Genomic DNA, 57,671 nt, shown 5'->3' on the forward strand with positions numbered 1-57,671 from the left:
TTTACATCCTTTTCTTTGGTGGGATTGGTTATGGAATTTATAAAGGAACGCCAGTTGTGATTAAGCAATTACAAGAAATCAATGAACAATTCCCGCAGTTTACAAAAATGTATGATTCTTGGATGGATGGCGTTACGGAACAAACAGCGAATTTCCCATCATTTATTCATGAAAAGGTGAAACAAATTTTTGGTGGAGTAGAAACGAAGATACAATCACTTTTGAATAAAGTGATGAGCACAGCTCGTGGTGTACTCGATTCGTTACTCATTATTTTCTTAATACCGTTCATTGTATTTTACATATTAAAAGATTACGGTGAGTTTTATCATATCTTTTGGAAACTAGTCCCGAGTAAGTGGCGGAGTACTGGGCAAATGCTGGCGAAAGAAATTGATAAGTCACTCGGAAGTTATATTCGAGGACAGTTATTTGTTTGCTTAGTATTAGGGGGCGTATCTGTTCTTTCTTTTTGGTTTATCGGTATGAAATATCCATTATTACTCGGCATTATTATTGGGGTAACGGATATAATCCCATACTTCGGTCCAATTTTAGGAGCCATCCCGACATTAATGATTGCGGCAACCGTATCAACGAGTTTACTTATTAAGGCGGGAATTACGATTGCTATTTTGCAGTTTTTGGAAAGTAACATTTTATCCCCTTACATCGTTGGTAAGTCGCTTCGCATGCATCCTGTTATTATTATGCTTGCATTACTAGTTGGAGGAGAAGTGGCAGGAATTGTAGGATTATTAATATCAGTTCCAATTTTAGCAGTCATTCGTACAGTGATCGTTCATGTAAGGCCTCTTTTGAAAAAAGAAAATGTGTAATAGGAAAGCCCTCTAACTATAAAGGTAGAGGGCTTTCATTATTTAGATAGTTGTTCGTGTATTTGTTGAACGAGAGAGCTTACATCATTTGTTTGAATATGTTTTATTTTTTTCCATTCATTATCATACATAAAGATAATTTGATTGCTGAAAAGGCGCTTTTGTTCTTTTAGGTCAGAAATTTTTTCGAAAGAGTACTCCTCAAATAATGGATTCTTACTTACATCTGGTCCATAAAAGAAGAGCCGTTTGTTCGTTAAAATTAACAGCCCTGACCTTGCGACGGAACGATAAATAAATATATCTAATGAACATGCTGCGTAAAACAAAATTGTTTCGTCATTCGTTAACATATTTTTAGCTTTGTTCAATAAGGTTGCCATGGCAATCGCTCCTTTATTATTGATAATTCAATTATAACAAAAATAAAATATTCAGAAAGGTTTATAGAAGCAGTACAATTTCTTGAAAAATGCATAATATATGAAAAGGCTGTTAAGAATGACTAGTAGAATAGCTATGATTAATAAGCGATTGATATAATATAAATGATTATCTACATTGACAAACTTAAGAGAATTCTATTATATTTAGTCATATAAGACATTAAATCAATGACGGAACAAGTACGTTACAGTCCATTTATAGAGAGAAGCTTCCATATGGCTGAAAGAAGCTTTAAATGAAGGGTAACAGAAAGCTAATCCTGAGAGCAGCTAATCACTGCCGTTTTGCCACGTTACGGCACCATGAGGTGATGAGTTGATTGTTATAGTGATCAATTCATAATTAGGGTGGTATCGCGAGTTAACTCTCGTCCCTTTTATAGGGGCGGGAGTTTTTTATATTTAAGGAGGAAAATACAATGAAACAACTAACAGGCGCACAAATTCGTCAAATGTTTTTAGACTTTTTCCAAGAAAAAGGACATGCAGTAGAACCTAGTGCATCACTAGTTCCACATGAAGATCCATCTCTTTTATGGATTAACAGTGGTGTAGCAACATTAAAAAAATATTTTGACGGACGTGTAATCCCGCAAAATCCACGTATTACAAATGCTCAAAAATCAATTCGTACAAACGATATTGAAAACGTAGGGAAAACAGCTCGTCACCATACATTCTTTGAAATGTTAGGAAACTTCTCAATCGGTGATTACTTTAAAGAAGAAGCAATTACTTGGGCTTGGGAATTCTTAACGAGCGACAAATGGATCGGATTCGATAAAGAATTACTTTCAGTTACAATCCATCCAGAAGATGAAGAAGCATTTACAATTTGGAATGAGAAAATGGGTGTTCCAAAAGAGCGCATCATCCGTTTAGAAGAAAACTTCTGGGATATCGGTGAAGGACCAAGTGGACCGAATACAGAGATTTTCTATGACCGCGGAGAAGCTTATGGTAATGACTTTAGTGACCCAGAATTATATCCAGGCGGAGAAAATGAGCGTTACTTAGAAGTATGGAACCTTGTATTCTCTCAATTTAACCATAATCCAGACGGTTCATATACACCACTTCCTAAGAAGAACATCGATACAGGGATGGGTCTAGAGCGTATGACATCTATCGTTCAAGATGTACCTACAAACTTTGACACAGACTTATTCATGCCGATGATTGGTGCAACAGAATCAATCTCTGGTGAGAAGTATCGTAATGGTGACTTAGAAAAAGATATGGCGTTTAAAGTAATTGCTGACCATATCCGCACAGTAACATTCGCTGTTGGTGACGGCGCTCTTCCATCTAACGAAGGCCGTGGTTATGTATTACGTCGTTTATTACGCCGTGCTGTTCGTTACTCGAAGAAATTAAACATCAACCGTCCATTCATGTTTGAATTAGTACCGGTTGTTGGAGAAGTAATGAAAGACTTCTATCCAGAAGTACTTGAAAAGAAAGATTTCATCGCAAAAGTTGTGAAAAACGAAGAAGAGCGTTTCCACGAAACACTTCATGATGGTGAAGCAATTTTAGCTGAAGTTATCGCAAAAGCAAAAGAAGAAAAAACAACTATTATTTCTGGAGTAGATGCATTCCGTCTATATGACACATACGGTTTCCCAATTGAATTAACAGAAGAATATGCAGAAGAAGCTGGTATGACAGTTGATCAAGAAGGCTTTGAAAATGAAATGGAAAAACAACGTGAGCGCGCACGTGCTGCTCGTCAAGACGTTGACTCTATGCAAGTTCAAGGCGGTGTCCTTGGAGAAGTGAAAGTAGCGAGTGAGTTCGTTGGTTACGGTACAGTTGCAACAGAAAGTAACGTTGTTGCACTTGTGAAAAACGGCGAATACACAGACAGCTTACAAGCTGGCGAAGAAGGACAATTAATGCTTGATGTAACACCATTCTATGCTGAGAGCGGCGGACAAATTGCAGACCGTGGTTACCTTCTTGCTGACGGCGTGAAAGTTCTTGTAAAAGACGTACAAAAAGCACCGAACGGCCAAAACTTGCATAAAGTTGTTGTTGAAGAAGGTACATTAACGAAAGATGCTGTTGTGAAAGCTATCATTGATACGAAAAATCGTAGTAGCGTTGTGAAAAACCATACAGCAACTCACTTACTACACCAAGCATTAAAAGACGTACTTGGAACGCACGTAAACCAAGCGGGTTCTCTTGTAACTTCTGAACGTTTACGCTTTGACTTCTCTCACTTCGGTCAAGTACAAGCTGACGAATTAGAAAAAATTGAGCGTATCGTAAACGAGAAAATTTGGGAAAGTATTGATGTTGAGATTTCTCAAAAAGCAATCGAAGAAGCGAAAGAAATGGGCGCAATGGCATTATTCGGTGAAAAATACGGTGATGTTGTACGCGTTGTACAAGTTGGCGATTACAGCTTAGAGCTTTGCGGTGGTTGCCACGTTGATAATACAGCTTCTATCGGTATTTTCAAAATCGTTGCTGAGTCTGGTATCGGTGCAGGAACGCGTCGTATTGAGGCGGTAACTGGTAAGTCTGCATACGAATTAATGAACGATCAAGTAGGTTTATTAAAAGAAGCAGCAGGAAAAATGAAAACAAATCCGAAAGATATTTTAACAAGAGTGGATGGTTTATTTGCTGAAGTAAAACAACTTCAAAAAGAAAATGAATCTCTTGCAGCAAAATTAAGCAATATTGAAGCTGGCAACTTAACTGATTCAGTAATGACAGTTGATGGCGTGAACGTATTAGCAGCAAAAGTAAATGTTGCAGATATGAACAACTTACGTACGATGATGGATGACCTAAAAAACAAATTAGAATCTGCAGTTGTCGTATTAGCGTCTGTAAATGATGATAAAGTAAACATCTTAGCTGGCGTAACAAAAGATTTAATTAGCCAAGGATACCATGCTGGTAAACTTGTGAAAGAAGTAGCTTCTCGTTGTGGCGGTGGCGGTGGTGGCCGTCCTGATATGGCACAAGCGGGCGGTAAAAACCCAGCGCAAGTTGAGGAAGCTTTAGCATTTGTACAAGAGTACGTTAAATCTGTTTCAAAATAAAGACATAGTAGTGTACAATGGTAGGGAGAGGAGAAGTTCTTCTCCCTATACTTACTATATAAGTGAGGTGCTTGAAATGGACGGTTTTGATAAAACAATGAAGTTTAGCATTCAAGATGAAAAACAGAGTGTCCATGTAAATGATGTACTTTTAACTGTGTATGATGCACTTCAAGAAAAAGGTTATAATCCGATTAACCAAATCGTCGGTTATTTATTAAGTGGAGACCCAGCATACATACCTCGCCATAAAGATGCACGAAGCATCATTCGCAAGCTTGAACGTGATGAGTTAATTGAAGAGCTTGTGAAGTCTTACTTGAAACATCATCGTGAGGAGTAGTTTATGCGGATATTAGGTTTAGATGTAGGTACAAAAACAGTCGGAGTTGCAATGAGCGACGAAATGGGCTGGACAGCGCAAGGACTGGAAACAATCAGGATTAACGAAGAACGAGGTCACTTTGGTTTTGATCGTATTTCTGAGTTAGTAAAGCAGTACAATGTGGACAAAATAGTAGTAGGTTTACCTAAAAATATGAATGGTACAATTGGCCCACGTGGTGAAGCGTGCCAACAATTTGCAGAAAACCTACGAGAGCTGTTACAATTAGAAGTTGTAATGTGGGACGAGCGTTTGTCAACGATGGCAGCGGAACGTCTGCTCATTTCAGCTGATGTAAGCCGTAAGAAGCGAAAGCAAGTAATCGATAAGATGGCTGCAGTCGTAATCTTACAAGGATTTTTAGATAGTAAATAAGAGGTGACCAAAATGGAAGAAAATCAAATTACAATTGTAGACGAAAAAGGTAACGAACATTTATGTGAAATTATTTTCACTTTTGATGCTGAAAAATTTGGCAAAAAATCGTACGTAGTCTTCTCTCCAATCGGTGAAGTAGACGAAGATGGAGACCAAATTTATGATGCAATGGCTTATGAGCAAAATGAAGAAGAGGGCGGAAGTTTACTTCCAATCGAATCTGAAGAAGAGTGGGAAATGGTACAAGAAATGTTCAACACTCTAGCTGATGAGCAAGAAGCTGAATAATAAGTACTGAAAAGATGGACGACATATAGTCCATCTTTTTTTATATATAAAATGAAAGATTTTTTGTCGAAACCTTGCAATCCTTTGTAGTATAATGAGACGGATTGTAGAAAAATAAAATGTCTATCTAAAAAAGATAAATAAATTTATTGTGTTTTTATGTCGTGTTGTATAGAAAGATATACATACGGTCTACAATTTAATTAAGGAGGAAGAGTGTTGATAGAGAATCAAGTGAAAAAGAAGCGTAGACGTCTTTTTTTATTTTCGATTATTGCACTGCTTTTAGTTTGTGGTTCAGTCTATGCGTATATTTTATCCGCATTAGGACCAGTTGATAGCGGGAATAAAAAAGAGATTGAAGTAGAAATTCCCAAGGGATCATCTACTAGTAAAATTGGTGAGATTTTAGAAGAAAAAGGTGCTGTGAAAAACAGTACAGTTTTTAGTTTTTATACAAAGGCTAAATCGAAAAATTTACAAGCGGGTACATATTTATTAAATCCTTCAATGAGTGCCTCCGATGTAATTGAACAAATGTCATCTGGTAACGTTCATCGTCCAGCTCTTTATAAAGTGACGATAAAAGAAGGTGCGCAAGTAACTGAAATTGCAGAAACGGTTGCAAACGAATTAAAGTGGAATAAAGATGATGTTGTACGTCAATTAAATGATAAAGCATTTATTCAAAAAATGCAGCAAAAGTATCCGAAGTTATTAACGGATAAAATCTTTGATAGCAATATTAAATATCCATTAGAAGGTTATTTATATCCTGCGACGTACTCTTTCTATAAAAAAGATACGACGTTAGAAGAAATTGTAATTCCGATGCTTGAGAAAACGAATGCAATCATTGTTCAAAACGAGGCAAAAATGAAAGCGAAGAACTGGGATGTTCATCAGCTGTTAACATTGTCTTCACTTATTGAAGAAGAGGCAACAGGCTTTACAGATCGTCAAAAAATCTCTAGTGTCTTTTATAATCGTTTAGCGAAAGGTATGCCACTGCAAACTGATCCAACGGTATTATACGCACTTGGAAAGCATAAGCAACGTGTATTATACGAAGATTTAAAGATAAACTCACCGTACAATACGTATGTTGTGAAAGGATTGCCGGTTGGTCCAATCGCAAACTCTGGTAAACATTCAGTGGAAGCGGCGTTAGAGCCTGCGCAAACAGATTATTATTATTTCTTAGCTGCACCAACTGGTGAAGTGTACTATGCGAAAACATTAGAAGAGCATAATGCATTAAAGCAAAAATATATTACGAAAAAACAGTGAAAAGGGGAGGGGTAGCGAAAAATGTCGCACATCCCTCTTTTTTGTGGTAAAATATATCGGGTTAAAAACTGGCAGAAGAATCGTTTTTAATATCAAAACGGGACGTACAAGCTAAGGGTAAAGCTGGCTTGTATTTTTATTGCATTCTATGTGTGAAAAGACGTCATAGAGGCACTTCTCCATGTAAATAAGGAGGACCATTATGGAGGATGCAGTTAACGAGTACCTATTATCATTTATTGATCCAAAAGATAAATTAATTCTTGAAATGGAAGATTATGCGAAAGAAAATCATGTGCCGATTATGGATCGACTTGGAATGGAATTTATGTTGCAATTTTTACGTTTAATTGGACCAAAAAGCATTTTAGAGCTTGGTACAGCAATTGGTTATTCTAGTATTCGTATGATGCAAGCTATTCCAAATTCTCGCATTGTGACAGTTGAACGCAATCGCGAGCGATATGAAAAAGCGCTTGAATATATAGAACGTTCACCAGTTAAAGAGCGTATTTCCGTTATTTACGGTGATGCGTTAGAAACAGGTGAGCAAGTAGAAGAACATGGAACATTTGACGTTATTTTTATTGATGCAGCAAAAGGACAATATCGTCGCTTTTTTGACTTATATGAACCGTTATTAAATCCTGGTGGCGTAATTATTTCAGATAATGTTATGTACCATGGGCTTGTAACGACAAAAGAGAAAATTGAAAACAGACGTACACGTGGTTTAATCCGTCGTATTAAGACGTATAATGAATGGCTTATGAATCATGAAGGATATGATACAACGATTTTCCCAATTGGTGATGGAGTAGCTGTTAGTAAAAAGAGAGGGTGACCAAGGTATGAAGAAACCTGAATTGTTAGTAACGCCAAAAGCAGTGGCGGATATCGAACCTCTTGCGAAAGCAGGAGCAGATGCGGTAATGATCGGTGAGCAAAAGTTTGGTTTACGTTTAGCAGGGGAATTTTCACGTGAAGATGTGAAACAAGCTGTGAAGATTGCACATGAGAACGGTGTGAAAGTATACGTAGCAATGAACGCTATGTTTCACAATGATAAAGTAGACGAATTAACAGATTATGTTGCATTTTTAAACGAAGTAAGTGTAGATGCAATTGTTTTCGGAGATCCAGCAGTATTAATGGCGGTCCGAGAAGTAGCGCCAAATATGCAATTGCACTGGAATACAGAAACAACAGCAACAAACTGGTTTACTTGTAACTACTGGGGACAAAGGGGAGCAAAACGTGCTGTATTAGCTCGTGAGCTTAGCTTGGATGAAATTGTTGAATTAAAAGAAAATGCTGAAGTGGAACTTGAAGTGCAAATTCACGGTATGACTTGTATGTTCCAATCGAAGCGTTCATTAGTAGGAAACTACTTTGAGTATCAAGGACGTAATCTTGACATTGAAAAGAAAAAATATGAAGAGAATATGTTCTTATATGACCCAGAGCGTAACAATAAATATCCAATTTATGAAGATGAAAATGGTACTCACATTATGAGTCCAAACGATATTTGTTTCATCGATGAGTTAGAAGAGCTAATTGACGCTGGAGTCGATAGTTTAAAAATTGATGGTGTACTAAAAAGCTCTGCATACATTATTGAGGTAACGAAGAAATATCGTAAAGCAATTGATTTATGTGTAGAAAATCGTGATGCGTATTATGACGTGAAAGACGATTTATATAAAGAGATAGAAGAAATGCAACCAGTAAATCGTCCGTTAGACACAGGATTCTTCTTTAAAGAGACGGTTTACTAAACGAGGAGGGTGTAGGAAATGACTGTACAAGAAATTTCACGAGTGATCGATGGCAAACGCGTTATTGTGAAGAAACCTGAACTGTTAATCCCTGCGGGTAACTTAGAAAAATTAAAAGTAGCTATCCATTACGGGGCAGATGCTGTATATTTAGGTGGACAAGAATTTGGTCTTCGTTCGAATGCAGGTAACTTTACACTGGAAGATATGGCAGAAGGTGTTGAATTTGCAAAGAAATATGGAGCAAAAATATATGTAACAACAAATATCTTTGCACATAATGAAAATATGGACGGGCTAGAGGAATATTTAAAAGGGATTGAAAAAGCTGGCGTAACGGGAATTATCGTTGCTGATCCGCTTATTATTGAGACGTGTAAACGTGTAGCGCCTTCTGTTGAAGTGCATTTAAGTACACAACAATCACTATCCAACTGGAAAGCAGCACAGTATTGGAAAGAAGAAGGTTTACATCGTCTTGTGTTAGCTCGTGAAGCAAGCTATGAAGAAATGAAAGAAATTAAAGAAAAAGTGGATATTGAAATTGAAGCATTTGTCCATGGTGCAATGTGTATCGCATATTCAGGCAGATGTACGTTAAGTAACCATATGACAGCACGTGACTCTAACCGTGGTGGTTGTTGTCAATCTTGCCGTTGGGACTATGATTTAGTTCAAACAGTATCACAACATAAAGATGCAAAAGAGCTTCCTCTATTCCAAGAAGAAGATGCTCACTTTGCAATGAGTCCAAAAGACTTAAATTTAATTTTATCAATTCCGAAAATGATTGAAATTGGAATTGATAGCTTAAAAGTTGAAGGACGTATGAAATCAATCCATTACGTAGCGACTGTAGCAACGGTATACCGTAAAGTAATTGATGCGTATTGTGCGGATCCGGATAATTTTGAGTTTAAACAAGAATGGTTAGATGAGCTTGATAAATGTGCAAATCGTGATACAGCTCCGGCATTCTTTGAAGGGGTTCCAGGACATCAAGAGCAAATGTTTGGAAATCATAGTAAGAAAACAACGTATGATTTCGCTGGTTTAGTGTTAGATTATAATGAAGAAACGGGCATCGTAACGATTGAGCAACGTAATCATTTCAAACCAGGACACGAAGTGGAGTTCTTTGGACCAGAAATAGAAAACTTTACGCAGACGGTGGAGAAAATTTGGGATGAGGATGGAAACGAATTAGATGCAGCGAGACATCCGCTGCAAATCGTGAAATTCAAAGTGGATCAACCAGTGTATGTGAATAATATGATGCGCAAAAGCATACTTCAATAAGAAAGAGTTGATAGTCGAATGGGGACGAATAAGCCTGTTGTAATTGGAATTGCTGGTGGTTCGGGATCAGGTAAAACGAGTGTAACGAAAGCGATTTTTGACCATTTTAAAGGTCATTCTATTTTAATCTTAGAGCAAGATTATTATTACAAAGATCAAAGCCATTTACCAATGGAAGAGCGTTTAAAAACAAATTATGATCATCCGCTTGCGTTTGATAATGATCTGTTAATTGAACATTTGCAGCAGTTGCTTGCATATGAGCAAATTGATAAGCCTGTATATGACTATACATTGCATACGCGTTCAGAAGAAGTTATTCCAGTTGAGCCGAAAGATGTAATCATTTTAGAAGGAATTCTTATTTTAGAAGACCCACGTCTTTGTGAGTTAATGGACATTAAGCTATTCGTTGATACAGATGCAGATCTTCGTATTTTACGCCGCATGCAGCGTGACATTAAAGAGCGCGGTCGTACGATGGATTCAGTTATTGATCAATACGTAAGTGTTGTACGTCCAATGCACAATCAATTTATTGAGCCTTCTAAGAAATTTGCGGATATTATTATCCCTGAAGGTGGACAAAACCATGTTGCAATTGATATTATGGTGACAAAAATTGCAACAATTCTTGAACAAAAAGTAAATTTGTAATAGCATAGTAAAAGATATACGATAGGAAGGGATTTTTTCCCTTCCTATCGAATACAATGAAACATGCAACCTCATCTATATATAGGTGAGGGCATATTTATATCAACTTTCCATACATATCTTCTTTATATAAAGAAGAATTGGGAATACGGGGTTGTATGTGACAACTCCGCTAGTACAGGCGTGCTAGAAACCTCCGCTATACATATAAGTGGGGGAGTTTTCATATGGAACTCCTCTTTTTTTCGGGGGATTGGTATATAAAAGGAGTGGAAAATATGGCAACAGAAAAAACATACCCTATGACGCAAGAGGGTAAGCAAAAGTTAGAGAACGAACTTGAAGATTTAAAAACGGTAAAACGTAAAGAGGTTGTAGAGCGCATTAAGATTGCACGTAGCTTCGGAGATCTTTCTGAGAACTCTGAGTACGATGCAGCGAAAGATGAGCAAGCGTTCGTAGAAGGACGTATTACACAATTAGAAAACATGATTCGTAACGCAGTTATCATCACAGATAATGGCGAAGAATCTACAGTTGTTACATTAGGTAAAACAGTAACATTTAAAGAATTACCAGGTGGAGATGAAGAATCTTACACAATCGTAGGTAGCGCAGAAGCAGATCCATTTGAAGGAAGAATTTCTAACGATTCTCCAATTGCAAAAAGCTTATTAGGTAAGCAAATTGGTGAGAAGGTAGCAATCCAAACTCCAGGTGGAGAAATGCAAGTAGAGATTATCTCTGTAAAATAATAAAAAATCACTCGTGTAAAAGCGAGTGATTTTTTTATTTGTATAAAAGATGAAACACTCCGTCCAAACTATAATGGACGAGGTGTTTTTTATGAAAATAAAACGGAGAATTACAATTGTTTTAATTTGTTTTATAGGTGTCATGCTTATTTTACTTTGTCGTTTACTTCAAATACAAATTATAGATACAGAATCATTTACAGATCGTAAGATAAATTTAATTGAAAAAAGTGTTACACAACGGACGCAGTCCATTACGGTAGATGATGGACGAGGCCATTTTATAGATCGGAACGGTAAGGAAATAGGTGAGAAAAAGTATCCTGTTTTAATTGTTTTTCCATTTCTACAAATAAAAAATGACATGTTAGAGAAAATTGCGCATATCATTGGTGTGTCGAGACAAGAGATTGAAAGTCAAATGAAAGACAAGAAAAGTGCATTTATCGTGCAAAGGGGAGATGGACCATTTCACTTGGCACGAGAGCAGATGGAGAAGGTGAATCAATTAAATGTATTAGGTATTGTAGCAGCTGAAGTTCGTTTACGGCAAACTGACGCGATGAATCATTTAATTGGCAATGTAGGGGAGAATGAACGAGAATTTCAAAAACGATACGGAGAAGTAAGAAGAATTTCAAGGAAAACGCCAATTGGCATTTCAGGATTGCAGCAATCATTTGATGAATTTCTTTTGACCGATGGAGAGGCAAAAGTATTGTATCAAGTGGACCGACAAGGAGAACCGATTTTTGGAAAACAAGCGAAATATACTGCGCCAGGAAATCCATTTTATCCAGTGACGATTCAAACTACTTTACATAACGGATTACAGCAAAAAGCAGAAGAAGTGGTTGAAGCAAGCGAAATAAAGAAGGGAGGACTAGTATTACTTGATGTAAAGAAAAATGAAATTTTAGCGATGGTCAGTAAACCATCTGTGCAGGTGAAGGATGAGCGCTTATATACAACTACACTTGAAAATCAAATGTTAACACCACATTTTCCCGGTTCTGTTTTTAAAACAATAGTTGCAGCGGCAGTGATTGATCAAAATGAAAATGTGTTAAATCGTACATTTAATTGTAATCAAGATTTATATGGTGAAGACCACCCGCAAGTTATGATGGGTACACTTAGTTTTAAAGAGAGCTTTGCTAGAAGCTGTAACAGGACGTTTTCAGAGTTAGGTAACGAGCTAATACAAAAGGATAAGATGGTGTTAGAAACTTACGTAGCAGCTTTAGGAGCCGCTGGTAAGGTTGGATGGAAAGGTTCTGTATTTCATACAACTCATTTTGAGCAAATGCCAGAGGAGAAGAAGGTTACGATTTGGGGTAGTGAAGGAAATAAGAATAGTAAAAAGGCGGTAGCGCAAACAGCAATTGGACAGAAAGATGTACGTATGTCACCTCTAGCGATTGCAAATATGATGGCGACGATTGCTAGGGATGGAGAAAAGATGGAAGTGAAAGCTGTGGAAAAAATAAAGTATAAAAATGGAACGGACTTTTATACTTTTGAAGACCATACATTAGGTGGAAAACAGCTTTCGTATGAAGCGGTGAAAACATTACAAGAGTTATTAAGGGGCGTTGTAACAACGGAGAAAGGAACAGGAGCAGCATTCAGGTCGTTGCCACTAAGTGTCGCAGGAAAATCTGGGACAGCGCAAACAGGAAAAGGGACGAAAGTGAATCGGTGGTTTGCAGGTTATTTTCCGTATGAAAATCCAAGATATGCTTTAGTTGTCGTGGATATAGAAACGAATAGTAGTGAAAATAAAGTTACACCTATTTTCAAAGCTATCGTAGAATCAATCTATCGATTAGAGAATGAAAAGTAATCTTGCAATTCATAGTGAAATGTTTTCATTTCGTGAAAATATTATTGTAAATGTTCAACCTTTCTAGATTTAATGTTACAATAGCAAGTATGAAAAACTGCATGGAGGTTTGAAGAATGGCAGGAGGATCTAGATTCCAACAGAAACAACAAAAACGTCGTCAAAACGGTGTTTTAAATATTGCAATTGCAATTGTATTAATATTAGTAGCTATTGTATCATATCAATTGTTTGTTCCTGAAAGAAAAGAACAAGCGTCTTCTAGTGATAAAAAAGTAGCTCAGCAAACAACGAAAGAGAATAAGGCTGAGAAAGCTAAAGGTAAAGAAGAGACGAAGAAGAACGAGCAAGATAAGGCAGATGCTAAGAAGCAGGAAGAAGAGAAGCAAAAGGCTGAAGAAGAACAGAAAAAAGCTGAAGAAGAAGCGAAAGCTAACGAGAAAGTATCAGCTGAAAAAACACAGCCAAAGGCAACTGACGCTTATACGAAACCTTCTTGGAAGCCAGTAGGTACAGAGCAAGGTGCAACACCTGCGATGACGTTTAAAAAAGGTACAGCAGATTGGAATGAGATGAATCAAGCTATTTCAGCTGCAATTGACGTTCCAGTAGAGCAATTAGTTATCCATAGAATTGGAAATAACGGTAAGAATAAAGCTTACGGTAACGTACAAGATAAACAATCAGGCAAAAAATATTATGTGAATATTGATTGGGTAGACAATGAGGGCTGGAAACCAGTACTTGTTCAAACTCTAAACTAAAAAAGAGAAGCTCCTTAGGGGCTTCTCTTTTTTAGTTAGCGTAATTTCTTTAATTTAAAATGAACAACCGCGCTATAATATGGTCTTTTGCTTTCGGGATCCATAACCATTTGATGCGAGATGTGATGAACTTCAAGCATAAGTGCTTTATTATTATCGATTTGTTCACTAATTTTTCGTTCCAAAGAAGCTAAGTCTCCTGCTTCGAAAAACTCTACTTTATCTTCTAACATTTCAAAGGTAAATGACACGAAGACGACCCCTCTCCTATGTAATCAACTATAGTGTAACAAAGAAAAGAAGGAAATACCATGTACATTTCAATTGACATTTTTGGAAAGAGGGCATATTATACTGATAAAACCGATAAGAAAAAGGGGAATTTTTATGGGTACAGAATTTAATGGTTTATTTGATGAGTGGGCTCATACGTACGACTCATTTGTACAAGGCGAAGATATACAATATAAAGAAGTTTTCGCCCGTTATGAGGACATTCTAGAGGATGTAGTTAACAAGTCATTTGGTAATGTATTAGAATTTGGTGTTGGTACAGGTAATTTAACAAATAAATTATTACTTGCTGGCCGCACAGTTTACGGTATAGAACCGTCACGTGAAATGCGCATGATTGCAAAAGAGAAATTACCGCAAGAGTTTTCCATTACAGAAGGTGATTTTCTTTCGTTTGAAGTCCCAAATTCAATTGATACCATAGTAAGCACCTATGCATTTCATCATTTAACAGATGATGAAAAAAATGTAGCGATTGCGAAGTATAGTCAATTGCTAAACAAAGGTGGTAAAATAGTGTTTGCTGATACGATATTTGCAGATCAAGATGCATATGATAAAACTGTTCAAACAGCAAAACAAAGAGGTTTTCATCAGTTAGCAAACGATTTGCAAACGGAATACTATACACGTATTCCAGTCATGCAGTCTATTTTTGAAAACAATGGCTTCCATGTAACGTTTACGAGATTAAATCATTTCGTTTGGGTAATGGAGGCAACTAAGCAATAGAAAGAGGGATTAGATTGAGAATTGCTGTAATTGGAGCAATGGAAGAAGAAGTACGTATTTTACGTGACAAATTAGAACAAGCAGAAACAGAAACGGTTGCGGGTTGTGAATTTACGAAAGGACAATTAGCAGGACATGAAGTAATCTTGTTAAAGTCTGGTATTGGTAAAGTAAATGCAGCGATGTCAACGACAATTTTATTAGAAAGATATAAGCCTGAAAAAGTAATTAATACTGGTTCAGCTGGTGGCTTCCATCATTCTCTAAATGTTGGAGATGTAGTTATTTCAACAGAAGTTCGTCATCATGACGTAGATGTAACAGCATTTAACTATGAGTATGGTCAAGTACCAGGAATGCCGCCTGGATTCAAGGCTGATGAAGCATTAGTTGCATTAGCTGAGAAATGTATGCAGGCAGAAGAAAATATTCAAGTTGTAAAAGGTATGATCGCAACAGGTGATTCATTTATGAGTGATCCGAACCGCGTTGCAGCAATTCGTGATAAATTTGAAGATCTTTATGCAGTAGAAATGGAAGCAGCAGCTGTTGCACAAGTATGCCACCAATACGAAGTTCCGTTTGTTATTATTCGTGCACTTTCTGATATTGCTGGTAAAGAATCAAATGTTTCATTTGATCAATTTTTAGATCAAGCAGCTCTTCATTCTACAAACTTTATCGTAAAAGTACTAGAAGAGTTAAAGTAATGTAACAAAAAGGCAACTGTCTCATATAAAGAAAATACATACAGTTGCCTTTTCTTTATTGGCAAATAAGGGGGAGAACACGATGAATGTATATCGTGGAGTTCATGAGTTGATTGGTCATACACCAATTGTAGAAATTACTCGTTTTTCACTTCCGGAAGGGGTCCGTTTATTTGCAAAGCTTGAATTTTATAACCCAGGTGGAAGCGTTAAGGACCGTTTAGGAAGAGAATTAATCGAAGATGCTCTAGAAAAAGGGCTTGTTACCCAGGGTGGAACAATTATTGAACCGACTGCTGGAAATACTGGTATTGGACTGGCACTTGCAGCGTTACAACATGATTTACGCGTTATTGTTTGTGTACCAGAGAAATTTAGTATTGAAAAGCAAGAACTAATGAAAGCACTAGGTGCAACGGTCGTGCATACACCAACTGAGCAAGGAATGACCGGTGCAATTGCAAAAGCAAAAGAATTAGTAAATGAAATACCGAATTCATACTCTCCAAGTCAGTTTGCGAATGAAGCAAACCCACGTGCTTATTTCAAAACATTAGGTCCTGAACTTTGGGATGCACTGAACGGAGAGATTAACATATTTGTTGCTGGAGCAGGAACTGGTGGTACATTCATGGGGACTGCATCTTATTTGAAAGAAAAAAATGTAGATATAAAAACGGTTATTGTGGAACCAGAAGGGTCCATTTTAAATGGTGGTAAAGCTGGTTCGCATGAAACCGAAGGGATTGGCCTTGAATTCATCCCACCATTTTTGAAAACATCTTATTTTGATGAAATTCATACAATTTCTGATCGAAATGCATTTTTACGAGTGAAGGAATTAGCCCAAAAAGAAGGACTGCTTGTTGGGAGCTCGTCAGGAGCAGCATTTCATGCAAGTTTACTGGAAGCAGAGAAAGCGGCGCCAGGTACAAACATTGTAACGATTTTTCCTGATAGTAGTGAGCGCTATTTAAGTAAAGACATATACAAAGGATGGGAATAAAAAATGAGAGCAAAGACAAAGTTAATTCATGGTATTCGCATAGGAGAACCTTCAACTGGATCTGTAAATGTACCGATTTATCAAACAAGTACGTACAAACAAGAAGCAGTTGGTAAGCATCAAGGATATGAATATTCACGTACAGGGAACCCAACACGTGCAGCTTTAGAAGAAATGATTGCTGTATTAGAAAACGGTCATGCTGGTTTTGCATTTGGTTCAGGAATGGCTGCTATTACAGCTACAATTATGTTGTTCTCAAAAGGTGACCACGTTATTTTAACAGATGATGTGTATGGTGGAACGTACCGCGTTATCACGAAAGTATTAAATCGCTTCGGTATTGAGCATACATTTGTAGATACAACAAATCTAGAGGAAGTTGTAGAAGCAATTCGTCCAAACACGAAAGCGATTTATGTGGAAACACCAACGAATCCATTACTGAAAATTACTGATATTAAGAAAATATCTACTCTTGCTAAAGAGAAAGATTTATTAACAATTATCGATAACACATTCATGACGCCATATTGGCAGTCGCCGATTTCTTTAGGAGCAGACATTGTACTTCATAGTGCAACGAAATATTTAGGAGGTCATAGTGACGTAGTTGCAGGCCTAGTAGTTGTAAATAGCCCGCAATTAGCAGAAGACCTTCACTTTGTACAAAACTCAACAGGAGGCATCCTTGGCCCGCAAGATAGCTTCTTACTACTTCGTGGTTTAAAAACATTAGGAATTCGAATGGAAGAGCATGAAACGAATTCACGTGCAATTGCTGAGTTTTTAAATAACCATCCAAAAGTAAATAAAGTATATTATCCAGGTCTTGCCTCACATCAAAACCATGAATTAGCAACAGAACAAGCAAATGGATTTGGTGCTATTATCTCATTTGATGTAGATAGTGAAGAAACATTAAATAAAGTACTAGAGAAATTACAATACTTTACACTTGCTGAAAGTTTAGGAGCAGTAGAAAGTTTAATTTCTATCCCATCTCAAATGACACATGCATCAATCCCAGCAGATCGCCGCAAAGAATTAGGAATTACAGATACATTAATTCGTATTTCTGTCGGTATTGAAGACGGTGAAGATTTAATTGAAGATTTAGCACAAGCGCTAGCATAATAAAAATGCACTGCTAATATAGAGCAGTGCATTTTTATTATATTATTTTGTGAAATATTTCACAAAATAGACATACACAAACGAAATAATTTCATGTATATTAAGTTCATGAAATGTTACTCACGAACAATCTTGTGAAATTATTCACAAACAATGAGGTTCATGTAGGAAAGCAACTCTATTTTTTTGCGCTAATCGGGACTTATTATGACCTATAGGGTCTTATTTAGTCCACGATAGCAGAATAGGAGGAATTTACATGGTAGTCAAAGAGAAAGTTGTAAATGAAATGCAGGAAGTAAAAGAGATGATTGATACGTTAGTGAATAACGGTCAAAAGGCCTTACAAGCATTAGAAAGTTTTACACAAGAGCAAATTGACAACATTGTTCATGAAATGGCATTAGCAGGTGTTGATCAACATATGCCGCTTGCCAAGTTGGCTGTTGAAGAAACGGGTCGTGGTGTATATGAAGATAAATGTATTAAAAATATTTTTGCTACTGAATATATTTGGCATAGCATAAAGAAAGATAAAACAGTAGGGATTATTCACGAAGATCCTCATGAAGAAATAATAGAAATTGCAGAACCTGTCGGTGTAGTAGCTGGGGTAACGCCAGTAACGAATCCAACGTCGACAACAATGTTTAAAGCATTAATCGCGATAAAAACGAGAAATCCAATTATTTTCGCATTTCATCCTTCAGCACAAAACTGTTCCATTGCAGCGGCGAAAACAGTATATGATGCAGCGGTGAAGGCGGGTGCACCAAAACATTGTATTCAGTGGATTGAAAAACCTTCTGTAGAAGCTACGAAACAATTAATGAACCATGAAGGTGTTGCGCTTGTTTTGGCAACTGGAGGAGCAGGTATGGTGAAATCAGCTTATTCTACTGGAAAACCAGCGCTAGGTGTAGGTCCTGGTAATGTACCATGCTATATAGAGAAATCAGCGCATATAAAACGGGCTGTTAATGATTTAATTTTATCAAAAACATTTGATAACGGTATGATTTGTGCATCAGAACAAGCAATCATTGTAGACAAGGAAATTTATGATGATGTGAAAACAGAAATGATTGCAAACAATTGTTACTTTGTAACAGAAGAAGAGAGAAGAAAATTAGAAAAGCTTGTTATTAATGAAAATACATGTGCAGTAAATAGTGATATTGTAGGGAAATCAGCACAGTACATTGCCGCATTAGTTGGAATTACTGTGCCTGAAAATACAAAAATGCTTGTAGCTGAAATACAAGGTATCGGAGCAGCATATCCACTATCTCGTGAGAAACTGAGTCCAGTATTAGCTTGTGTAAAAGCAAATTCACAAGAAGAGGGACTTACATATTGCGAAGACATGTTAGACCTTGGTGGTTTAGGACATTCAGCAGTTATTCATTCTACAAATAAAGAAGTACAAAAGCAGTTTGGATTACGTATGAAAGCTTGCCGTCTTATTGTAAACGCCCCTTCATCACAAGGTGGAATCGGTGACATATATAATGGATTTATTCCATCACTTACGCTTGGTTGCGGTTCGTATGGGAAAAACTCAGTTTCTCAAAACGTAACAGCGACGCATTTATTAAATATAAAAAGGTTGGCAAATAGAAAAAAGAATATGCAGTGGTTCAAATTACCACCAAAAATTTATTTTGAAAAACATGCGACAGCATATTTAGCAAATATGCCTAACATTTCACGTGCATTTATTGTAACGGATCCAGGAATGGTTGAGCACGGATATGTAGATACGGTTACGCATTATTTACGTAAACATGCAAATGATGTAAAAGTTGAAGTTTTCTTTGAGGTCGAGCCAGATCCATCAGATGAAACTGTCTTTAAAGGTGCGGAAATGATGAGAAGTTTTAAGCCAGATGTAATTATTGCACTTGGTGGTGGTTCAGCGATGGATGCAGCGAAAGGGATGTGGCTTTTCTATGAGCACCCAGAAACAACATTCTATGGAATTAAACAGAAGTTTTTAGATATAAGAAAACGTACATGTAAATATCCGAAATTAGGAAGTAAGGCACAGTTTGTTGCCATTCCAACAACATCAGGAACAGGATCAGAAGTGACACCATTCGCGGTTATTACAGATAAGAAAAATAATATAAAGTATCCACTCGCAGATTATGAATTAACGCCAGATGTAGCAATTGTTGATCCACAGTTTGTAATGACAGTACCGCCACATGTAACAGCAGACACCGGTATGGACGTATTAACGCATGCAATCGAGGCGTATGTGTCTGTTCTAGCAAATGACTATACAGATGGATTAGCATTAAAGGCCATTGATCTCGTATTCAAATATTTACCAAGAGCATTTAAAGATGGAAATGATGAAGAAGCACGAGAAAAAATGCATAATGCTTCTGCAATCGCAGGGATGGCATTTGCAAATGCTTTCCTAGGTATTAACCACAGTTTAGCACATAAAATTGGACCAGAATTTCATATTCCGCATGGGCGTGCGAATGCAATTCTTATGCCGCACGTAGTTCGCTATAATGCTATTAAGCCAAGAAAACACGCATTGTTCCCAAAATATGAGCACTTCGTAGCTGATGAACGCTATGCACATATTGCGAGAATGCTCGGTCTTCCAGCGAACTCAACAGTAGAAGGTGTGGAATCACTCGTCCAAGCAATTATTGAACTTGGAAAAAGTTTAAATATTAATATGAGTATTGCGGGACAAGGAGTTGCTAAGGACCAGTTTGAAGAGGTTGTTGGATTATTAGCAGAAAGAGCTTTTGAAGATCAATGTACAACAGCTAATCCAAAATTACCTCTTATTTCAGAGCTGAAAGAAATTTATATGGAAGCATATAAAGGAGAGTAATGCTTATGAAAGAGTCGCAATAAAGCGGCTCTTTTTCTTTTGGAAAACATCTCCCAGAATGTCTGTATTTACTTGTCTTTAAGTGTAATAGAATATGATACAGTGAAATGGAGGAGTGAGAATATGATGAAAGAATTACAAGAAAAAATAGCAGATTATACTCGGTTCGGACAAATCCTTCTCGCTGTAAGTACATTGTTAATGGTTGGCTTGTTGATTCCGAGTGGAGCAAAAGAAGCAATACAATCTTTTGTTATGATGGGGAGCATCGTTATATTTTTAAGTTTATCCTTCTTTTTCTTCCAGCGTGTGAAAGTGATGCGAGACGAGTTAGAGGGAAACGAATGTGAATAATATTGATAAATAGAGCGTTACAAAAAGAAGGAATCTTTTTTGTAACGCTTTGTGTTTTTTCTAGAAAATGTATGCGTTTTATATTGACAATGATAATCCTTATCAATTAAAGTAGAATAGTAGTTAATGATTATCATTATCAGTTAGAGGTGGAAGAATGAAAAAATCTATTACGCTATTCACAGCGATTTTATCTATTTTTTTCTTGTTAATAGGTTGCAATGCAAAGGAAAACGAAAAAGCATCTGCAACAAAAACAGAAAAAGGAAAAGAGAAAATCGAAGTTACCGACCTGTCAGGAAGAAAGGTAACATTCGATAAAGTGCCAGAGAGTTTTGCAACATTAAGTATGGGAGACATGAATATTATTCATGCGTTAGGCGGAAAAATAGTAGGTCGTCCGGATGCAAAAATAACGCTTCCAGAGGATATAAAGAAAGTACAAGTAATTGGGAATGCGCATCAGCCGAATTTTGAGCAAATTGCTAGCTTAAAGCCGGATGTACTTATTGCTAATAATGGGTTTCAAAAGAATGTTCCAACGGTGGAAAGACAAGGAACGAAAGTAATGATTTCTTCTGCAAATTCTGTACTAGATATTCAAAAGAATATTGAACTATACGGAACGATTATGAAGAAAGAAGATAAAGCAAAAGAACTTAACCAAAAAATTAATAATCAAATGAAGACATATGAGAAAAAAAGCGATGTAAAAGCATTGCTAGTGTATGGGGCACCAGGTACGTATTTAGCAGCATTACCAACATCTTTATCAGGTGATATTTTAGAAAAAACAGGCGGGAAAAATATTGCAGCTGATTTTCCGGAAATGAAGGAATATCCGCAATATGCGCAGCTAAGTGTAGAACGTATTATTGAGGCAAATCCAGATGTGATTTATTTAATTACACATGGAGATCCAAATAGCGTTAAAAAAGCATTTGAAGGCGAAATGATGAAAAATGAAGCGTGGAAAAATTTAGATGCAGTAAAACAAAATCGTGTAGTGATTTTGCCACCAGACTTATTTGGATCAAATCCTGGAACAAAAGTTACAGAAGCGATGGACTTTATGTATAAAAGTATACAAGATGTAAGGAAATGATACGTATGGAAAGTAGTGAAGTGGTAAGGGAAAAGGAACATCCTTTTGCGAAAAAAAGATGGATAATAGCAGTTACCTTAGTAGTATTAACGATTTTAGGTCTTTTTTACGGCCTTTTCGCAGGAAGTTTATCCTTTTCATTACGAGATATTCTAACAGGGATACAAGATGAAGGTTCGACGGTTCATCGAATTGTATGGGACCTTCGTATACCGAGAGTGCTAGTTGGATTTATAGTAGGAACGTGTTTAGCAGCATCTGGTGCCCTGCTACAAGGGGTTATGAGAAACCCTCTTGCAGACCCTGGTATAATTGGGGTTTCATCTGGAGCAGGCCTTGTAGCAATTGTAATTATGATTTTATTCCCTCAGCATATGGCTTTTTTACCGCTCGGAGCGTTTTTAGGAGCTTTCATAACGGCGATGGTCATTTATGCTTTATCATGGCAAAAGGGGGCACCACCTTCAAGGATTGTCTTAGTAGGTGTGTCAATCAATGCATTAATTGGTGCAGCCACGTCAGCGTTAATGTTATTACATAGTGATAAAGTACAATCCGTGTTGCCATGGTTAGCAGGTGGCATTGGTGGTGTAAGTTGGGCACATTTAAACATGATTATTTATTATGCAATATTCGCTATTATATTAGCCTTCTTTGGTATTAAACATATTCGAGTATTAATGCTTGGAGATGAAATGGCGAAATTATTAGGTCATAACGTGGAGAGAAGCCGGTTTTATTTAATAGTCGTAAGTACATTATTAGCTGGAATTGCGGTTAGTGTTTCTGGTCTTATTGGATTTGTCGGTCTTGTCGTACCACATATGTTACGTTTATTAGTTGGAAATGATTATAAATATTTATTGCCATTATCATGTCTTGGCGGAGGGATATTACTTGTTTTCGCGGATGCGATAGCTCGAAGTTGGTTCGATCCAATTGAATTGCCTGTTGGTATTTTATTATCCTTCTTAGGCGGTCCGTTCTTCTTATATTTAATTCATAGAGGAGGAAAACGAAGTGATTTCCGTTAACAAAGTGTTTTACGCACACTCTGAAAGATTTCAAATGCAAAATATGAATGTACATATTAAAGCTGGAGAGGTCGTTAGTTTAATTGGGCCGAATGGATCTGGGAAATCTACTTTGCTTCGTTTAGTGGCAAGACTACTTAAACAAAGCGAAGGGGATATCATTCTAGATGGAAAAAATATTCATACGATGAAAAGTGCCGATGTAGCGAAGCAATTAGCGATGTTACCACAAATGCATGATCATCAATTAGATTTAACAGTGAAAGAATTAATCGAATTTGGAAGAGGCCCTCATAAATCATGGAGCAGTCGCTTAAATAAAGAAGATGAAGAAATTGTTGATTGGGCATTGTCTGTTACAAATCTTGAAGGGTATGAATATCATCTTTTACAATCTTTATCAGGAGGAGAAAGACAACGTGCCTGGATTGCAATGACGCTAGCACAGCGTACAAATGTTTTATTATTAGATGAGCCAACAACTTTTTTGGATATCGTTCACCAATTGGAAGTAATGGAACTTGTGAAACGATTAAACGAGGAGTTTGGCATGACAATTGTAATGGTTTTACATGATATTAACCAAGCGGCTCAATATAGCGATCGTTTACTTGTATTAAAGCAAGGGCAGCTTCAGTATGACGGTATACCAGAAGAAGTGTTATGTCATGAAATGTTTCAACGTGTGTTCGGCATCGAGGTAGATATTTTTCAAGGAAGCGACAAGCCATTTTTTACACCGAAAAGAATTTCTAAAAGGAGAGAGGCGCGATGCGAACAGAAGAACGTATTACCACTGAGTTAGTAAGGGAATTTGTTATGGTAGCTCACGGAGATTTAGAAAAAGTACAAGAACTGTTGGCTGAATCGCCAAGCTTACTTCATGCCTCTTACAATTGGGGCGGATCAGATTGGGAAAGTGCATTAGGAGCAGCGGCACATGTAGGTCGTAAGGATATTGCTCTCTATTTACTAGAAAAGGGTGCTCGAATGGATATTTTCGCGGCCGCTATGCTTGGGGAATTAGAAGTTGTACAAGCTATTTTAGTAGCACAACCAGAGGCATTGCGTGCATCGGGTCCACATGGTATTTCTCTGCTTCAACATGCACGAATGGGTGGAGAAAAAGCACAGCGTGTATTTGAGTACTTAACGGTGCTCTCCTAATGACCGCAAAGGTTCTTATGTGCGGTAAACTTTTCACTTTCATATAATTGAAAAGTTTACCGCCCGTTAGAACGGGATAAGTATCTAGTATATTTGAAAATCCTACACCCCCCTCAATTGTAGTTTTCTTTATGCTAGTTATGATATGGATGCAGTAGACAATATTTGTCTACTGCCTTTTTTAATTCTTCTGGGATTGAATATTCTGTATTTTATTGTTGGTTCCTTTATAATAGACAGTAACATTTAGTATATATTCAAAACATGGTCGTGTAGTTAAGTACAAACGAGTGGGAAGGAGTGCAGAGATGTTTCATACAGATCGTTTACAAATTCGTAAATATACAATGGATGATTTACAGTTCTACGCTTCGCTATGGGGAAATGAGAAGGTAATGCGCTATATTGGAAATGGGACGTTAAAAACATATATGCAATGTAAAAAAAGTTTGGAGGAGTGGGTGATTCCTAGCTATAAAAACGGTCTCGGTTTATTTGTATTGATTGAAAAGGAAACGGGAATACGAATTGGTCATGCAGGATTAGTTAAGCAGCAAATAGATGGAAAAGAGGAAATTGAAATTGGTTATTGGTTATTACCTAAATATTGGGGAAAAGGGTATGCGAAAGAAGCAGCGGCAGCATTTCGAGATTATGGCTTCCAAGCGTTACGAATGAATAAATTAATTTCTCTTATTAATCCGGATCACCCCGCCTCCATCTTTGTTGCTAGAAAAACAGGACTTAGTTATGAGAAAACAACTTCATTTCATGGGATGGATGTTCTCGTTTATTCCATTAGGCGCATTGGATGAAAAAAGGTTAATTGCATCTTTTGAAGAATGGTATATAAAAATAAAGGGGGGATTACATGTACATTTATCATAATGGACTTATTATTCGTGAGGGAACGAATGGTGTACCTGCATATGCAATTAAAACTTTATTCGAAGATGCCGGTTGGAGCAATGATGATATCCCTTCCTGGCAAATTGAAAAATTCACGCTAGCATTTGAAAATTCAACATGGGCGTTCACAATTTGGGATGAAGAAGAGATGGTTGCAATGGTTAGGGTCATTTCTGATGGAATCATGGTCGCGAACATAGTAAATTTAGTTGTGAAATATGAATATAGAGGGAAGGGGTTAGGCAAGAAACTTGTCGCTCTTTGTTTGCAAAAGCTACCACATGGCGACTGGTTTGCACATACATCCGCGAGTAATTTTGATTTTTATAGAAGTTGTGGTTTTGAGGTGAGAGAGCTATCGAGCAATGGAACATGTGCGTATTATGGGTATCAAATAGCAAAAAAAGATGGGCATCGATAAAGAGAAAAAGGCTCGATATTCTAATAATATAAACTGAACTAAGACGCATTTTATGATAAAATAAAAGAAAATTCTGTTTATTATTAGGGGGATAAAAATGAGTATAAAAGTTGGGGATGTATTTAAATACGAAAGAAGATTTACTGAGGAAGAGGTTTTTGAATTTGCAAATATTACAGGAGATAAAGGTAGGCATCATATGGAATATGATGAAAATGGACGTTTAATGGTTCATGGTTTATTGACTGCTAGTATTGGAACGAAAGTAGGCGAAGAATTACATTACATAGCAAGAGAATTAGTAAGTGAGTTTATTAGACCGGTTTTTACAGGGGATACGATCACTTGTGAATTGACTTTAACAAATGTTGAACAGATGGAAGGATACAAAAAGGTTTCAATCGAGTCGGTTTATCGCAATCAACACGAAAAGACTGTACTAGTTGGGACAAGCTATGGAGTTATAAGGGGATAAAAAAGAAGCCTAATTTACAGGCTTCTTTTTTATTTAATAAACACGTTTTCGATTTTCTGCATGACTAGAGATGAGTAATAATGCCGTTTCTTCTCCTATATTACGCACGATATGAGGAACACATGCATTCCAAGAGAAAGAATCACCTTCTTCTACAATTGCAATATCTTCTCCGTGTTGAACTTCTAGTTTTCCGCGTAATACGAGGTGACACTCTTCCCCCTCATGGGCATTTGGTGAGTTTTCTTTTGGAAACCCAGCAGGAATTTCTACGAGATTTAGGCGGAGGCCACCTTGCTCTGCAACATGTTCAATTCTTTGTTCATCTTTTCCGTATACACTATATTTACGCTCTACCTTTTTGACAACTTTCAACCGATCTTTTTGTTCTAACAATAAATAGGGAAGAGGAACGTTTAAAAAATTGGAGATCGTTTCTAAAGTTGAGATAGATGGTGAAGTTTTATTATTTTCGACCTGACTCATAAATCCTTTAGAAAGACCTGTTCCCTCACAAATTTGTGCGATTGTTATGCCTCTACGTTGACGAATTTCACGTATTGCAGAACCAATATTCATAAAATCAAGCTCCTTTTTGTAAACAACTATTTGTATCATAGCAAAAAAAATATATATTTTCCCAGTGAAAATGAATTGACGAATAAAAAAAAGTAGTGTATGTTTTGTAATGTAAATAAAAGTTTTGTATAAGAAAACTATAAAGGAGAGAATGAAATGAATCAACATATCGGTAACTTAATTATTCGTATCGTGTTAGGGGTAACGTTCTTTATGCACGGTTTAACAAAATTCCAATCGGGGATTGACAATATTGCAGGGTGGTTTACAAGCATTGGTTTACCAGGAGGACTTGCATACGGCGTAGCAACAGCGGAAGTAGTTGGTGGTATATTGTTAATTCTAGGTTTAGGAGTAAGATATATTGGATTATTATTTGCACTTGTTATGGTTGGAGCAATTGTGAAAGTAAAATGGTCAGCTGGTTTATTAGGAGATGGAAAAAATCCTGGCTTCGAATTAGAGCTTGCATTGTTAGCAATGGGTGCGTACTTATTTGTTGCGAAAGCAGAAGGTTTTGTAGATAATTTCTTAAAAGAGAAAATGTCAAAGAAAAACTAAATGAAATGGGGGGCTAACAAGATGAGTTTTCAACTTCATCCCGACACAACACTTGATGTTGTTCATTTATATGTATCAAATATAAAGAAATCACTAGAGTTTTATACAGAAGTACTAAGCATGAAAGTACTAAAAGAAGATGAAATGGTCGTTACATTTGGGAATGAAAATAACGAACCACTCCTTATCATTGAAGAAAAGAAAGAAGCTCTACCAAAGCAAAGAGGGAGAACAGGGTTATATCATTATGCAATTTTATTACCAAGTAGACAGGATTTAGCGAATATTCTTCGTCACCTTGTAGAAATGGTATATCCACTGCATGGCGGAGCCGATCATTACTTTAGTGAGGCCCTTTATTTAGCTGATCCAGATGGAAACGGGATTGAAATTTATCATGATCGCCAAAAAGAAGTTTGGCGTGATGAGAATGGGGAACTACCATTTGTTAGCAATCCGTTAGCTGGTGAAGAGTTATTACAACAAGGAAGTGCGTGGAATGGTTTTCCAGCGGGTACTGTGATGGGGCATGTTCATTTCCATGTAGCTGATTTAGAAGAAGCAAAACGTTTCTATGTGGATGGTCTTGGTTTTGAAGTAACAATCCCAGCTCGTAATGGCGCGTTGTTCGTATCGGCAGGTGGCTATCATCACCATATCGGTTTAAATACGTGGCAAGGTGAAGGAATACCACCGCAAATGCCAAATTCTGTTGGCTTGAAATATTTCACAATTGTACTAGCGGATGAAAAACAAAAAGAGCAAGTATGTGAAAGCTTAAAAAATATTGGCAAGATTGCTACGTACAAAGATGGAATATTACAAGTTGAGGACCCATTTGGACATTGTATTCATTTCAAAATGAAAGGAGAAGCCTAAAAAGGCTTCTCTTTTTTACTTTCTTATAATTGCTTTTTCGTTTTGTAAAAATAGTTCATCAAATTGCTTTGCAAGCTCAAAATCTAGTTTCGTTAAACCTTTTGCATTCCAAGATGACAAAGTAATAATGACTGCTTTATACTGGATAAGGATAAATGGATGGTGATTATGTTCTTCTGATAGTTTGGCGGCTTCAGAGACAAATTCGACTCCTTTTAAGTAGTCGGAAAACATATATTTTCGTTCAATCCATTTCTCATCTTTTACCATCCATTTATCTACCTTCAATAATTCCTCTTGAACTTCTTCTTCAGTTAATCTTAGCATCATTTTTCACATCCTTTATTGGAAGTAACGCAAGACCATTGTTAATAAGGCGTATTACAGCTTCGTCAGTTGTGAAAGTAGAAAGTTGATGTAGTAATGTTGCCGATGTTTCATGCCCTTTGTTATGCTCTAAAAGTAACTCTAATACTTCAAGGCGCAGCAACCATTCTTTCGCATAAAATTTATTTAATACCTCTTGAATTGCTACTAATTGATCGATATGCGCGTCGTGTAAGATCCTCTCACTTCGAATATCTCGAACTGTTTGATACATACGTTCAAGTTCATTCAGTACAAGTGGAGCAGGAATTTCTTGAACTTCCTCATCCATTGGGAAAAATGCTGCTGCATCTGCGGCACCTGGGAATACTGAAGTGATTTGTGAGCCAACAGCCATATCAAATGCGCCCCATGAAGCATCAAATAAAACGCGGGCGTTATAAGTAACTGTGCAATCGATAAAGGAAATAAGAGCAATTTTCTTATTGTTTTTTACAATATCTGTTACTGTTCCTTTTACATGAATACCACTTGCAAAAGTAAACTCAGCGATAGTTCCAATTGTAATTCCTAATGATTGTAGTTGTTCGTCTGTACAAGTTTCTAATGCAATATTTTCAGTGAGTAATCCAATCGGTGTTCCAAATCCATCACTGTGTACAGACGTAGAATGATTCGCTAACTGTTTATTATGAAGCGCTAATGCCGTTGGCGAATTTGTTCGCATGTAAATTAATTCACCTGCATCGTTTTCAATTGTCTCGCTAAATGTACCAGTAATTTGTAATCCGCTATTTAGCTCAGCTGTTGCATAGTTCTCGGAGCGAATTGCTTTTTCTAAACCTTCTTTTCCACCTGTTTTAAAGGCCATCGTTTTAGAAAATGTTTCAAGCGCATCTGTTAATTCTTCAAAGGATTTACAAACAAATAGTTGTGGTTGCATTTTTGTTACGTCATAAGTTGTCCCTGTACATGCTTCGATAGAAAATGGAACCTTTTCTACAGCGTCAGTTAAGCAATGTTTGCTTTCGCCAACAGAAGAAAGGAGGCCAGCACCATATATTTTTGGATCATCTATATTTCCAATCAATCCATATTCTACTGTCCACCAGAAAAGACGTGAAATTTGTTCAGCTTCTGATAAACCAGAAACTAAGTTTTGTTTTTCAATTACAGCATTTTCAGCAGCCTTAACTTCATCAGGAGTAGAAGTAGGGCTTTCTTTTACTATCGTTAATGTACGAACAGCTTCAAATGCATCATGTTCTTCTTTTGTAGAGAAAGCTTTTGCACCAATTTGCCCAAAACGTTTCACATATTCTGCATATGTAGGATCAAGTAAAATCGGTGCGTGTCCTGCTGCTTCGTGTACGATATCTGGAGCTGGTGTGTACTCGATATTTTCTACTTTCCGAATATCTGTTGCGATCGGTAGTAATCCGTGTCCTTGAAAATCGAAGAATGCTACGCCGGGAATAAGTCCGTCAATTGTTACAGCGCCCCAGCCACTTGGTGCTAAACACTCATTCATTTCTTCTACTTTTGGAATTGCATCTATATTAATACCAGATGATTGTAGTCCGTTCACATAGGCTGGATGAGCAACGTCTTTTAAGAAGCTATGATTTTGTCTCATAATATAACGCCACACAGCGTGATTCACCGGTGTGTATTGATCATAATGTTGTGTGGATACGAATGGTTTTAAATGCGATGGAATTTCTGTTTTCTTTGTCATTTAGACATCCTCCTTTTTTTCAATAAAATTGAATATCGATTTCGTATAGCTTGTATCACCTCCTTTCATTTTTTGTAAGCGCTTATAAAATTTTATCATAAGATTCGGAATTATTTAACATCTGTTTCTGTGAGAAATAGAAAAAGCCCCTATCGGAAAATCCGATAGGGGCGAAAGAATCGCGGTACCACCCTATTTGTAAGTGAAAATATACTTACATCTCAATTAATGATAACGGAAAAATTCCGTCTTTTCCTTCATGCATAAAAGCACTACGAAAAAGAAGCTCCAGAATTGTAATTCATACTTATATATGTGCTAATTTCCACCAACCATTAGCTCTCTGTAACAGGGATATAAGATACTACTGCGATTCTTTCAACGCGTATATATGAAATTGTGTAAGAGGTTGGACGCAAAAAAGTCCCTATCGGAAAATCCGATAGGGACGATAAAAATCGCGGTACCACCCTATTTGTAAACAACTAATTGTTTACCACTCACTTTACGATAACGGAAAGATCCGTCTTTCTCTTCGTGCATAAAAAGCATTACGGGAAAGAAGCTCCAGAATTGTAATTCACGCTTGTATATGTACTGATTCGCACCAACCATCAGTTCTCTGAGACAGTGATATAAGTCGCTACTAGTATTCCTTCAAAGCCGATATATAATTCGTTCAACTAAACTATGTTTTGTATTATAAAACTATATTAAAAAAATTGTCAATAAAAATTTTTTATCCCATGTTAATGAGCGGTAAAACTCCTACCTCAAAATTCGGTGGGAGTAAAGAAGTTAGATGGGAGACTAACTACTCGTGAACCCCGATTGGTGAAGGCTAATAATCAGTGGGGATGAATGAAATCTCCACTGATTAAAGTTTCACTTTATTTCACTTCTAAATCAACATTTAAATTAGTTGTATTTCCAGCTGCATCTGTTGCAACAATATGAATTGTATTCTTTCCTTGTTGTAATTGATTACGATCGAAATAAATTTCGTAGTTTTTCTCCCAAGTGTTTAGGAATGCACTTTCCCATACACCATTTCCGTTAATTTCATATTGCATTCTCACTGGAATACCAGGCGCAATCCAACCGGATTCTGTCATCCAATCTAGTAGAATATCGTCAACTTTTCCTCTAATTATGAGATTTTCTTGATCAACTTCGTGCGTTAACTTAGGTGCTGTTCGGTCAACAAACACAGCTCCTGTTTGCTTTGTTTCTCCACCCGAGTTAGAAGCAACAGCTTCGATTTGGTATAAGCCATCAGGCAACGGAGATCCGTCAGTTCTTGTACCATTCCATTTGAAAGACTTATAACCTGGTGTTTCGTTTTTACCTTGATATACAGTGCCTTGATATGTCACACGGTCTTTCGTAATTAAATTGGCATGAAACGCTATATCTTCAACTGGTGTAACTAAATAGTAATTGATTAGGTTGTCATCTAGTATTTTGTCATTATTTGGACTGAAAGTAGAATTAACGATTTCAAGGCCATCAATACGCTTGTATTCTTTCGGATCGATGCTAAATGTAAATGGAATACGCATCTCTTCAGTTTTCCCTTGCTCTTTTACATACAGATTCCCTGTATATACGCCTTGTGGTAAGGAGCTATCTACAGTAATAGTAAAAGGTTTTTCAATATTACTATTCGGTTTCATACTAATAGAAGAAGGGAAAGAAGTCTGGATTTTTGTTTTTGTATCTAATAATTCAATACGAGTTGAAAAGTTTTTCTTTTTGTTAGAAAGATTTTCTAACGTAATATTTTGTGTTAGTTTCAGTTTGCCACTATTCGGTTTAATAAGACCGAAGCTTACGTTGTTCGGTTTCACTAACGCATCCGTTTGAGCTGCTTTTGGAATGTTAATTAAACCTGATCCTTGTGCCATGACAGGATATGTATTTTCATTGACATCCTTTAATGTTTTTGCAGTGTTGGCAAGAGCAGATTTCAATTGTTCTGTCGTCCAATCAGGATGCATTTGACGTAGTAAGGCAACGGCTCCTGCTACTTGAGGTGCAGCCATACTGGTTCCGTTGTGAGACTCATAGCCACCTCTAGGTACAGTACTCGTAATTTGTACTCCTGGTGCAACGATATCTGGTTTTATAAGCCAACTACCTTGTGATGGTCCTCTAGAACTAAAGTTACCAATTAATTCAGTTGGAACTGGTTGTCCAATTTTTATATTTTTCTTGCGCTTTGTAATTAAGTTTTTCAACTCTTCGCCATTTGCATTTGATAATTGCATAACTGGAAGAGCTAGATTTTCTCGTGCAAAGTATTCAGGCATAATATTGATTTCTTTTTCATTAGAAATTAATAGTACACCAACTGCACCAGCTTGTTTCGCTTGTTCTGCTTTTACTAACGTACTAGAAGTACCTTGTAAAACAAGTGCAAATTTCCCTTTCACATCTTGTTTTGCATAATCACTTGGATTACCATAGCCAACGTATACAAGAGGGGAATCATTTCCTATTGGGAAATCGGACTTTGATAACGGTAACCCTTGATATGTTTTGCTGGAACCAGCTACTTGGAACGTTGGAAACGGGATAGAAACAGTAGATGCACCAACAGAGATGACGCTACTCGCGTTACCAGGAGCATCAACAGACCAAGGCTTTGGTCCATCATTTCCATTTGAAACGACTGCAGTAATACCAAGTTTTGCTGCACGTTCTAACGTCATTGTTACAGGTTGATCAGGGACATTCAAATCTTGACCGAGAGATAAATTTAAAACGTCAGCGCCATCTTGAATAGCGCGCTCAATACCTTGAATAATATCATCCGTCGTACCAGTGCCACCATCATTCATTACACGATAAGCTAGAATAGATGCATTTGGAGCAACACCTTTAATTTTTCCGTTACCAGCAATAATGCCAGCTACATGAGTACCGTGTACATTGCCATCCATCGGATCATTATCCTCATCGACTGTATCATATCCACCGATATAGTTTGCTTGTAAATCAGGATGTGTATAGTCTACGCCAGAATCAATAATAGCGACTTTCATACCTTTTCCATCAAGCGGTTTGCCAGATGGATCTTTTAAATTCCATGCTTCAGGTGCACCGATTGTCGGTCCACCGACATTTGGCGCTTCTTCATTAGTAGTGCTTTTTGCTGTTTCATGCAATTTATATGTTAAGTTCGGATAAACAGCTTTTACTTCAGGCAAAGAAGCTAAAGCAGCAACTTGATCTCCTGGAATAGAAATAGAAAATCCAGAAAATAACGTACTATACGTTTCTTTTATCTTTGCTTTGGGTGCTTTTTCTTTAATTTTCTTTGTTGTATCCTCTTGTGCCTTTTTTAATTGTGCATGGTATGATTGCACATTTCCATTTTTTAAATCTGGAGCATGCTGAATGTTACTTTGTGAAGCGAGCGGAGCATGTTGCAATTCTACAATGACTGAAATTTCTTTTGCTGTTTTTGTTTCAACATTTTGCGCGATTTTGTTTTCTCCCCATTGCTCAATATTGGCTTTTAACTGTGGACTAAATTGCTTCTCCTTTTGCAGCGATTCAGCATGCGCGCTTAAAGCTCCAAAACTAGAAAAGACAAGCGCCATACTTAATAGTGCAGATGTAGTTTTTTTCATTGAAACTCCCCCTAATAAAAGTGTCAATATTCCGAAAAATTATCTTACATTTTTGTTATGAAATATAAAATTGAATGTTGGCTAAACTATACTTTCGACATAATTCATACCAATCCTCTTTGAATTAAAAATTTCTTGGGAAATTTTTTGGGATTATGTCGAATGATTAATATTCAGCGAGGGAAGCCCAGCCTTAATGGGGATAAATCCACAACGATTGTGCAATTAATACGGAGCGGGATTCGCATATAGTAAGCGGCATATGAGGAATGCTATAAGAAAAATGGAGGAACGTATGAAAAAAATTATTGTGAGTAGTAGTGTGGGATTGTTCATTTTTCTATCTTCAATTTTGATTGCTAGTGCGGAACATAATGGGGTGAAAGTTGCTTTCATCCGTCATCATGACCTTTGGATTAAAATTGATGGAAAAGAAAAACAAATAACAAAGGGTGAGTACATAACAGGGCCAAAATGGTCTCATGATGGAGAATGGATATCTTATGCTAAAGGAAAGAAGCAAAACACCTTGGAATTGTACCGACTGGAAGATGGAAAAAAAGTTAGTCCATTGCAATCTGAAGTATCAAATTATCAATGGTCACCGAAAGAGAATATAATTGCATTTGTATTTGCGGATACATTAAATACGTTTGATGTCCAAAAAAAGAATGCAGATTTTGAAAATGTATCAGCTGGTGTAGGTGATTATGTATGGTACCCTGATGGAAAGAAGTTTTTTGTATCTTCTGAAGCACACTTACTTCCAACAGGATGGACAGGAGCCCAGCTATATGAAGTGCAAAAAGATGCACATATGAACCCTCATAAAATGAAACATTTATATGCATTACCAAATGAACATGATGATTTTCTAGCGCTAGTTGCAAGTGGGTTTAAGTGGTCACCAGATCGAAAGTGGATTTCATTTTTAGCGGTACCGACAGCTTCATGGTCAGCTGATAGTAATACACTTTGCTTAGTTCGAGCAGATGGCAGTCGGTTTGAAAAAGTAGATCAAATGTTATTAAACACAGAATGGTTCAAATGGGCGCCATCCAACAATATATTAGCTTATATTGAAGGAAGCGGGAGAGTTGCGTTAGAGAATAAACATTTAAAAGTAAAAGAACTGCCTGCACTTCAGCAGAACACATTTACGCCGAAAGGATATGTCGATTGGGATTTTGCATGGAAGAATGATAAAGTAATTATCGTTTCACGGGCAAAAGAGGCAGGGATAGAAACTCCGCCAGAAAAAAGGCCACTGCCATCTTTATATGAGATCGATCGTACAAGCAATATACAACAGCGAATCACAAACCCACCTCATAAGCTAGGTGATTATCATCCAATTTTTATGAAGAAGAGCAATCAATTAATATGGATACGTTCAGACCGTGAGAAAGCCAATGTATGGATTGTCAATAGTGATGGGAAACAGGAAAAGAAGTGGATTGAAAATATAGATGTACCAGAGTGGTATTATGAGAAATGGAATTGGGAAAATGTTATCTCGGTGAAAGAAGAATAAAAAAAACGTGCCTAAAAGATAATTTTAGGCACGTTTTTTTATTATTATTTATGTGTTTTATTTGGCTTTTTTTTCGCTGGGTTTCCGTTTCCTTGACGCTTTCTGTTTTGTTCATCTTTTGCTTGTTTTTCATGCAGTGTATCTAAAAAATCATTCGAGTTACTCATTTTTATATCGCTCCTTTCATTTCGTCCTAATTACTATAACCATTTAGGAGGATAATCATGAGGTAAAAGTTAAGCACTTAGTTTTCTTCGATAGTATACGTAAAATATGCCATACGTAATAAATAGCATAAATAAAATTTGTAGCTCTACATTTTTTTTTAAAATAGTTGCGACAGAAGGTGGTAAGTAAGGGGATGTATCGCTCGTTCCTATACCTAACCATTTGTTTAAGAGGTTAATGGTACAAAACATAAAAACACCAGACCAGCTTGCAATAATTGCTTTCTGCTTAATTTTTGTTTCGCGTTCATCATCTGTAATCCAAGGGTTAGCAGTTTTATCACTACTGAAAAATCCGTTTATATATCCCCATATAATCGTTCCAATTAAGATGGTTAGCCATTTCATATTTGTGATTCCCCTCTCGCTTGTAAAAAGTATTTTACACATAAAATTGTAATGTTTTCCAATATAATATGTCAAATGTTTTTTACATATTAGTTTTTTATATAGCAGGAATAATGGATGGAATAGGGAAGGAATTATGTTGAAGGATTTCATAGAGAGAGGAGGATCGATATGAAACTCGTTTTTGTTCGGCATGGAAAAGGTGAACATACAAAGGACTTGCCGTCAAGTTTACAAGTGTTGCATCCCCCATTAACGGATGAGGGAAGGAATCAGGCTAAATTACTTCAATGCAATGTGCCATTGCAAGAAACGGATATATTAGTTGCCAGTCCTACAATTAGAACTTTACAAACGGCAACAATATGGAGTAAGAAAGTAGCTTGTCCAAAAATCGTCCATCCATATGTATCACCGCGTATTTTTCCTTATCGAGAAGGAGCGAAAACATTACCATGTGATCACATAGTAGATCAGGGGATAATAACAAATTTATTTCCACATTTTTCGATAGAAAAAAGTACAAATAAGCAGTTATGGACGGAAGGTATAAATACTATTTCAGAACATAGCTTTCAGCAAATAGTAGATGAATTTCTTCTTTGGTGTTATGAGCTAGGTGCGGAAAGAATTTGTATTGTATCTCACGATGGGACAATTACTGCGTATAGGCAATATTTGCAGAAAGTCGTGTTAACTAGATATGATTTTTTGCAAGAAACGGGTATATATGAAATGGATCTATCCCTTAAAAGTTTGATGGATGAGATTTAATGATAGGATGGAGGGTGTATGTTGAATGTTGCATTAGTAGTTGGTTTTAATTCGGATTTAGAGGCGCAATCAATCCGGGCATCGCTTGAATATTTTGGGGCAAAAGTTATAACATACTGGATTGGTAGACCGAAAGAGTTCATCGATATTCTTTCTGGAAAGAGTTTATATAATGATATCGATTATGTTATTTTTTGCTTTCATGGTGAGGAGAGAAAGTTTGTCATGGAAGAGTTAGGTGAAGATATATATGAACAAGATGAACCGAGAGGATACTTTGGTGCAGAAGAAATTTATAAATATGCAAAATTGCATAATACACATATTGTAAATAGCGGGTGTACGTTAGGGGAACAAAAACTAGCAGAATCTTTTTTGCGTAGTGGGGCGAAATCGTATATTGGATCGATAGATTATGTAGATGGGAATGCAGCACTTATGTTTACAATACGCTTATTTTATGGGCTTATTAGCCATGAAAAAACGTTAGAAGATGCTTTTCAAGAGGCGAAATTAATCGATGAGGAGACACGTACATTTCAATTCTATAAATAGAAAAAACACGTTTATTCTATATTCGAATAAACGTGTTTCACATTTAGCTCACATTTTTTTTACATTTTCTTCAATGAAAACCATTATCACTTATGGTATGATATGTTCAAGTTTTTACAGGTAATAGAAGTTACTATATAAACGTTAGTTTTTAATGTTTCATACACATGTCACGAATTATTCATAATTAACGTTTGTAAAATAAGTAACTAATGTTATTATATTAACTGTAACTGACTTAATTACAACTTTAGGAGGAAGATATGGTTATTCAAATTTTAAGAGAAAACAAAGCAGTTTCTTTTGTGTTAGCAGTAATTCGAGTGTATCTTGGTTACACATGGTTAATGGCTGGAATCGGTAAACTACAAGGAAAAGGATTCGATGCAACTGGTTATTTACAAGGTGCAATTGAAAAATCTAAAGGAGCACAACCGGCTGTTCAATCTTGGTGGGCATCATTTTTACAAGATTTTGCAATTCCAAACGTTGATCTATTTAATACACTTGTAACGTGGGGAGAAATTTTAGTTGGAATTGGTTTAATTGTAGGCTGTTTAACAAAAACAGCGGTCTTTTTCGGTCTTGTAATGAACTTTTCCTATATGCTTAGTGGGTCAATCGGTGTAAACCCTGAAATGGTTATTTTATCAATGTTCGTTCTAGTTTCTGGTATGAATGCTGGTAAATTTGGAATAGATGGTTTTGTTATTCCGAAAGTATTGGGTTCAAAAACTCAAAAACGCCAAAAGCAAGCTGCTTAATATATGAAAGCGGGTATCTCCAAATGAGATACCCGCTTATGTTATTTTTCAACTTTGATTGGATTGTTCTTAAAGAATTCTTTTACATAACCTACAAATTCTTGTGGCTCTTGACGAAATGGTGCATGATAACCTTTTTCGATAATATGGAAAGTACTATTTTTTAAGAATTGATGATATGTTTCTCCTTCTTTCCAAGAAACGCTACTATCATTTCTTCCCCATATAATTAAGGTTGGTTGATTCAATTCATTTGCATTGATTTGAAGGCGTCTAGGCCATAATTTCATTTTATTGTAATGCTCTTCATCATTACGTTTAAATTTCACTTTACTTTCATCAAAATCTGCAACAGCAGAAACGGTATTTAAATCAGTCGACAACTGTGGTTTTGGTGAGCCTTGTTTATTAACGAATGTATGAGGACCACCTGTAGCATCAGTTAAAATAAGGTGGGTAACGGCTTCAGGATATAAATATGTTAAATTAAGAGAAATTTCTCCGCCCATTGAGTGTCCCAGTATTGCAAACGAATCATAACCTAGTTTTTTCATTAATTTATAATACAAATTTGCATGAGTTGGGAAAGAATAATAAAAATCCATCGGCTTAGATGAGCGCCCGAAGCCTAAAGCATCTACAGAAATAATTGTATGATCTTTTGCTAAATCTGAGTAAATCTTTTGAAAACCATCTGACGATCCTCCAAATCCATGGATCATAAGTAAAGGTGGCTTTTCATTACCAATCTTTTTAAAGTAAATGGTTTGCCCATCTATTTCTACCATTTTTTCCTCGGTAGCTAGTTTTGTTGTAAGTGTATTTTTAACTTGTTTAACTTGTTCTACTGGCTTTTCTGCTGCACTACATCCTACTAATAGTGTAAGAGTAAGACAACCTACCATAAAATAGCTAAATCGCTTCAATGAGGTGTCCCCTTTCTAACATAACGCTGTATCTATCATAGCAAATAGCATATTACGATTTCCAGGAAGTTGGCTACCATTTTTTATCATAAGAGGTGAAAGGAGCGTTTCTTGGAAATTTTCTGTTTGAAGAAAGTTACGAAATGAAAATTGTGAATGTGGGACATCAATCCTTACTGTGCCATTCCAACATTCACAGATTTTCTTAAATAATTGAATAGCATCCTTCTCTTGCTTTGCAATAAGTGGATTGACGCATAATATATTACCTTTTTGTACACATAAGGAAAAAGCTTCTATACAGTTATTTCTCTCAATTTTAAAAGAGTGGCTCGTTCTCGGTAAGAGTAATGAATAAAGTAAAGAACGATTAGCACCAGTTGTAATTTGATCGAGAGAAATAAGTGATATAAGGTCTGGTTCTTTCACTTGTTGTGTATGAGCAATATGTGTCTTAGTCGTTTGTTTTTCAAAACGATGAATCGTCGTTACTGTTTGAAATCCGCACGATGTATAAAGAGGCTCGCCAGCTTTTGTTGCAATAAGTGCAATTGGTTGTTTTGGATAGGTACGTTCTAAGCAGCGAGTAAGCAACATACGTCCGATGCCCTGGCCTTGAAAATTAGGATGGACGATTAACATGCCAATAGTAGAAAAACTAACTTTAAAAGGAAATACTCCTCCAGCTGCAATCAGTTTATTTTCATGCATATAACCGATAATTGTGCCGAGAGAAAGATACATTTCGAATTGTTTTTTCATAAATGCTTTATCTTGTAACCATCCAATAGCTTTACAAAGGTCGAGTAAATCAAAAATAAAAGATTCATCTAGCTTTATTATTTTCATAAATACTCCCACATTTCTATTAATTTTCATAAAAGTAGATTGAAAGTGTTAAATAAGAGATGTACGTTACATGAAATCCAACTTGTTTATATTTTAATTGTAAAGGGGAAGAAGGTTGATACGAACAGACAAACTTATACAAATTATAACTGATATTTACATAAGTTAACAAAAAATTTACATATAACTAATTTTCTCTTAATAGTCTTCTATTAAATTTGATAGTGGGAAATGAATAACCTAATTAGGGGGACAATATAGTGAAAAAGTTTGTAAAAAAAGCATGGCCATTTGCAGTTGTGGCATCGTTAGCTGTTACTTCGGTAGCAACTTGGAATTTTACTCGTTCTAGTGAGGTTAATGCAGATGAGAGCGGAAGCAATGCAAAGATTAAAAATGTCATCGTATTAATTGGGGATGGTATGGGACCTTCATATATGACAGCTCACCGTTATATGAAAGATAATCCAAAAACTTTTGAGATGGAATCTACAGAATTTGATAAGCATCTTGTAGGAACGCAAAAAACATATCCGGAAGATGAACATGAAAATATTACAGACTCTGCATCTGCAGCAACTGCTATGTCAGCAGGAATTAAAACATATAATGCGGCAATTGCAGTTGATAATGATAAAGCAGAAGTGAAAACGGTTCTTGAACAAGCGAAAGAAAAAGGGAAATCAACAGGACTCGTTGCTACTTCTGAAATTACACATGCAACACCAGCTGCTTTCGGTGCGCATGATATTAGTCGTAAAAATATGGACGCAATTGCAAATGATTATTTTGATGAAAAAATTAAAGGGAAGCATAAAGTAGATGTTATGCTTGGCGGCGGAGTAAATAACTTTGTTAGAAAAGATCGTAATCTTACAGAAGAATTTAAGAAATCTGGTTATAGCTATGTAACTGATCGCAATCAATTGTTAAATGATAAAAATGATCAAATTCTAGGTTTATTTGCGCCAGGCGGTTTAGATAAAATGATTGACCGTACCGATAAAACACCTTCATTAGAAGAAATGACAAATGCAGCAATCGAACGTTTGAACAAAAATAAAAATGGTTTCTTCTTAATGGTTGAAGGAAGTCAAATCGACTGGGCTGGACACGATAATGATATCGTTGGTGCAATGAGTGAAATGGAAGACTTTGAAAAAGCATTTAAAGCAGCGATTGAGTTTGCGAAAAAAGATAAAAATACATTAGTCGTTGCAACGGCAGACCACGCTACAGGCGGATTATCTTTAGGTGCAAATGGCGAGTATAACTTTAAAGTAGATCCAATTAAAGCTGCAAAACGCACACCAGACTTCATGGCAAATGAGATTGCAAAAGGTGCAAATGTAGAAGAAACATTGAAAAAATATATTGATTTACAATTAACACCAGAAGAAATTAAAGCGGTAAATGATATTGCTCCTTCAAAAGATGTAACAAAGATTGATAACGCGATTGAGGATATTTTCAATAAGCGTTCGGTTACAGGCTGGACAACAGGTGGACATACAGGGGAAGATGTAAACGTATATGCATTTGGCCCTGGTAAATACTTGTTCTCTGGCGTTCAAGAGAATACAAATATCGCTAAACGTGTCTTTGATATTGTTGGCGGTGGCGATCCGAATAAAGGAAGACGCTAATTATAAATGAAAGTGAGGCAAAATGCCTCACTTTTCTTTTTAGGAGATGGGAAAATGAGTTCTTTTTTCAGAGGGATAGGATCTTTTCTAATAGGGGCATTATTGCTAGTGGGATGTCAATCGAAGGAGAATCATATAGAACAAAAATCTACTACTACAAAAACTGAGGAAAAGGTACAAATAACGAAAGAAGAAGAGAAATCGATTCAAGATGTGATGGAGAAATTTGTACGGACGACAAATGAAAAAAATCTTGCTGAACATATGGACTTATTCTCAAAGAAGATGCCTAGTGCTGAAGACTTAAAAACACAAAAAGAAGCCGCTTTTCAAAAGGGAAATAAGAAAATTGAATTGGAACATATAGACATGAAGGCTAGTAAAGCAGGGTATGTTGTAGTTGAAACAAAGGAAAAGGAAATAGATGGGGAGGTCACTCTTCAGAAAAAAGTACAGTATGCGCTTGGAAAAGAAGAAGATAGCTGGAAAATTGAAGAGGTTCGCACGATAGGGAAGAAATAAAGTGAAACTTTAATCAGGGAGTCTTACTGCCCGTAAATAGCGAAATAAAAAAGGTTCTCATTGGAGAGAACCTTTTATAGTGGTAACATAATTTGATTTGAGCATGCTTCGATATCATCAATATCTTGGCGGATTGTTGCCATTTTATTATCGAGGTCTTCAGCTTTCATTGCTGCATCATGTAGTTCATCTTTTAAATACTCAGGTATTTTCCCTTCATATTTATAATAAAGTTTATGTTCTAAACTTGCCCAAAAGTCCATAGCAAGTGTACGTAACTGAATTTCTGCAAATACATCTTTTGTACCAGAATTCAGTGATAAAGGATATTTAATAATCATGTGTAAACTTTTATATCCGTTCCCCTTTGGGTTAGCAATATAATCTTTTACCTCTATGATTTCCATATCTTCACGTTTTTGAATGACTTCTTTTAAATGATAAATATCTTCTACGAAGCAACATGTAATACGAATGCCGATGATATCTTGTAAATGTGTTTGGGCATTTTCAACTGTCGGTAATAAATTTTTACGCTCAAGCTTTTTAATGATACTTTCAGGTTGTTTTAATCTTGTTTTTATATGTTCAAACGGGTTGTAGTCCTCTAAAAATTGAGCTTCCCGGTTCATAATTTCAAATTTAGTTTTTAACTCTTCTAAAGCAAATGTATATGGTAGTACAAAAGCTTTCCAGTAGTTAACTGTTGATTGATTATATTCCATTTATATACACACCTTTTCCTATTTACAAGTGAGGTTGTTATTATACTAAATACCAAAGCATATAAGCGCAAGCAGCAAATGATGAGATCATAAAACGATATTTAGTTTTCATACTTTCAACTCCTTTCGAGTAAGATTCTATATGAATAAACGTGATTGTTAATAAATTCACTATGTACAATTCTTATAGTAATAGATTCGTGTGAATTTCGTATGAACTAATTGTTTCAGATTTTTGTCTTTTTTTTGTAAATCATCATTATTATCCATAATTTAAAGTGTTTTCATTTGATTTATTTAATTGTATAAATTAATGTATATTTGAATTTATGGTTATTGAGGAGGCTATACGGTGAACTTTGAAGAATTGGCAATTGCTAGACGTTCTGCAATGAAATTTGTACAAGGAATAGAAATCCCAGATGAGGACTTTAAAAAAATATTTGAGCTAACAAAGCTTTCTCCATCTTGTTACAATTTGCAACATACGCATTATGTTGTAATTCGTGATCAAGAGCGCAAAGAAAGATTAAAAGACTTAGCCTTCGGACAATATAAAGTATCGAGCGCATCTGCGGTAATACTTGTTTGTGGTGACAAGAGAGCATACCAAAATGTCGAAAATATTTATTTCGGTATGAAGGTTTTAAAGATGATTGATGAATGTGAATACGAAGATACAATTAGGCAAACGAAAGGGCTATATGAAGGAAAAGGAGAACGCTTCATGGAAGAGGAAGCGATTAGAAATGCTTCGCTAAGTGCGATGACTTTTATGTACGCATCTAAACATTATGGATATGATACGTGTCCAATGATCGGTTTTGATGAAAAAGCAGTACAAAGTGAATTAAATATGCCGGAGCATGTAGTACCTGTTTTAATGATTACGATAGGAAAAAGTGATACTACTAAAACTCGCCCACGAGGATATAGAAAACCAATTAGTGAGTTTGTTACATATGAGACATTTTAATAAGAAGTATAAAGTACTAAAAATAAAAGGGTTCTATTTAGAACCTTTTTGTTTTGCAATTGACAAATAGAATGAAGTTATATAATATTTAAATCGTAATCATTACGTTTTAGTTTGCGATCTTTAAACGAAAGGAGAATGACATATGCGTGTAAATATTACACTAGCTTGTACGGAGTGCGGTGATCGTAATTATATTTCCAAAAAAAATAAGCGAAACAATCCAGAGCGCATCGAACTAAAAAAATATTGTCCACGATTAAAACGAGTAACGTTACATCGTGAGACGAAGTAGAAGACTAGAGATATCTCTAGTCTTTTTTGTTTGTTATAATTACCTTAAATTGTAATAAAGGGAGCGGTATGATGAATCCAAAAGATAAAGAAAGAAAAGAGCAAGTGGCTCATATGATTGACATTCCAGATGATTATAGGCTTGTTGTAGATGATCAAGAAGGCGTGGATGACCCATATCATCTATTATGGTGGGAACATAAAGCGGATGAGGGGAGAACAATACAGATTACGTTGAATAGACATACTGGTAATTTAATTGACTTTAGGATAGAGGAGGAAAAAGCTGTTTCGAGTGGTGAGGAAGCGATAGAGGAGACTAAAGCAAGAGAGATTGCAAATGTATTCTTAAAAAAATATACAAAAGAAGGATATGAATTTTATACATATGTAACTGTTAAGGATGACAGACGCGGTTGGAAAGAAGTAAATTATATGCAAGAAGTGAAGGGCTATCCACTGCCGAATACAGGGTGTGTCGTACGAGTTCGTCCTTCAGGTAATGTTGTGCATTTTCGTTATAATGGACAAAAAGCTATCGAGAAAAAACCGTTGTGGCCAAATGAAATCGTTGAGGAGAACGTCGTTTTAGAAAATTTGAAAGCTAGACAAGATATGAGACTTGTATTTGTAGATTTAACACACTCTTCATGTGAGTATGAAAATGGAGAAGAAGTAAAAGGGTACCACCTTGTATATGAACCAGAACCTAGTCGTGCGTTTATTAATGTAAGTACAGGTAAAGATTTATTTGGTCCCGATCATTATAAATTGCCTTCAACTGTAGCTGTTGAAAAACCGAAAAAAGGTAGCCGGCAAGATGATATATTCGATTTGTTTGACTGGAATAAAGAAAATTTTACAAAAGTAGCTGAGACGGAAAATGATGATGAAATAAGGATGAAATTTGTTCTGAAAGAGGAATTACAGAAACAGAAAGAAGAAAAGAATCCATATTTAATGAATGAATTTTTTAAAAAGCATTTACCGATGTTAAAATATAATAATTTTGTTTGCATTATGATTGATAAATCTACCAATGGATTAACTGGTTTTATAAAAATGACAGACGATAAAGAAGTAAAGAAAATACTGTCTAGAGAGGAATGTTTACAAAAAGCACTTCAATTTTTGGAACAAGTTATTCCGGATGTCACACAATATCTACGTCTTTGGGAAGAACGTGAAGAAGCAGAAGATGGGATTGAAAGATTTACCTTTTCCGTATATGTGAATGGTATTCCAGCAGAGCATAAGCAATTTATGATCAACATCAATACAGAAAATGGAGCGGTGATGCATTATTCAGGAGAATCTAGCAACTTTATAAAAGAATTGCTCATATATGAAACAACACCAAAAGTAACAAAGGAAAAAGCGTTAGCAATATACATAGGGGCCATGCGAGTTCATTTAGAATGGTTTTTAGAAAATGACGTAGAGGAAACGAACTACGAACTACTGTATAAACAAACGACAGATGAAAATCATAAAGCCCCTTTCGACTATAGTCGGAAAATTCGTTATATTGATGCGCATACTGGGGAGAAAATTTGGAGCGAATATTAGTAAAAGCCAATCGATACGTATCGATTGGCTTTTACTATGTTCTTAGAATTATTTATCCCGCTTTAATGGGCAGTAAGACCCCCACCTGAAAATTCAGCGAAAGCAAAGAAGTTAGGTGGGGGATCAACTGCCCATAAAAGTCCGATTGGTTCAACTAATAATCAGTGGGGGATGAAGAAAAACCCCACTGATTAAAGTTTCACTTTATTAATTGCCGTTAAGTGGTTGAAGAATACCATCTTGAGCTTTTGACCACTCATATAAATTCCCATCGGATCCTACTGCGAAATTGAAAGCGCGTTGATGTTCACCGTCACCACGTGTGTATAAAACGTCATATAGCTTAATGCCATTTACTGTGCCGATTAGTTGGTCTTCCGCAGAGACGTAATGAATGTCAGCTGATCGAGCTCCCATTCTTTTTTCTAGAACTCTTACAGCATCTTCACTTGTGAATGTAATAGTATCAGTTTGTTTATTTGGTTGTTTAGCTGGTTCTTGCTCTTTTTGTATATTTTTCGATTCTGCTTCAGGCTTTGTATTATTTGTAGCTGTTTCGTTATTTTCAGTGTTTTTGTTGTTTTCGGTAGTTACGTTGTTCTCAGTTTTTGTATTGTTTTTAGGTGTTGCATTGTTCTCAGTGTTTTTGTTGTTTTCGGTAGTAGTGTTGTTCTCAGTTTTTGTGCTGTTTTTAGCTGTTACGTTGCTTTCAGTTTTTGTATTAGTTTTAGGTGCTGTGTTGTTTTCAGTAGTTACGTTATTCTCGTTTTTTGCATTTTCCTCAGTGTTTACACTGTCTTCAGCTTTTGGGATATCTTCTGTTTTTGTGCTGTCTTTGGATGCTGCAGTATCCTGTTTAGTCGGCTCAGTTTTTGTGGACGAAGTTTGTTGTCCGCAAGCTGACAGTAAGAAAAAAGATAGTGTGAGTATTACTAGTTTTTTTATTTGTGAAGTAAAGTATTGCATGAAAACACCTCTTTCAAAATTTTGGAACCTTACATATTGTAATACATTGGAAAAAATATTCAAGATATGAAAGACTTATTTCGTTCGACAAAAAGCTAAGGATTCCATATTTATATCGTACAGACACAAACAACCTCACGCCCACATACACATAGTAAAGACCACTATTTTGGCGGAGGTGAAAGGTTTGAGTCTATTCGCCGCAATTGGATATATGGTTCGAGAAGTGTTTGTCTTTGTTTCTTATGTGAAGAATAATGCGTTTCCGCAGCCGTTATCATCAGACGATGAGAGAAAGTACTTAGAGTTAATGGAGCAAGGTGATGCTCAAGCGAGAAATCTGTTAATTGAACATAATTTACGGCTTGTAGCTCATATCGTTAAAAAATTTGAAAACACAGGGGAAGATGCAGAAGATTTAATTTCAATTGGTACAATTGGGCTTATTAAAGCAATCGAGAGCTATTCGGCAGGAAAAGGAACAAAACTTGCGACGTATGCAGCGCGCTGTATTGAAAATGAAATTTTGATGCATTTACGTGTACTGAAAAAAACGAAAAAAGACGTTTCACTTCATGATCCAATCGGGCAAGATAAAGAGGGGAATGAAATATCGCTTATTGATATATTAAAATCAGAGTCTGAAGATGTAATTGATATGATCCAGCTTAGTATGGAGTTAGAAAAGATTAAAGAGTATATCGATATTTTAGACGAACGAGAAAAAGAAGTAATTGTGAAGCGTTTTGGACTGGGGCTTGATAAGGAGAAAACGCAACGAGAGATTGCCAAGGCACTTGGTATTTCCAGAAGCTATGTATCAAGAATCGAAAAGCGCGCTTTAATGAAAATGTTCCATGAATTTGTAAGGGCAGAGAAAGAGAAAAAAGCGAAAGAATAATGTATATTACAAGCGGCCTTATTTTAAAATGGGCTGCTTTTCTTTTTGGAAATAAGGAAAGAAAAAGAGTTGTGTTCAGAAGAAATCTATGTTCACTGTTGAAAATGACGGATTCTATCTGTAATATTAGAGGGTGCTAAACAATTTAAGAATAATACCATACTTAGTTTTCTGCATGTATAATATGGCAGTTCTATATGATATGTGGGAATAAGAACCAATTTTACATATGATATAGAAGGAAAAGAAGGGGAAGCTAAAGTTATAGACTGATTAGGAGGTTTCGCAATTTGCGACGTACATTATATCGACTTATGATTGAACTTACAAATGGTCGTTTTACTTCTTATATATTACGTAAATTTGCACAATCTCGTTTGAGCTCTATCATTATTCCATCGTATGCGAAAGTTTTTCAAATTAATCAAGATGAGATGGAAAAGGGTTTGAAGGAATATAGAACATTGCATGAACTATTTACGCGTAAGCTAAAAGAAGGAAAGCGTAGTATTGATACAGATGCATTGAGTATCGTTAGTCCTGTTGATGGTGTTTTTGCTGATCACGGTCCTATTGAGGACACAAAAACATTTGATATTAAAGGAAAACGTTATTCAATTGTGGATATGCTAGGCAATGAAGAACGTGCACAGCGATATGCAGGTGGTACATACATGGTTATTTATTTAAGCCCAAGTCATTATCATCGTATTCATAGTCCGCTTTCTGGTTCCGTGACTGAAAGATTTGTACTTGGTAGAAAATCATATCCGGTAAATGCAGCTGGTATGGAATACGGGAAAGAGCCATTGTCAAAAAATTATCGCTCTGTTACAGAAGTAAATAGTGACGGTGAACATATGGCGCTTGTAAAAGTAGGAGCTATGTTTGTTAATAGTATTGAGCTGCTGCATGAAAGAGACACTGTTCAAAAAGGTGAAGAAATGGCATACTTTACATTTGGTTCAACAGTTGTGTTATTGTTTGAAAAAGATATGATAGAAGTAGTGCAGAATTTGAAGAGTGGACAAGAGCTTCGTCTTGGTGAAAAAATTGCTACTCGATTGGCTCATAAGTAAAGAAAACATTTTATAACTGTAAGTAAGAGTTGTGGACAAAGATGCTTAATGATGAAATTCCCTAGATGGGAGTACTTGTTTATTCGAGAGCCATCGCAGGATGGCTCTTTTTACAAGTTAGCTAGTTAAAATTTCACTTTATATGTAATCAAGACGATTTGACAAGCTTGTCCTCTAATGAGCGTCTAATCATTTCTTGTTTTATTAGTAAAATGAAGTCGGGATTTAATTTTAGTTCTTTTGCTTTATAATAAGACTCAGTGAGTAACTCAGTAGATAACTGTTCCATATGTTTTGTTTTCAAGGTGAGTCACCTCCTAATAATTTAAGGATTGATTCGTTGTTGCATTTAATGTACCAAAAAAATATGACAGTCACAAACGAGTGGTTATCCACATACCTAGGTGGATAAAATGTGTATAGATTGTTAGTAAATTCCAAATTAACTGAAAGATTAATGTGGAAAATGTGTACAATTTTATCCACAGGTCATATATCGAAATATGTTGTCGAAAAATTTTTATGAAAACTCCTCAAAGAGGTGAAAGAAATTGAAGCTATTTTTACCAAATGAATATGTGAAAAATGTATATCATGTTCAACCAGAAGATTTGAAAAAACGTGGAATTAAAGGTGTCATTACTGATTTAGATAACACGTTAATTGAATGGGATCGTCCAAATGCAACGCCACAACTTGAAGAATGGTTTTTGAAAATGAAAGAGCAAGGCATTCAAGTAACGGTCGTTTCAAATAATAATGAGCAACGTGTGAAAGACTTTGCTGATCCATTAGGTATTCCGTTTATTCATAGTGCGCGCAAACCATTTGTTCGCGCATTTAAGCGTGCGATACAAGAGATGCATCTGCAACCAGATGAAGTTGTAGTAATTGGAGATCAGTTACTAACGGATGTTTTAGGTGGAAACCGAGTGGGACTTCATACGATTTTAGTTGTACCGGTAGCACAAACGGACGGATTAGTAACGCGCTTTAATCGAAAAATTGAACGAAGAATTATGAGAAATATGAAGAAAAAAGGTTTAATTAACTGGGAGGAATAAAGTTTGACTGAAACAATTAAATGTATTGGTTGCGGTGTAGAAATTCAAACAGAAGATAAAAATGAAGTAGGATATGCTCCTGCTTCATCTTTAGAGAAAGAACAAGTAATTTGTCAACGCTGTTTTCGCTTGAAGCATTACAACGAAATTCAAGATGTATCATTAACAGATGATGACTTCCTACGTATTCTAAACGGAATTGGAAAATCAGATGCATTAGTAGTTAAGATTGTAGATATTTTTGATTTTAATGGTAGCTGGTTACCTGGCTTACATCGTTTCGTGGGAAATAATAAAGTATTACTTGTTGGAAATAAAGCTGATTTAATTCCTAAGTCAGTAAAACATGATAAAGTAAAGCATTGGATGCGCTATAGTGCAAAGCAGCTAGGATTAAAGCCGGAAGATGTCTTTTTAATTAGTGCAGCAAAGGGACAAGGGATTGCTGAGCTGGCAGATGCTATTGAGTATTACCGCGGCGGAAAAGATGTTTATGTTGTTGGATGTACGAATGTAGGAAAATCAACATTTATTAATCGCATGATTAAAGAATTTAGTGATGAGACTGAAAATGTAATTACAACATCTCATTTCCCAGGAACAACACTTGATTTAATTGATATTCCGTTAGACGAAGAATCTTCTTTATATGATACGCCGGGTATTATTAATCACCATCAAATGGCTCATTATGTTGGAAAAGAAAGCTTAAAGCTTATTACACCAACAAAAGAAATTAAGCCAATGGTGTTCCAATTAAATGAAGAACAAACATTATTCTTCAGTGGATTGGCACGTTTTGATTATGTAAGTGGTGGTCGTCGTGCGTTTACTTGTCACTTCTCGAATCGTTTAACAATCCATCGTACAAAGCTTGAGAAAGCAGATGAATTGTATAAAAATCATGCTGGAGATTTACTAAGCCCGCCAACACCAGAAGAATTAGAAAATATGCCAGATTTAGTGAAATACGAATTTAATATTCGTGAACCAAAAACGGATGTTGTATTCTCTGGATTAGGATGGGTTACTGTGAACGAACCGGGAGCAAAAATTGTTGCACACGTACCAAAAGGAGTAAGTGTTTCATTGCGTAAATCTTTAATTTAATATGGAGAGGGATTTATGAAACAATTATATGGTGTAATCGGAAATCCAATTGGACATTCATTATCACCCGTTATGCATAACGATGCATTTGAACACTTGAATATGGATGCCCATTATCATGCATTTCTTGTTAAAGAGGAAGTGCTAGGGGAAGCAGTAAGAGGTTTAAAAGCATTAGGTATTTCAGGATTTAATGTAACAACTCCGCACAAAGTTGCTATTATGGATTATTTGGATAAGATTGACCCGCTAGCAAAGCAAATTGGTGCAGTAAATACAGTGGTTCATAAGGATGGAAAATTGATTGGCTACAATACAGATGGAATTGGTTTTGTCCGAGCACTGCAGTCAATTAGTAGTGAACCGCTTCAAGAGAAACGTATTTTATTGCTTGGTGCAGGTGGTGCTAGTCGAGCTATTTATTTTTCTCTTGCTGATGTAGGTGTGAAAGAGATTGATGTAGCTAATCGTACAGTAGATAAGGCGAAAGAACTTATTGCTTCGTGTACGGCTACTGTTCATTCTGTTGCTTTATCGCTAGAAAAAGCAACAGAAGAACAAGGAAATTATGATATTATCATTCAGACGACAACAATAGGTATGCATCCACGCGTTGAACATACGCCATTACAAATTTCTTCGTTAAAAAAAGGAACGATTGTATCAGATATCATTTATAATCCATTTGAAACGAAAATTTTATGTGAGGCAAAAGAGCAAGGCGCAGTGGTTCAAAATGGTATTGATATGTTTGTTTATCAAGGAGCGCTTGCATTTGAAATGTGGACAGGGTGTGTACCGAATATCGATAGAATGAAACAATTAGTTATAAGAAAGCTTGGAGGCTAACATATATGTTAACAGGAAAACAAAAAAGATTTTTACGTGCACAAGCACATCATTTAACACCAATTTTTCAAGTAGGAAAAGGCGGAGTAAATGAAAATATGATTAAACAAATTGCAGATACTTTAGAAGTTCGTGAATTATTTAAAGTAAGTGTGCTACAAAACTGTGAATTCGATCGTCGTGAAGTTGCAGAAGAACTTGCACAAGGCGCACGTGCTGAAATCGTTCAAGTAATTGGAAGTACGATTGTTTTATACAAAGAATCTAGAGAAAATAAACAAATTAAACTTCCACGATAAAAATAGCATACGCTATTTTTATCGTTAGTGTGTAATGATGTAGAGAGCGAAACCAATTGAACTTTTATTAACAGTGAACTCTCTTCGAATAGGAATGAAGAGAGTTGCTGTACGTAAAAGGAAGGGGCGTTTCTTTTGAGAAAAATTGGCATCATTGGCGGTACATTTGATCCGCCACATTATGGGCATTTGCTAATTGCAAATGAAGTATATCATGCTTTGAATTTAGAAGAAGTATGGTTCTTACCGAACCAACTTCCACCGCATAAACAAGGGCGGAATATTACAAGTGTAGAAAATCGCTTGCAAATGTTAGAGCTTGCGACTGAGGCAGAGGAACATTTTTCTATTTGTTTAGAAGAGCTAAGCAGGAAGGGCCCATCTTATACGTATGACACTATGTTACAATTGACGAAGAAGTATCCGGATGTGCAGTTTCACTTTATTATTGGTGGAGATATGGTTGAGTATTTACCGAAGTGGTATAACATTGAAGCGTTACTCGATCTTGTGACGTTTGTTGGGGTTGCAAGACCTGGTTATACATTGCGTACACCTTATCCTATCACTACTGTGGAAATTCCGGAGTTTGCAGTTTCTTCATCTTTATTGCGTGAGAGATATAAAGAGAAGAGAACATGTAAATATTTACTTCCTGAAAAAGTACAGGTGTATATCGAGAGGAATGGGTTGTATGAATCGTGAGAAGGCACTTCATATTGTCAAACAACAAATGCATGAAAAACGTTATATACACACAATTGGTGTAATGGAGACAGCAATTGAACTTGCTAAGTTATACGGTGTGGATGAAAAAAAGGCTGAAGTTGCAGCTATATTCCATGATTATGCGAAGTGTAGAGCGATTTCTGAGATGGAAGAGATTATTAAAAGTGAAGATTTGCCGAAAGATTTACTTTGTTATAACAAAGAGTTATGGCATGCACCTGTTGGGGCATACTTAGTAGAAAAAGAAGTAGGCATTACGGATCCTGAAATCCTGCAAGCTATTACATATCATACAAGTGGTCATGAGAACATGACGATGTTAGATAAAGTAATTTATGTAGCTGATTACATTGAGCCTGGGCGAAAGTTTCCAGGTGTGGAGGAAGCTCGTAAACTCGCATATATGGATATAAATCAAGCTTTATTATTTGCGTTAAAGCGAACAATTCAATTTTTAATGGAAAAAAATCAAACGATTTATCCATTAACATTCCAAACATACAACGCAGTTATCAAGGAGGAAATTAGTAAATGAAAGATAAAGATTTATTAGTATTAGCAGCAAAAGCGGCTGATGATAAGAGAGCAGAAGATATGGTTGTCCTAAATATGCAAGGTATTTCACCAATTGCAGATTATTTCATTATTTGTCACGGTAACTCAGATAAGCAAGTGCAAGCAATTGCACGTGAAATTAAATCAAAAGCACATGAGTTCCAAATCGACGTACAACGTATGGAAGGTTTTGACGAAGCACGTTGGGTATTAGTTGACCTTGGAGATGTAGTTGCTCATGTATTCCATAAAGATGAGCGTAATCATTATAATTTAGAGCGTCTTTGGGGCGATGTGCCGCGTGAAGATATTACAGACGAGCTAGACCAATGAAATACGAACAATTTGCATTGTTGTACGACGAACTAATGAATGATGTTCCTTATGATAAATGGGTGGAATTCACAGAGGAAAGTTTACAACAAGCGGATATGAAAGAGGCGAAGATTCTTGATGTAGCATGCGGTACTGGTAATGTAACACTTCCGCTTGTACAAAAGGGCTACGATTTAATCGGTGTCGATCTTTCAGAAGAAATGTTAACGGTCGCTCAGCAAAAACTAGGCGGAGAAGGACATTTTATTCCTTTTTACCAACAAGACATGCGAGAGCTTGATGTTCCGGGTGAGTTCGACTGTGTAACGATCTTTTGTGATTCATTAAATTATGTATTGCAAGAGGATGGAGTACAAGAAACATTTCGAAGAGTGTTTCACCATTTACGTCAAGATGGTTTGTTTTTATTTGATGTACATTCTTTATATAAAATACATCATGTATTTCAAAATGAAACATACACAGTGAATGGAGAAGAAATATCTCTTATTTGGAATTGCTTCCCTGGTGAAGAATCAAATAGTGTAGAACATGACTTAACATTCTTTGTTCAAGACCCAGAAGAAGATGTGTACCATCGTTTTGACGAATGTCACGTGCAACGTGCATATCCGGTTGAAGAGTTAACAAAATGGCTTGAAGAAGCTGGTTTTACAGTGCTTCGCGTGACCGGTGACTTTGAGCGACTTGAAGTTACAGAACAAACAGAGCGTATTTTCTTCATGGCGAAGAAAAACGGATAAAACAAAAGCAACCGAGAAGGTTGCTTTTGTTTTGTAAAGAAGATGTACTTTTCGTTCTAGCATAATAAGAAGATGATATACGTGAAGTGTGAAAATGCTAGTTTAAGTAAAAATGTAATGTGAAAAAGTAATTATTTATAAAAAGGATTTGGAATGACGATGACGTATTTATTATGTGTGTTTATTGAATTGCTGATCAACGCATTTTAAATCTTCATCAAATTTTTCGTGTGTCCGCTCAATTAATTTATGAAACATATCCCCAACATGTTCTTCTAAAACACGAATGCCTTCTCCTGTAACGCCGCCTTTAACACATACCTTTTCTTGTAAAGTAGGCAATGTGAAAATCCCTTTTTCAAGTAGTTTCCCCATTCCAACGACCATTTCACTTACTAAAGTAGTGGCTTCTTCATGTGTAATATTTGTTTTATCTACAGCAGCGTTAATGAAACATTGTAATAAATAACTAAAGAATGCAGGGCCGCAGCTTGCTATATCAGATGAAACGCGAGTTATATCTTCTTTTATTACAAGGGGAGTAGAAATGTTTTTGAATAGGCGAAATAGTTTCTGTTGCCACTCTTCAGAGCATTTACTTCCGAATGTAAATAGTGATGCGCCAGACAGGGCACGGTTTGTAATACTCGGAATGATACGGGCAACGTGGCAAGGTACAAGTGTCTCTAATTGTGATGGAGATATTGGACTTGTGATAGAAACTAAGCACTTTTCATCAGAAAAATGTTCAGCATATTTTTGTAGGATTGGGTATATATCTATCGGCTTTACGCAAATAAAAATAAGATGTGATCGTTCGATTACCTCATCGATAGTTTTGGCTATATGAACAGAAGGGTATTTTTCCTTTATATGATATGCTTTGGCGGGCGTTCGATTAATGATTGTAAGGCACGAAGGTTTGACAGCACGGGTTTCTAAAAATGCGTCGATTAGTATATTCCCCATGTTCCCTGTCCCTATAATTCCTATGTTCAATGTTTCATCCCTCCTTCGTAACAGCTTTCTCCTAAACAATATGAATGATGTTATAAATTTATGATTAGAGGTGAAAAATGATGTGGGATTTTCCGAAGAAATGGTTAGGGTTAGTAGCTATTATTGGAATTGTACTTTTTCTTCTTTTTTGGAAAACGAACCAGCATACAGAGCGGTCAGTCATTGCTACGGATGTTCAATCGAAAGAGATAGAGAAAAAAAGTAAACCGAAAATATCGGATACAAAAGAGCAGAAAAAAATAATTGTAATTGATATAAAAGGGGCTGTTGTTAAAGAAGGGGTGTATGAAATGAAAGAAGGGGACCGGGTCAAGGATGCCATTGAAAAGGCAGGTGGTTTTTTACCTGAGGCAGATAGGAAGAAGGTAAATTTAGCACAAATGGTACAAGATCAAATGATCCTTTATGTACCGAATAAAAACGAACAAGTGCAAGAAGCAGCTGCTGCCTCACAGGGAGAGGGGAAAGTTCAAATAAATGCAGCTTCTAAAGAGCAACTTGAAAAAATTACAGGCATTGGTTCTCGGAAAGCAGAAAGTATTTTAAAATATCGAGAGGAACATGGTCCGTTTCAGAAAATAGAAGATTTGTTAGAGATTGATGGGATCGGTGTGAAATCATTGGAAAAAATAAAAGATCAAATTATTATTCCGTAAAAGATTGACGAAGTTTTTCTTCATTCGCTACACTACAAGTAGACAAAAAAGTAGGTGAAAAAGATGGAACGAATTTCATGGGATCAATATTTTATGACGCAAAGCCATTTGCTATCTTTACGTAGTACATGTACAAGGCTTGCAGTAGGAGCGACAATCGTTCGTGATAAACGAATTATTGCTGGTGGATATAATGGCTCAATTAAAGGTGGCGTGCATTGCATAGATGACGGGTGCTACGTTATTGATAATCATTGCGTTCGTACAATTCACGCAGAAATGAATGCTTTATTACAATGTGCAAAGTTTGGTGTGAAAACGGAGGAAGCGGAAATTTATGTTACGCATTTCCCTTGTTTGCAATGTTGTAAGGCGATTATTCAAAGTGGTATTACGGCAGTTTATTATGCGCAGGATTATAAAAATCATCCATATGCAGTAGAGTTATTTGAAAAAGCGAATGTAAAGGTAAAACACGTTCCGCTAGAATATGATATTGCAGCATTAGAGGATCAAAAGCGTCATATGGAGTTAAAAGAACTATTTGCATCTTTAGAAAAAGAGAATTTATCGATGGAAGAATTACAGCATGTATTCACGAAAGCAAAAATGATGCTATAAGGAGTGAGTATAAGTTGCATGGACAATGGGGCTATGTTGCAATCTCATTTATAATAGGGATTGCAATTGCCTTTTCCACTTCAGTTTTATTACTGACTTGTTGTCTCGTTATGTATGTTTTCTTTTATTTATATCGTACTTCGCGTAAAACCTTTCTTTATTGTATGATAGCGTGCTTTAGCGGCGCTATGTACACTACGTATGTTCAAGGGCAAAACAAGCCTCTAGGAGAGTCCTACGAAGTTACAAGAGGGGTGATACATAATACACCTCTTATTAACGGGGATCGCCTATCATTTCAAATTGAAGATCAGAATAAAAATATAGTGCAGTTAAGTTACAAAATTAAATCAGCCTCGGAAAAGAAACAACTGCGACAATTACATGCAGGAGTATCATGTGTATTCGAAGGTGAGAGGAAAGAACCACCAATAGCTCGGAATTTTCATGGTTTTAATTATCGCGATTATTTGTATAAGCAAAATATTCATTTCATATTAGATGCTACATATATTTCTGAATGTCATAAAACATCGTTGTCACTCGTGCAATGGATTCTTCTTTTGAGACAACAAGCGATCTCGGGAGTTACAGAAATGTTTCCAGCGCAATCAGGTGCTTTTATGAATGCGTTAGTATTTGGTGATAGACAACAAATGACATTTGAAGTTGAAGAGCAATATCGGCAATTTGGTCTTGTACATTTGTTGGCGATTTCAGGATCGCATATCGTATTGTTAATGGTGATTGTGTATTTTATTTTGCTAAGAAGTGGTGTGACGAGGGAGGTAGCGACAGTATGTCTTATCTTTTGTATTCCTCTATATATGATTTTAGCAGGAGCGTCACCGTCTGTTATAAGAGCTTCTATAACAGGAGTTTTAATGTTGATTGCTTTCATATGTTCTATTCGTTTATCTAGCTTAGATGCTTTAAGTATCACAGCTATATGCATGCTTATATTTGATCCGTATCTTGTTTTTAATATTGGCTTTCAGTTTTCTTTCGTTGGTAGTTTCGCCTTGCTTTTGTCAGCCCCGCTTTTACTAGAGAGTAGTAATGGAGTGATCCGAAATTCCATTTATATTTCTCTTATTTCACAGCTCGTTAGTACTCCGGTTTTGTTATATCACTTCGGTTATTTTTCCCCATATAGTATTTTTCTTAATATCCTATACGTTCCCTTTTTATCTCTCATTGTATTGCCGTGTAGTATTATTATTTTGGTATGCATACCGATCGTCCCATTTCTTGCAAAAGGACTTGCGAATGTACTATCAATAGGTTTGAATCTTTCTAATGATTTTCTGAGTTA

64 protein-coding genes and 3 other annotated features (2 of these 67 running past the window's edge) are annotated in these 57,671 nt (G+C 36.2%); of the genes, 50 read left to right on the top strand and 14 right to left on the bottom strand.

Annotated elements, in window-relative coordinates; all coding sequences use genetic code 11:
• On the top strand, positions 1-839 hold the 3' portion of the coding sequence (locus AABL52_RS05510) for an AI-2E family transporter (protein ID WP_341519024.1). 229 nt of this gene lie to the left of the window's left edge; only the last 839 of its 1,068 coding nucleotides appear in the window; its start codon lies off the left edge, out of view; it ends in the stop codon at positions 837-839.
• A 38-nt stretch (positions 840-877) separates the two neighbouring features.
• On the opposite strand, the gene AABL52_RS05515 is transcribed toward AABL52_RS05510, so the two are convergent.
• Positions 878-1,222 (bottom strand): PH domain-containing protein, encoded by a 345-nt coding sequence (locus AABL52_RS05515; RefSeq protein WP_097844002.1) that lies wholly within the window; start codon positions 1,220-1,222, stop codon positions 878-880.
• Between the two features lie 222 nt (positions 1,223-1,444).
• Positions 1,445-1,664, top strand: a binding site (T-box leader).
• 40 nt (positions 1,665-1,704) lie between these two features.
• Here AABL52_RS05515 and alaS point away from each other — a divergent pair.
• The 12 genes from alaS to AABL52_RS05575 all read left to right on the top strand — a co-directional run bounded on the left by alaS (position 1,705) and on the right by AABL52_RS05575 (position 13,790).
• Positions 1,705-4,347 (top strand): alanine--tRNA ligase, encoded by a 2,643-nt coding sequence (gene alaS, locus AABL52_RS05520; RefSeq protein WP_341519025.1) that lies wholly within the window; start codon positions 1,705-1,707, stop codon positions 4,345-4,347.
• 76 nt (positions 4,348-4,423) lie between these two features.
• A complete protein-coding gene (locus AABL52_RS05525) occupies positions 4,424-4,690 on the top strand; it encodes an IreB family regulatory phosphoprotein (protein ID WP_000348590.1) in 267 nt (88 codons plus the stop codon).
• Positions 4,691-4,693: 3 nt separating this feature from the next.
• Positions 4,694-5,107 (top strand): Holliday junction resolvase RuvX, encoded by a 414-nt coding sequence (gene ruvX, locus AABL52_RS05530; RefSeq protein WP_098237838.1) that lies wholly within the window; start codon positions 4,694-4,696, stop codon positions 5,105-5,107.
• Between the two features lie 12 nt (positions 5,108-5,119).
• Positions 5,120-5,398, top strand: coding sequence for a DUF1292 domain-containing protein (locus AABL52_RS05535; protein WP_000392246.1), 279 nt, complete (start codon positions 5,120-5,122; stop codon positions 5,396-5,398).
• Between the two features lie 219 nt (positions 5,399-5,617).
• Positions 5,618-6,688, top strand: a complete 1,071-nt coding sequence (gene mltG / locus AABL52_RS05540; RefSeq protein ID WP_340421181.1) for an endolytic transglycosylase MltG — start codon at positions 5,618-5,620, stop codon at positions 6,686-6,688.
• A gap of 202 nt (positions 6,689-6,890) precedes the next feature.
• Positions 6,891-7,532, top strand: coding sequence for an O-methyltransferase (locus AABL52_RS05545; RefSeq protein ID WP_000389094.1), 642 nt, complete (start codon positions 6,891-6,893; stop codon positions 7,530-7,532).
• A 7-nt stretch (positions 7,533-7,539) separates the two neighbouring features.
• Positions 7,540-8,469, top strand: coding sequence for a peptidase U32 family protein (locus AABL52_RS05550; protein WP_000742772.1), 930 nt, complete (start codon positions 7,540-7,542; stop codon positions 8,467-8,469).
• Positions 8,470-8,487: 18 nt separating this feature from the next.
• On the top strand, positions 8,488-9,768 hold the full coding sequence (locus AABL52_RS05555) for a peptidase U32 family protein (protein WP_000217964.1): 1,281 nt from the start codon (positions 8,488-8,490) through the stop codon (positions 9,766-9,768).
• A gap of 18 nt (positions 9,769-9,786) precedes the next feature.
• Positions 9,787-10,425, top strand: a complete 639-nt coding sequence (gene udk, locus AABL52_RS05560) for a uridine kinase (RefSeq protein ID WP_000537082.1) — start codon at positions 9,787-9,789, stop codon at positions 10,423-10,425.
• A gap of 278 nt (positions 10,426-10,703) precedes the next feature.
• A complete protein-coding gene (greA, locus tag AABL52_RS05565; RefSeq protein WP_000179964.1) occupies positions 10,704-11,180 on the top strand; it encodes a transcription elongation factor GreA in 477 nt (158 codons plus the stop codon).
• Positions 11,181-11,271: 91 nt separating this feature from the next.
• Positions 11,272-13,026: a peptidoglycan D,D-transpeptidase FtsI family protein gene (locus tag AABL52_RS05570; RefSeq protein WP_341519026.1), complete on the top strand. Its 1,755-nt coding sequence runs from the start codon at positions 11,272-11,274 to the stop codon at positions 13,024-13,026.
• Between the two features lie 116 nt (positions 13,027-13,142).
• Positions 13,143-13,790, top strand: coding sequence for a YrrS family protein (locus AABL52_RS05575; protein WP_061677217.1), 648 nt, complete (start codon positions 13,143-13,145; stop codon positions 13,788-13,790).
• Positions 13,791-13,825: 35 nt separating this feature from the next.
• On the opposite strand, the gene AABL52_RS05580 is transcribed toward AABL52_RS05575, so the two are convergent.
• Entirely contained in the window at positions 13,826-14,041 is a 216-nt protein-coding gene (locus AABL52_RS05580) for a YrzA family protein (protein ID WP_000010984.1), read from the bottom strand.
• A gap of 136 nt (positions 14,042-14,177) precedes the next feature.
• On the opposite strand from AABL52_RS05580, the gene AABL52_RS05585 reads away from it, so the two are divergent.
• From AABL52_RS05585 to AABL52_RS05645, 13 genes are all read left to right on the top strand, one after another.
• Positions 14,178-14,816: a class I SAM-dependent DNA methyltransferase gene (locus tag AABL52_RS05585; protein ID WP_341519027.1), complete on the top strand. Its 639-nt coding sequence runs from the start codon at positions 14,178-14,180 to the stop codon at positions 14,814-14,816.
• A 14-nt stretch (positions 14,817-14,830) separates the two neighbouring features.
• Positions 14,831-15,526 carry a 5'-methylthioadenosine/S-adenosylhomocysteine nucleosidase gene (gene mtnN, locus AABL52_RS05590; RefSeq protein WP_001217038.1) on the top strand — a complete coding sequence of 232 codons (696 nt, stop codon included), beginning with the start codon at positions 14,831-14,833 and terminating at the stop codon, positions 15,524-15,526.
• Positions 15,527-15,608: 82 nt separating this feature from the next.
• The gene (locus AABL52_RS05595) at positions 15,609-16,532 is read left to right on the top strand and encodes an O-acetylserine dependent cystathionine beta-synthase (protein ID WP_098237843.1); all 924 of its coding nucleotides are present in this window, start codon (positions 15,609-15,611) and stop codon (positions 16,530-16,532) included.
• 3 nt (positions 16,533-16,535) lie between these two features.
• Complete coding sequence (locus AABL52_RS05600) at positions 16,536-17,669, top strand: bifunctional cystathionine gamma-lyase/homocysteine desulfhydrase (protein ID WP_061677223.1); 1,134 nt, start codon at positions 16,536-16,538, stop codon at positions 17,667-17,669.
• A gap of 259 nt (positions 17,670-17,928) precedes the next feature.
• A complete protein-coding gene (adhE, locus tag AABL52_RS05605) occupies positions 17,929-20,532 on the top strand; it encodes a bifunctional acetaldehyde-CoA/alcohol dehydrogenase (RefSeq protein WP_341519028.1) in 2,604 nt (867 codons plus the stop codon).
• A 126-nt stretch (positions 20,533-20,658) separates the two neighbouring features.
• A complete protein-coding gene (locus AABL52_RS05610; protein WP_341519694.1) occupies positions 20,659-20,886 on the top strand; it encodes a YrhC family protein in 228 nt (75 codons plus the stop codon).
• A 157-nt stretch (positions 20,887-21,043) separates the two neighbouring features.
• Positions 21,044-21,991: an ABC transporter substrate-binding protein gene (locus tag AABL52_RS05615; protein ID WP_341519029.1), complete on the top strand. Its 948-nt coding sequence runs from the start codon at positions 21,044-21,046 to the stop codon at positions 21,989-21,991.
• 5 nt (positions 21,992-21,996) lie between these two features.
• The gene (locus AABL52_RS05620) at positions 21,997-23,025 is read left to right on the top strand and encodes a FecCD family ABC transporter permease (RefSeq protein ID WP_002073080.1); all 1,029 of its coding nucleotides are present in this window, start codon (positions 21,997-21,999) and stop codon (positions 23,023-23,025) included.
• Positions 23,012-23,830 (top strand): ABC transporter ATP-binding protein, encoded by an 819-nt coding sequence (locus tag AABL52_RS05625; protein ID WP_341519030.1) that lies wholly within the window; start codon positions 23,012-23,014, stop codon positions 23,828-23,830. The genes AABL52_RS05620 and AABL52_RS05625 overlap by 14 nt, the downstream gene beginning before the upstream one ends.
• Positions 23,797-24,192: an ankyrin repeat domain-containing protein gene (locus AABL52_RS05630; RefSeq protein ID WP_001258464.1), complete on the top strand. Its 396-nt coding sequence runs from the start codon at positions 23,797-23,799 to the stop codon at positions 24,190-24,192. The genes AABL52_RS05625 and AABL52_RS05630 overlap by 34 nt, the downstream gene beginning before the upstream one ends.
• A 308-nt stretch (positions 24,193-24,500) precedes the next feature.
• Positions 24,501-25,007 (top strand): GNAT family N-acetyltransferase, encoded by a 507-nt coding sequence (locus AABL52_RS05635; RefSeq protein WP_341519031.1) that lies wholly within the window; start codon positions 24,501-24,503, stop codon positions 25,005-25,007.
• 56 nt (positions 25,008-25,063) lie between these two features.
• Entirely contained in the window at positions 25,064-25,522 is a 459-nt protein-coding gene (locus AABL52_RS05640; RefSeq protein ID WP_340421187.1) for a GNAT family N-acetyltransferase, read from the top strand.
• A 97-nt stretch (positions 25,523-25,619) separates the two neighbouring features.
• Entirely contained in the window at positions 25,620-25,997 is a 378-nt protein-coding gene (locus AABL52_RS05645; RefSeq protein ID WP_000025011.1) for a MaoC/PaaZ C-terminal domain-containing protein, read from the top strand.
• 33 nt (positions 25,998-26,030) lie between these two features.
• On the opposite strand, the gene AABL52_RS05650 is transcribed toward AABL52_RS05645, so the two are convergent.
• Positions 26,031-26,576 (bottom strand): helix-turn-helix domain-containing protein, encoded by a 546-nt coding sequence (locus AABL52_RS05650; protein ID WP_001020698.1) that lies wholly within the window; start codon positions 26,574-26,576, stop codon positions 26,031-26,033.
• A 156-nt stretch (positions 26,577-26,732) separates the two neighbouring features.
• On the opposite strand from AABL52_RS05650, the gene AABL52_RS05655 reads away from it, so the two are divergent.
• The gene (locus AABL52_RS05655; protein ID WP_341519032.1) at positions 26,733-27,137 is read left to right on the top strand and encodes a DoxX family protein; all 405 of its coding nucleotides are present in this window, start codon (positions 26,733-26,735) and stop codon (positions 27,135-27,137) included.
• Positions 27,138-27,158: 21 nt separating this feature from the next.
• Positions 27,159-28,016, top strand: coding sequence for a VOC family protein (locus AABL52_RS05660; RefSeq protein WP_341519033.1), 858 nt, complete (start codon positions 27,159-27,161; stop codon positions 28,014-28,016).
• A gap of 15 nt (positions 28,017-28,031) precedes the next feature.
• Here AABL52_RS05660 and AABL52_RS05665 read toward each other — a convergent pair whose 3' ends face one another.
• The 3 genes from AABL52_RS05665 to AABL52_RS05675 all read right to left on the bottom strand — a co-directional run bounded on the left by AABL52_RS05665 (position 28,032) and on the right by AABL52_RS05675 (position 33,719).
• Positions 28,032-28,346 carry a 4a-hydroxytetrahydrobiopterin dehydratase gene (locus tag AABL52_RS05665; protein WP_016086202.1) on the bottom strand — a complete coding sequence of 105 codons (315 nt, stop codon included), beginning with the start codon at positions 28,344-28,346 and terminating at the stop codon, positions 28,032-28,034.
• Complete coding sequence (locus AABL52_RS05670; RefSeq protein ID WP_341519034.1) at positions 28,327-30,081, bottom strand: aromatic amino acid hydroxylase; 1,755 nt, start codon at positions 30,079-30,081, stop codon at positions 28,327-28,329. Before AABL52_RS05670 ends, AABL52_RS05665 begins: the two co-directional genes overlap by 20 nt.
• Before the next feature lie 163 nt (positions 30,082-30,244).
• Positions 30,245-30,472 (bottom strand) — a binding site (T-box leader).
• Between the two features lie 50 nt (positions 30,473-30,522).
• Positions 30,523-30,751 (bottom strand) — a binding site (T-box leader).
• A 220-nt stretch (positions 30,752-30,971) separates the two neighbouring features.
• Positions 30,972-33,719, bottom strand: coding sequence for a S8 family serine peptidase (locus tag AABL52_RS05675; protein WP_341519035.1), 2,748 nt, complete (start codon positions 33,717-33,719; stop codon positions 30,972-30,974).
• Positions 33,720-34,014: 295 nt separating this feature from the next.
• Between AABL52_RS05675 and AABL52_RS05680 the strand changes: the two genes are divergently transcribed.
• Positions 34,015-35,253, top strand: coding sequence for a translocation protein TolB (locus AABL52_RS05680; protein ID WP_341519036.1), 1,239 nt, complete (start codon positions 34,015-34,017; stop codon positions 35,251-35,253).
• A 44-nt stretch (positions 35,254-35,297) separates the two neighbouring features.
• On the opposite strand, the gene AABL52_RS05685 is transcribed toward AABL52_RS05680, so the two are convergent.
• Complete coding sequence (locus AABL52_RS05685; protein WP_000071861.1) at positions 35,298-35,420, bottom strand: DUF4023 domain-containing protein; 123 nt, start codon at positions 35,418-35,420, stop codon at positions 35,298-35,300.
• 69 nt (positions 35,421-35,489) lie between these two features.
• The gene (locus tag AABL52_RS05690; protein WP_341519037.1) at positions 35,490-35,828 is read right to left on the bottom strand and encodes a phosphoglycerate mutase; all 339 of its coding nucleotides are present in this window, start codon (positions 35,826-35,828) and stop codon (positions 35,490-35,492) included.
• A gap of 171 nt (positions 35,829-35,999) precedes the next feature.
• Between AABL52_RS05690 and AABL52_RS05695 the strand changes: the two genes are divergently transcribed.
• The 3 genes from AABL52_RS05695 (at position 36,000) to AABL52_RS05705 (ending at position 37,921) form a co-directional block, all read left to right on the top strand.
• Positions 36,000-36,602, top strand: coding sequence for a histidine phosphatase family protein (locus AABL52_RS05695; RefSeq protein WP_341519038.1), 603 nt, complete (start codon positions 36,000-36,002; stop codon positions 36,600-36,602).
• Between the two features lie 18 nt (positions 36,603-36,620).
• Complete coding sequence (locus AABL52_RS05700; RefSeq protein ID WP_341519039.1) at positions 36,621-37,157, top strand: delta-aminolevulinic acid dehydratase; 537 nt, start codon at positions 36,621-36,623, stop codon at positions 37,155-37,157.
• A gap of 263 nt (positions 37,158-37,420) precedes the next feature.
• Positions 37,421-37,921 carry a DoxX family protein gene (locus AABL52_RS05705; protein ID WP_341519040.1) on the top strand — a complete coding sequence of 167 codons (501 nt, stop codon included), beginning with the start codon at positions 37,421-37,423 and terminating at the stop codon, positions 37,919-37,921.
• Positions 37,922-37,962: 41 nt separating this feature from the next.
• On the opposite strand, the gene AABL52_RS05710 is transcribed toward AABL52_RS05705, so the two are convergent.
• A complete protein-coding gene (locus tag AABL52_RS05710; protein WP_341519041.1) occupies positions 37,963-38,847 on the bottom strand; it encodes an alpha/beta fold hydrolase in 885 nt (294 codons plus the stop codon).
• Between the two features lie 15 nt (positions 38,848-38,862).
• Positions 38,863-39,696: a GNAT family N-acetyltransferase gene (locus tag AABL52_RS05715; RefSeq protein ID WP_341519042.1), complete on the bottom strand. Its 834-nt coding sequence runs from the start codon at positions 39,694-39,696 to the stop codon at positions 38,863-38,865.
• Positions 39,697-39,956: 260 nt separating this feature from the next.
• Between AABL52_RS05715 and AABL52_RS05720 the strand changes: the two genes are divergently transcribed.
• Together AABL52_RS05720 and AABL52_RS05725 are read left to right on the top strand one after the other, a co-directional pair.
• On the top strand, positions 39,957-41,342 hold the full coding sequence (locus tag AABL52_RS05720; protein ID WP_000714923.1) for an alkaline phosphatase: 1,386 nt from the start codon (positions 39,957-39,959) through the stop codon (positions 41,340-41,342).
• A 54-nt stretch (positions 41,343-41,396) separates the two neighbouring features.
• Entirely contained in the window at positions 41,397-41,864 is a 468-nt protein-coding gene (locus AABL52_RS05725) for a hypothetical protein (RefSeq protein ID WP_341519043.1), read from the top strand.
• Between the two features lie 74 nt (positions 41,865-41,938).
• Here AABL52_RS05725 and AABL52_RS05730 read toward each other — a convergent pair whose 3' ends face one another.
• Entirely contained in the window at positions 41,939-42,589 is a 651-nt protein-coding gene (locus AABL52_RS05730; RefSeq protein WP_000456213.1) for a GTP pyrophosphokinase, read from the bottom strand.
• Between the two features lie 391 nt (positions 42,590-42,980).
• Between AABL52_RS05730 and AABL52_RS05735 the strand changes: the two genes are divergently transcribed.
• The 3 genes from AABL52_RS05735 (at position 42,981) to AABL52_RS05745 (ending at position 45,428) form a co-directional block, all read left to right on the top strand.
• Positions 42,981-43,565, top strand: coding sequence for a nitroreductase family protein (locus AABL52_RS05735; protein ID WP_341519695.1), 585 nt, complete (start codon positions 42,981-42,983; stop codon positions 43,563-43,565).
• A 145-nt stretch (positions 43,566-43,710) separates the two neighbouring features.
• Positions 43,711-43,860 carry a 50S ribosomal protein L33 gene (gene rpmG, locus AABL52_RS05740; protein WP_001265617.1) on the top strand — a complete coding sequence of 50 codons (150 nt, stop codon included), beginning with the start codon at positions 43,711-43,713 and terminating at the stop codon, positions 43,858-43,860.
• A 71-nt stretch (positions 43,861-43,931) separates the two neighbouring features.
• Positions 43,932-45,428 (top strand): YcdB/YcdC domain-containing protein, encoded by a 1,497-nt coding sequence (locus AABL52_RS05745; protein ID WP_341519696.1) that lies wholly within the window; start codon positions 43,932-43,934, stop codon positions 45,426-45,428.
• 207 nt (positions 45,429-45,635) lie between these two features.
• On the opposite strand, the gene AABL52_RS05750 is transcribed toward AABL52_RS05745, so the two are convergent.
• Positions 45,636-46,394 (bottom strand): hypothetical protein, encoded by a 759-nt coding sequence (locus AABL52_RS05750; protein ID WP_341519044.1) that lies wholly within the window; start codon positions 46,392-46,394, stop codon positions 45,636-45,638.
• A gap of 187 nt (positions 46,395-46,581) precedes the next feature.
• On the opposite strand from AABL52_RS05750, the gene sigK reads away from it, so the two are divergent.
• Entirely contained in the window at positions 46,582-47,295 is a 714-nt protein-coding gene (sigK, locus tag AABL52_RS05755) for an RNA polymerase sporulation sigma factor SigK (protein ID WP_000051382.1), read from the top strand.
• A 290-nt stretch (positions 47,296-47,585) separates the two neighbouring features.
• Positions 47,586-48,374, top strand: a complete 789-nt coding sequence (locus AABL52_RS05760; protein WP_001254990.1) for a phosphatidylserine decarboxylase — start codon at positions 47,586-47,588, stop codon at positions 48,372-48,374.
• A 148-nt stretch (positions 48,375-48,522) separates the two neighbouring features.
• Here AABL52_RS05760 and AABL52_RS05765 read toward each other — a convergent pair whose 3' ends face one another.
• Positions 48,523-48,678, bottom strand: coding sequence for a sporulation histidine kinase inhibitor Sda (locus AABL52_RS05765; protein WP_000850097.1), 156 nt, complete (start codon positions 48,676-48,678; stop codon positions 48,523-48,525).
• 247 nt (positions 48,679-48,925) lie between these two features.
• Between AABL52_RS05765 and AABL52_RS05770 the strand changes: the two genes are divergently transcribed.
• From AABL52_RS05770 to AABL52_RS05805, 8 genes are all read left to right on the top strand, one after another.
• Positions 48,926-49,438: a YqeG family HAD IIIA-type phosphatase gene (locus AABL52_RS05770; protein ID WP_000765308.1), complete on the top strand. Its 513-nt coding sequence runs from the start codon at positions 48,926-48,928 to the stop codon at positions 49,436-49,438.
• A gap of 3 nt (positions 49,439-49,441) precedes the next feature.
• Positions 49,442-50,548, top strand: coding sequence for a ribosome biogenesis GTPase YqeH (gene yqeH / locus AABL52_RS05775; protein WP_131934065.1), 1,107 nt, complete (start codon positions 49,442-49,444; stop codon positions 50,546-50,548).
• Positions 50,549-50,563: 15 nt separating this feature from the next.
• Positions 50,564-51,397, top strand: a complete 834-nt coding sequence (aroE, locus tag AABL52_RS05780) for a shikimate dehydrogenase (protein ID WP_098259073.1) — start codon at positions 50,564-50,566, stop codon at positions 51,395-51,397.
• A gap of 5 nt (positions 51,398-51,402) precedes the next feature.
• On the top strand, positions 51,403-51,696 hold the full coding sequence (gene yhbY / locus AABL52_RS05785) for a ribosome assembly RNA-binding protein YhbY (protein WP_000955226.1): 294 nt from the start codon (positions 51,403-51,405) through the stop codon (positions 51,694-51,696).
• Positions 51,697-51,831: 135 nt separating this feature from the next.
• Positions 51,832-52,401 carry a nicotinate-nucleotide adenylyltransferase gene (gene nadD / locus AABL52_RS05790; RefSeq protein ID WP_340421196.1) on the top strand — a complete coding sequence of 190 codons (570 nt, stop codon included), beginning with the start codon at positions 51,832-51,834 and terminating at the stop codon, positions 52,399-52,401.
• Positions 52,391-52,960 (top strand): bis(5'-nucleosyl)-tetraphosphatase (symmetrical) YqeK, encoded by a 570-nt coding sequence (gene yqeK / locus AABL52_RS05795; protein WP_061677275.1) that lies wholly within the window; start codon positions 52,391-52,393, stop codon positions 52,958-52,960. Before nadD ends, yqeK begins: the two co-directional genes overlap by 11 nt.
• Positions 52,957-53,313 (top strand): ribosome silencing factor, encoded by a 357-nt coding sequence (rsfS, locus tag AABL52_RS05800; RefSeq protein WP_000653203.1) that lies wholly within the window; start codon positions 52,957-52,959, stop codon positions 53,311-53,313. The genes yqeK and rsfS overlap by 4 nt, the downstream gene beginning before the upstream one ends.
• A complete protein-coding gene (locus AABL52_RS05805) occupies positions 53,310-54,059 on the top strand; it encodes a class I SAM-dependent DNA methyltransferase (protein ID WP_000873065.1) in 750 nt (249 codons plus the stop codon). Before rsfS ends, AABL52_RS05805 begins: the two co-directional genes overlap by 4 nt.
• 171 nt (positions 54,060-54,230) lie before the next feature.
• On the opposite strand, the gene comER is transcribed toward AABL52_RS05805, so the two are convergent.
• A complete protein-coding gene (gene comER / locus AABL52_RS05810; RefSeq protein ID WP_001020549.1) occupies positions 54,231-55,058 on the bottom strand; it encodes a late competence protein ComER in 828 nt (275 codons plus the stop codon).
• A 77-nt stretch (positions 55,059-55,135) separates the two neighbouring features.
• On the opposite strand from comER, the gene AABL52_RS05815 reads away from it, so the two are divergent.
• From AABL52_RS05815 to AABL52_RS05825, 3 genes are all read left to right on the top strand, one after another.
• On the top strand, positions 55,136-55,735 hold the full coding sequence (locus AABL52_RS05815; protein WP_002073075.1) for a helix-hairpin-helix domain-containing protein: 600 nt from the start codon (positions 55,136-55,138) through the stop codon (positions 55,733-55,735).
• A gap of 63 nt (positions 55,736-55,798) precedes the next feature.
• Positions 55,799-56,356, top strand: coding sequence for a ComE operon protein 2 (locus tag AABL52_RS05820; RefSeq protein WP_000439781.1), 558 nt, complete (start codon positions 55,799-55,801; stop codon positions 56,354-56,356).
• 14 nt (positions 56,357-56,370) lie between these two features.
• A protein-coding gene (locus AABL52_RS05825; RefSeq protein WP_341519045.1) for a DNA internalization-related competence protein ComEC/Rec2 crosses the window boundary here: on the top strand, positions 56,371-57,671 show its 5' portion. It continues 1,021 nt past the right edge of the window; the window shows 1,301 of its 2,322 coding nt (coding positions 1-1,301); its start codon is at positions 56,371-56,373; its stop codon lies off the right edge, out of view.

Origin of the sequence: Bacillus paramobilis, assembly GCF_038096195.1 — a bacterium.
In the GTDB taxonomy this organism is placed as follows: domain Bacteria; phylum Bacillota; class Bacilli; order Bacillales; family Bacillaceae_G; genus Bacillus_A; species Bacillus_A mobilis.

What these genes read in the sequence shown, in the direction of transcription:
- AABL52_RS05515 (WP_097844002.1), bottom strand. Translation starts at nt 1,222, where the DNA reads ATGGCAACCTTATTGAACAAAGCTAAAAATATGTTAACGAATGACGAA.
- alaS (WP_341519025.1), top strand. Translation starts at nt 1,705, where the DNA reads ATGAAACAACTAACAGGCGCACAAATTCGTCAAATGTTTTTAGACTTT.
- AABL52_RS05525 (WP_000348590.1), top strand. Translation starts at nt 4,424, where the DNA reads ATGGACGGTTTTGATAAAACAATGAAGTTTAGCATTCAAGATGAAAAA.
- ruvX (WP_098237838.1), top strand. Translation starts at nt 4,694, where the DNA reads ATGCGGATATTAGGTTTAGATGTAGGTACAAAAACAGTCGGAGTTGCA.
- AABL52_RS05535 (WP_000392246.1), top strand. Translation starts at nt 5,120, where the DNA reads ATGGAAGAAAATCAAATTACAATTGTAGACGAAAAAGGTAACGAACAT.
- AABL52_RS05545 (WP_000389094.1), top strand. Translation starts at nt 6,891, where the DNA reads ATGGAGGATGCAGTTAACGAGTACCTATTATCATTTATTGATCCAAAA.
- AABL52_RS05550 (WP_000742772.1), top strand. Translation starts at nt 7,540, where the DNA reads ATGAAGAAACCTGAATTGTTAGTAACGCCAAAAGCAGTGGCGGATATC.
- AABL52_RS05555 (WP_000217964.1), top strand. Translation starts at nt 8,488, where the DNA reads ATGACTGTACAAGAAATTTCACGAGTGATCGATGGCAAACGCGTTATT.
- udk (WP_000537082.1), top strand. Translation starts at nt 9,787, where the DNA reads ATGGGGACGAATAAGCCTGTTGTAATTGGAATTGCTGGTGGTTCGGGA.
- greA (WP_000179964.1), top strand. Translation starts at nt 10,704, where the DNA reads ATGGCAACAGAAAAAACATACCCTATGACGCAAGAGGGTAAGCAAAAG.
- AABL52_RS05570 (WP_341519026.1), top strand. Translation starts at nt 11,272, where the DNA reads ATGAAAATAAAACGGAGAATTACAATTGTTTTAATTTGTTTTATAGGT.
- AABL52_RS05575 (WP_061677217.1), top strand. Translation starts at nt 13,143, where the DNA reads ATGGCAGGAGGATCTAGATTCCAACAGAAACAACAAAAACGTCGTCAA.
- AABL52_RS05585 (WP_341519027.1), top strand. Translation starts at nt 14,178, where the DNA reads ATGGGTACAGAATTTAATGGTTTATTTGATGAGTGGGCTCATACGTAC.
- AABL52_RS05595 (WP_098237843.1), top strand. Translation starts at nt 15,609, where the DNA reads ATGAATGTATATCGTGGAGTTCATGAGTTGATTGGTCATACACCAATT.
- AABL52_RS05600 (WP_061677223.1), top strand. Translation starts at nt 16,536, where the DNA reads ATGAGAGCAAAGACAAAGTTAATTCATGGTATTCGCATAGGAGAACCT.
- adhE (WP_341519028.1), top strand. Translation starts at nt 17,929, where the DNA reads ATGGTAGTCAAAGAGAAAGTTGTAAATGAAATGCAGGAAGTAAAAGAG.
- AABL52_RS05610 (WP_341519694.1), top strand. Translation starts at nt 20,659, where the DNA reads ATGAAAGAATTACAAGAAAAAATAGCAGATTATACTCGGTTCGGACAA.
- AABL52_RS05615 (WP_341519029.1), top strand. Translation starts at nt 21,044, where the DNA reads ATGAAAAAATCTATTACGCTATTCACAGCGATTTTATCTATTTTTTTC.
- AABL52_RS05620 (WP_002073080.1), top strand. Translation starts at nt 21,997, where the DNA reads ATGGAAAGTAGTGAAGTGGTAAGGGAAAAGGAACATCCTTTTGCGAAA.
- AABL52_RS05630 (WP_001258464.1), top strand. Translation starts at nt 23,797, where the DNA reads ATGCGAACAGAAGAACGTATTACCACTGAGTTAGTAAGGGAATTTGTT.
- AABL52_RS05635 (WP_341519031.1), top strand. Translation starts at nt 24,501, where the DNA reads ATGTTTCATACAGATCGTTTACAAATTCGTAAATATACAATGGATGAT.
- AABL52_RS05640 (WP_340421187.1), top strand. Translation starts at nt 25,064, where the DNA reads ATGTACATTTATCATAATGGACTTATTATTCGTGAGGGAACGAATGGT.
- AABL52_RS05645 (WP_000025011.1), top strand. Translation starts at nt 25,620, where the DNA reads ATGAGTATAAAAGTTGGGGATGTATTTAAATACGAAAGAAGATTTACT.
- AABL52_RS05650 (WP_001020698.1), bottom strand. Translation starts at nt 26,576, where the DNA reads ATGAATATTGGTTCTGCAATACGTGAAATTCGTCAACGTAGAGGCATA.
- AABL52_RS05655 (WP_341519032.1), top strand. Translation starts at nt 26,733, where the DNA reads ATGAATCAACATATCGGTAACTTAATTATTCGTATCGTGTTAGGGGTA.
- AABL52_RS05660 (WP_341519033.1), top strand. Translation starts at nt 27,159, where the DNA reads ATGAGTTTTCAACTTCATCCCGACACAACACTTGATGTTGTTCATTTA.
- AABL52_RS05665 (WP_016086202.1), bottom strand. Translation starts at nt 28,346, where the DNA reads ATGATGCTAAGATTAACTGAAGAAGAAGTTCAAGAGGAATTATTGAAG.
- AABL52_RS05670 (WP_341519034.1), bottom strand. Translation starts at nt 30,081, where the DNA reads ATGACAAAGAAAACAGAAATTCCATCGCATTTAAAACCATTCGTATCC.
- AABL52_RS05675 (WP_341519035.1), bottom strand. Translation starts at nt 33,719, where the DNA reads ATGAAAAAAACTACATCTGCACTATTAAGTATGGCGCTTGTCTTTTCT.
- AABL52_RS05680 (WP_341519036.1), top strand. Translation starts at nt 34,015, where the DNA reads ATGAAAAAAATTATTGTGAGTAGTAGTGTGGGATTGTTCATTTTTCTA.
- AABL52_RS05685 (WP_000071861.1), bottom strand. Translation starts at nt 35,420, where the DNA reads ATGAGTAACTCGAATGATTTTTTAGATACACTGCATGAAAAACAAGCA.
- AABL52_RS05690 (WP_341519037.1), bottom strand. Translation starts at nt 35,828, where the DNA reads ATGAAATGGCTAACCATCTTAATTGGAACGATTATATGGGGATATATA.
- AABL52_RS05695 (WP_341519038.1), top strand. Translation starts at nt 36,000, where the DNA reads ATGAAACTCGTTTTTGTTCGGCATGGAAAAGGTGAACATACAAAGGAC.
- AABL52_RS05700 (WP_341519039.1), top strand. Translation starts at nt 36,621, where the DNA reads ATGTTGAATGTTGCATTAGTAGTTGGTTTTAATTCGGATTTAGAGGCG.
- AABL52_RS05705 (WP_341519040.1), top strand. Translation starts at nt 37,421, where the DNA reads ATGGTTATTCAAATTTTAAGAGAAAACAAAGCAGTTTCTTTTGTGTTA.
- AABL52_RS05715 (WP_341519042.1), bottom strand. Translation starts at nt 39,696, where the DNA reads ATGAAAATAATAAAGCTAGATGAATCTTTTATTTTTGATTTACTCGAC.
- AABL52_RS05725 (WP_341519043.1), top strand. Translation starts at nt 41,397, where the DNA reads ATGAGTTCTTTTTTCAGAGGGATAGGATCTTTTCTAATAGGGGCATTA.
- AABL52_RS05730 (WP_000456213.1), bottom strand. Translation starts at nt 42,589, where the DNA reads ATGGAATATAATCAATCAACAGTTAACTACTGGAAAGCTTTTGTACTA.
- AABL52_RS05735 (WP_341519695.1), top strand. Translation starts at nt 42,981, where the DNA reads ATGAAATTTGTACAAGGAATAGAAATCCCAGATGAGGACTTTAAAAAA.
- rpmG (WP_001265617.1), top strand. Translation starts at nt 43,711, where the DNA reads ATGCGTGTAAATATTACACTAGCTTGTACGGAGTGCGGTGATCGTAAT.
- AABL52_RS05745 (WP_341519696.1), top strand. Translation starts at nt 43,932, where the DNA reads ATGAATCCAAAAGATAAAGAAAGAAAAGAGCAAGTGGCTCATATGATT.
- AABL52_RS05750 (WP_341519044.1), bottom strand. Translation starts at nt 46,394, where the DNA reads ATGCAATACTTTACTTCACAAATAAAAAAACTAGTAATACTCACACTA.
- aroE (WP_098259073.1), top strand. Translation starts at nt 50,564, where the DNA reads ATGAAACAATTATATGGTGTAATCGGAAATCCAATTGGACATTCATTA.
- yhbY (WP_000955226.1), top strand. Translation starts at nt 51,403, where the DNA reads ATGTTAACAGGAAAACAAAAAAGATTTTTACGTGCACAAGCACATCAT.
- yqeK (WP_061677275.1), top strand. Translation starts at nt 52,391, where the DNA reads ATGAATCGTGAGAAGGCACTTCATATTGTCAAACAACAAATGCATGAA.
- rsfS (WP_000653203.1), top strand. Translation starts at nt 52,957, where the DNA reads ATGAAAGATAAAGATTTATTAGTATTAGCAGCAAAAGCGGCTGATGAT.
- AABL52_RS05805 (WP_000873065.1), top strand. Translation starts at nt 53,310, where the DNA reads ATGAAATACGAACAATTTGCATTGTTGTACGACGAACTAATGAATGAT.
- AABL52_RS05815 (WP_002073075.1), top strand. Translation starts at nt 55,136, where the DNA reads ATGATGTGGGATTTTCCGAAGAAATGGTTAGGGTTAGTAGCTATTATT.
- AABL52_RS05820 (WP_000439781.1), top strand. Translation starts at nt 55,799, where the DNA reads ATGGAACGAATTTCATGGGATCAATATTTTATGACGCAAAGCCATTTG.